Annotated in this window: 56 protein-coding genes (1 of these 56 cut by a window edge); 21 read left to right on the top strand and 35 right to left on the bottom strand. The window is 71.8% G+C overall.

Annotation, left to right across the window (positions count from 1 at the left end; genetic code table 11):
- Positions 1–490, bottom strand: the 5' portion of a protein-coding gene (locus tag ACTWJ8_RS40660; RefSeq protein ID WP_443265487.1) for a hypothetical protein. 287 nt of this gene lie to the left of the window's left edge; 490 of the gene's 777 nt are visible here — the first part of the coding sequence; it begins with the start codon at positions 488–490; its stop codon lies off the left edge, out of view.
- 143 nt (positions 491–633) lie between these two features.
- Here ACTWJ8_RS40660 and ACTWJ8_RS40655 point away from each other — a divergent pair, with 143 nt between their 5' ends.
- Positions 634–894 carry a hypothetical protein gene (locus ACTWJ8_RS40655; protein ID WP_443265485.1) on the top strand — a complete coding sequence of 87 codons (261 nt, stop codon included), beginning with the start codon at positions 634–636 and terminating at the stop codon, positions 892–894.
- A 164-nt stretch (positions 895–1,058) separates the two neighbouring features.
- Here the strand turns inward: ACTWJ8_RS40655 and ACTWJ8_RS40650 are convergent, their stop codons facing one another.
- Positions 1,059–1,202 (bottom strand): hypothetical protein, encoded by a 144-nt coding sequence (locus ACTWJ8_RS40650; RefSeq protein WP_443265483.1) that lies wholly within the window; start codon positions 1,200–1,202, stop codon positions 1,059–1,061.
- Positions 1,203–1,640: 438 nt separating this feature from the next.
- On the opposite strand from ACTWJ8_RS40650, the gene ACTWJ8_RS40645 reads away from it, so the two are divergent.
- Entirely contained in the window at positions 1,641–1,925 is a 285-nt protein-coding gene (locus tag ACTWJ8_RS40645) for a hypothetical protein (protein ID WP_443265481.1), read from the top strand.
- 306 nt (positions 1,926–2,231) lie between these two features.
- A complete protein-coding gene (locus tag ACTWJ8_RS40640) occupies positions 2,232–4,127 on the top strand; it encodes a hypothetical protein (RefSeq protein WP_443265480.1) in 1,896 nt (631 codons plus the stop codon).
- A gap of 138 nt (positions 4,128–4,265) precedes the next feature.
- Here ACTWJ8_RS40640 and ACTWJ8_RS40635 read toward each other — a convergent pair whose 3' ends face one another.
- A complete protein-coding gene (locus ACTWJ8_RS40635; protein WP_443265478.1) occupies positions 4,266–4,571 on the bottom strand; it encodes a hypothetical protein in 306 nt (101 codons plus the stop codon).
- A gap of 142 nt (positions 4,572–4,713) precedes the next feature.
- Positions 4,714–5,277, bottom strand: a complete 564-nt coding sequence (locus ACTWJ8_RS40630; protein ID WP_443265476.1) for a Uma2 family endonuclease — start codon at positions 5,275–5,277, stop codon at positions 4,714–4,716.
- Between the two features lie 393 nt (positions 5,278–5,670).
- On the opposite strand from ACTWJ8_RS40630, the gene ACTWJ8_RS40625 reads away from it, so the two are divergent.
- Positions 5,671–6,474 carry a hypothetical protein gene (locus tag ACTWJ8_RS40625; protein WP_443265474.1) on the top strand — a complete coding sequence of 268 codons (804 nt, stop codon included), beginning with the start codon at positions 5,671–5,673 and terminating at the stop codon, positions 6,472–6,474.
- Positions 6,475–6,626: 152 nt separating this feature from the next.
- On the top strand, positions 6,627–7,274 hold the full coding sequence (locus ACTWJ8_RS40620; RefSeq protein WP_443265473.1) for a histidine phosphatase family protein: 648 nt from the start codon (positions 6,627–6,629) through the stop codon (positions 7,272–7,274).
- Between the two features lie 110 nt (positions 7,275–7,384).
- On the opposite strand, the gene ACTWJ8_RS40615 is transcribed toward ACTWJ8_RS40620, so the two are convergent.
- Genes ACTWJ8_RS40615 through ACTWJ8_RS40605 form a run of 3 tightly spaced genes read right to left on the bottom strand, consistent with a single transcriptional unit; the run spans position 7,385 to position 9,777 of the window.
- Positions 7,385–7,960 (bottom strand): transcriptional regulator, encoded by a 576-nt coding sequence (locus ACTWJ8_RS40615; RefSeq protein WP_443265471.1) that lies wholly within the window; start codon positions 7,958–7,960, stop codon positions 7,385–7,387.
- Positions 7,961–9,520 (bottom strand): helix-turn-helix domain-containing protein, encoded by a 1,560-nt coding sequence (locus ACTWJ8_RS40610; protein WP_443265470.1) that lies wholly within the window; start codon positions 9,518–9,520, stop codon positions 7,961–7,963.
- Positions 9,517–9,777: a hypothetical protein gene (locus tag ACTWJ8_RS40605; protein WP_443265468.1), complete on the bottom strand. Its 261-nt coding sequence runs from the start codon at positions 9,775–9,777 to the stop codon at positions 9,517–9,519. Before ACTWJ8_RS40605 ends, ACTWJ8_RS40610 begins: the two co-directional genes overlap by 4 nt.
- 160 nt (positions 9,778–9,937) lie before the next feature.
- Between ACTWJ8_RS40605 and ACTWJ8_RS40600 the strand changes: the two genes are divergently transcribed.
- A complete protein-coding gene (locus ACTWJ8_RS40600) occupies positions 9,938–10,228 on the top strand; it encodes a hypothetical protein (protein ID WP_443265467.1) in 291 nt (96 codons plus the stop codon).
- A 45-nt stretch (positions 10,229–10,273) separates the two neighbouring features.
- On the opposite strand, the gene ACTWJ8_RS40595 is transcribed toward ACTWJ8_RS40600, so the two are convergent.
- The 4 genes from ACTWJ8_RS40595 to ACTWJ8_RS40580 are packed head-to-tail and all read right to left on the bottom strand — an operon-like array spanning position 10,274 to position 13,315.
- The gene (locus tag ACTWJ8_RS40595; RefSeq protein ID WP_443265466.1) at positions 10,274–11,092 is read right to left on the bottom strand and encodes a hypothetical protein; all 819 of its coding nucleotides are present in this window, start codon (positions 11,090–11,092) and stop codon (positions 10,274–10,276) included.
- Complete coding sequence (locus ACTWJ8_RS40590; protein WP_443265465.1) at positions 11,070–11,969, bottom strand: aldo/keto reductase; 900 nt, start codon at positions 11,967–11,969, stop codon at positions 11,070–11,072. The genes ACTWJ8_RS40595 and ACTWJ8_RS40590 overlap by 23 nt, the downstream gene beginning before the upstream one ends.
- The gene (locus tag ACTWJ8_RS40585) at positions 11,966–13,168 is read right to left on the bottom strand and encodes a cupin domain-containing protein (protein ID WP_443265463.1); all 1,203 of its coding nucleotides are present in this window, start codon (positions 13,166–13,168) and stop codon (positions 11,966–11,968) included. The genes ACTWJ8_RS40590 and ACTWJ8_RS40585 overlap by 4 nt, the downstream gene beginning before the upstream one ends.
- 21 nt (positions 13,169–13,189) lie before the next feature.
- Positions 13,190–13,315 carry a hypothetical protein gene (locus ACTWJ8_RS40580; RefSeq protein ID WP_443265462.1) on the bottom strand — a complete coding sequence of 42 codons (126 nt, stop codon included), beginning with the start codon at positions 13,313–13,315 and terminating at the stop codon, positions 13,190–13,192.
- Positions 13,316–13,515: 200 nt separating this feature from the next.
- Between ACTWJ8_RS40580 and ACTWJ8_RS40575 the strand changes: the two genes are divergently transcribed.
- Both ACTWJ8_RS40575 and ACTWJ8_RS40570 read left to right on the top strand, forming a co-directional pair.
- Complete coding sequence (locus ACTWJ8_RS40575) at positions 13,516–14,931, top strand: Twin-arginine translocation pathway signal (protein WP_443265460.1); 1,416 nt, start codon at positions 13,516–13,518, stop codon at positions 14,929–14,931.
- A gap of 264 nt (positions 14,932–15,195) precedes the next feature.
- Positions 15,196–16,488, top strand: coding sequence for an exonuclease domain-containing protein (locus ACTWJ8_RS40570; RefSeq protein ID WP_443265459.1), 1,293 nt, complete (start codon positions 15,196–15,198; stop codon positions 16,486–16,488).
- A 183-nt stretch (positions 16,489–16,671) separates the two neighbouring features.
- On the opposite strand, the gene ACTWJ8_RS40565 is transcribed toward ACTWJ8_RS40570, so the two are convergent.
- The 3 genes from ACTWJ8_RS40565 to ACTWJ8_RS40555 form a co-directional block, all read right to left on the bottom strand.
- Entirely contained in the window at positions 16,672–17,727 is a 1,056-nt protein-coding gene (locus ACTWJ8_RS40565) for a hypothetical protein (RefSeq protein WP_443265457.1), read from the bottom strand.
- 433 nt (positions 17,728–18,160) lie between these two features.
- Positions 18,161–18,865, bottom strand: a complete 705-nt coding sequence (gene lexA / locus ACTWJ8_RS40560) for a transcriptional repressor LexA (protein WP_443265455.1) — start codon at positions 18,863–18,865, stop codon at positions 18,161–18,163.
- A 559-nt stretch (positions 18,866–19,424) separates the two neighbouring features.
- The gene (locus ACTWJ8_RS40555) at positions 19,425–19,793 is read right to left on the bottom strand and encodes a hypothetical protein (protein ID WP_443265454.1); all 369 of its coding nucleotides are present in this window, start codon (positions 19,791–19,793) and stop codon (positions 19,425–19,427) included.
- A gap of 382 nt (positions 19,794–20,175) precedes the next feature.
- Here ACTWJ8_RS40555 and ACTWJ8_RS40550 point away from each other — a divergent pair, with 382 nt between their 5' ends.
- The 3 genes from ACTWJ8_RS40550 to ACTWJ8_RS40540 are packed head-to-tail and all read left to right on the top strand — an operon-like array spanning position 20,176 to position 24,955.
- Positions 20,176–23,670, top strand: coding sequence for a DNA polymerase III subunit alpha (locus ACTWJ8_RS40550; protein WP_443265452.1), 3,495 nt, complete (start codon positions 20,176–20,178; stop codon positions 23,668–23,670).
- Positions 23,667–24,716, top strand: a complete 1,050-nt coding sequence (locus tag ACTWJ8_RS40545) for a DNA polymerase Y family protein (RefSeq protein ID WP_443265451.1) — start codon at positions 23,667–23,669, stop codon at positions 24,714–24,716. Before ACTWJ8_RS40550 ends, ACTWJ8_RS40545 begins: the two co-directional genes overlap by 4 nt.
- On the top strand, positions 24,713–24,955 hold the full coding sequence (locus ACTWJ8_RS40540; protein WP_443265449.1) for a hypothetical protein: 243 nt from the start codon (positions 24,713–24,715) through the stop codon (positions 24,953–24,955). Before ACTWJ8_RS40545 ends, ACTWJ8_RS40540 begins: the two co-directional genes overlap by 4 nt.
- A gap of 9 nt (positions 24,956–24,964) precedes the next feature.
- On the opposite strand, the gene ACTWJ8_RS40535 is transcribed toward ACTWJ8_RS40540, so the two are convergent.
- Complete coding sequence (locus tag ACTWJ8_RS40535; protein ID WP_443265447.1) at positions 24,965–25,366, bottom strand: hypothetical protein; 402 nt, start codon at positions 25,364–25,366, stop codon at positions 24,965–24,967.
- A 110-nt stretch (positions 25,367–25,476) separates the two neighbouring features.
- Here ACTWJ8_RS40535 and ACTWJ8_RS40530 point away from each other — a divergent pair, with 110 nt between their 5' ends.
- Positions 25,477–26,337: an ATP-dependent DNA ligase gene (locus tag ACTWJ8_RS40530; RefSeq protein WP_443265446.1), complete on the top strand. Its 861-nt coding sequence runs from the start codon at positions 25,477–25,479 to the stop codon at positions 26,335–26,337.
- Positions 26,338–26,357: 20 nt separating this feature from the next.
- Here the strand turns inward: ACTWJ8_RS40530 and ku are convergent, their stop codons facing one another.
- The 6 genes from ku to ACTWJ8_RS40500 all read right to left on the bottom strand — a co-directional run bounded on the left by ku (position 26,358) and on the right by ACTWJ8_RS40500 (position 30,720).
- Positions 26,358–27,290, bottom strand: a complete 933-nt coding sequence (gene ku, locus ACTWJ8_RS40525) for a non-homologous end joining protein Ku (protein WP_443265444.1) — start codon at positions 27,288–27,290, stop codon at positions 26,358–26,360.
- 138 nt (positions 27,291–27,428) lie between these two features.
- Positions 27,429–27,797 carry a DUF732 domain-containing protein gene (locus ACTWJ8_RS40520; RefSeq protein ID WP_443265442.1) on the bottom strand — a complete coding sequence of 123 codons (369 nt, stop codon included), beginning with the start codon at positions 27,795–27,797 and terminating at the stop codon, positions 27,429–27,431.
- 109 nt (positions 27,798–27,906) lie between these two features.
- The gene (locus ACTWJ8_RS40515; protein ID WP_443265440.1) at positions 27,907–28,851 is read right to left on the bottom strand and encodes a hypothetical protein; all 945 of its coding nucleotides are present in this window, start codon (positions 28,849–28,851) and stop codon (positions 27,907–27,909) included.
- Complete coding sequence (locus ACTWJ8_RS40510) at positions 28,848–29,393, bottom strand: hypothetical protein (protein ID WP_443265439.1); 546 nt, start codon at positions 29,391–29,393, stop codon at positions 28,848–28,850. Before ACTWJ8_RS40510 ends, ACTWJ8_RS40515 begins: the two co-directional genes overlap by 4 nt.
- Positions 29,394–29,665: 272 nt before the next feature.
- Positions 29,666–30,283: a helix-hairpin-helix domain-containing protein gene (locus ACTWJ8_RS40505; RefSeq protein WP_443265437.1), complete on the bottom strand. Its 618-nt coding sequence runs from the start codon at positions 30,281–30,283 to the stop codon at positions 29,666–29,668.
- A gap of 8 nt (positions 30,284–30,291) precedes the next feature.
- Positions 30,292–30,720, bottom strand: a complete 429-nt coding sequence (locus ACTWJ8_RS40500; protein WP_443265436.1) for a hypothetical protein — start codon at positions 30,718–30,720, stop codon at positions 30,292–30,294.
- A gap of 173 nt (positions 30,721–30,893) precedes the next feature.
- Between ACTWJ8_RS40500 and ACTWJ8_RS40495 the strand changes: the two genes are divergently transcribed.
- Positions 30,894–31,316: a hypothetical protein gene (locus ACTWJ8_RS40495; protein WP_443265434.1), complete on the top strand. Its 423-nt coding sequence runs from the start codon at positions 30,894–30,896 to the stop codon at positions 31,314–31,316.
- 28 nt (positions 31,317–31,344) lie between these two features.
- On the opposite strand, the gene ACTWJ8_RS40490 is transcribed toward ACTWJ8_RS40495, so the two are convergent.
- Positions 31,345–32,568: a class I SAM-dependent methyltransferase gene (locus tag ACTWJ8_RS40490; RefSeq protein ID WP_443265432.1), complete on the bottom strand. Its 1,224-nt coding sequence runs from the start codon at positions 32,566–32,568 to the stop codon at positions 31,345–31,347.
- A gap of 369 nt (positions 32,569–32,937) precedes the next feature.
- Between ACTWJ8_RS40490 and ACTWJ8_RS40485 the strand changes: the two genes are divergently transcribed.
- Positions 32,938–33,867 (top strand): hypothetical protein, encoded by a 930-nt coding sequence (locus ACTWJ8_RS40485; RefSeq protein ID WP_443265431.1) that lies wholly within the window; start codon positions 32,938–32,940, stop codon positions 33,865–33,867.
- 91 nt (positions 33,868–33,958) lie between these two features.
- Here the strand turns inward: ACTWJ8_RS40485 and trpA are convergent, their stop codons facing one another.
- The 13 genes from trpA to ACTWJ8_RS40420 all read right to left on the bottom strand — a co-directional run bounded on the left by trpA (position 33,959) and on the right by ACTWJ8_RS40420 (position 45,694).
- Positions 33,959–34,804 carry a tryptophan synthase subunit alpha gene (gene trpA / locus ACTWJ8_RS40480; RefSeq protein ID WP_443265429.1) on the bottom strand — a complete coding sequence of 282 codons (846 nt, stop codon included), beginning with the start codon at positions 34,802–34,804 and terminating at the stop codon, positions 33,959–33,961.
- A complete protein-coding gene (locus ACTWJ8_RS40475) occupies positions 34,804–35,160 on the bottom strand; it encodes a hypothetical protein (RefSeq protein WP_443265428.1) in 357 nt (118 codons plus the stop codon). The genes trpA and ACTWJ8_RS40475 overlap by 1 nt, the downstream gene beginning before the upstream one ends.
- Before the next feature lie 120 nt (positions 35,161–35,280).
- Positions 35,281–36,117, bottom strand: coding sequence for a GDSL-type esterase/lipase family protein (locus ACTWJ8_RS40470; protein WP_443265427.1), 837 nt, complete (start codon positions 36,115–36,117; stop codon positions 35,281–35,283).
- Positions 36,118–36,430: 313 nt separating this feature from the next.
- A complete protein-coding gene (locus tag ACTWJ8_RS40465; RefSeq protein ID WP_443265425.1) occupies positions 36,431–36,799 on the bottom strand; it encodes a hypothetical protein in 369 nt (122 codons plus the stop codon).
- Between the two features lie 104 nt (positions 36,800–36,903).
- A complete protein-coding gene (locus ACTWJ8_RS40460) occupies positions 36,904–38,115 on the bottom strand; it encodes a beta-ketoacyl-[acyl-carrier-protein] synthase family protein (protein ID WP_443265423.1) in 1,212 nt (403 codons plus the stop codon).
- Complete coding sequence (locus ACTWJ8_RS40455) at positions 38,112–38,288, bottom strand: hypothetical protein (RefSeq protein WP_443265422.1); 177 nt, start codon at positions 38,286–38,288, stop codon at positions 38,112–38,114. Before ACTWJ8_RS40455 ends, ACTWJ8_RS40460 begins: the two co-directional genes overlap by 4 nt.
- A complete protein-coding gene (locus tag ACTWJ8_RS40450) occupies positions 38,272–39,000 on the bottom strand; it encodes a GNAT family N-acetyltransferase (RefSeq protein ID WP_443265420.1) in 729 nt (242 codons plus the stop codon). The genes ACTWJ8_RS40455 and ACTWJ8_RS40450 overlap by 17 nt, the downstream gene beginning before the upstream one ends.
- The gene (locus ACTWJ8_RS40445; protein WP_443265419.1) at positions 38,997–40,241 is read right to left on the bottom strand and encodes an MFS transporter; all 1,245 of its coding nucleotides are present in this window, start codon (positions 40,239–40,241) and stop codon (positions 38,997–38,999) included. The genes ACTWJ8_RS40450 and ACTWJ8_RS40445 overlap by 4 nt, the downstream gene beginning before the upstream one ends.
- Positions 40,238–41,563, bottom strand: a complete 1,326-nt coding sequence (locus ACTWJ8_RS40440) for a glutathione synthetase (protein WP_443265417.1) — start codon at positions 41,561–41,563, stop codon at positions 40,238–40,240. Before ACTWJ8_RS40440 ends, ACTWJ8_RS40445 begins: the two co-directional genes overlap by 4 nt.
- 533 nt (positions 41,564–42,096) lie before the next feature.
- Positions 42,097–42,489: a hypothetical protein gene (locus ACTWJ8_RS40435; RefSeq protein WP_443265416.1), complete on the bottom strand. Its 393-nt coding sequence runs from the start codon at positions 42,487–42,489 to the stop codon at positions 42,097–42,099.
- Positions 42,490–42,893: 404 nt separating this feature from the next.
- Positions 42,894–43,088, bottom strand: coding sequence for a hypothetical protein (locus ACTWJ8_RS40430; RefSeq protein WP_443265414.1), 195 nt, complete (start codon positions 43,086–43,088; stop codon positions 42,894–42,896).
- An 863-nt stretch (positions 43,089–43,951) separates the two neighbouring features.
- The gene (locus ACTWJ8_RS40425) at positions 43,952–44,860 is read right to left on the bottom strand and encodes an MmyB family transcriptional regulator (protein ID WP_443265413.1); all 909 of its coding nucleotides are present in this window, start codon (positions 44,858–44,860) and stop codon (positions 43,952–43,954) included.
- Between the two features lie 156 nt (positions 44,861–45,016).
- A complete protein-coding gene (locus tag ACTWJ8_RS40420; RefSeq protein ID WP_443265411.1) occupies positions 45,017–45,694 on the bottom strand; it encodes a TetR family transcriptional regulator in 678 nt (225 codons plus the stop codon).
- An 829-nt stretch (positions 45,695–46,523) separates the two neighbouring features.
- Here ACTWJ8_RS40420 and ACTWJ8_RS40415 point away from each other — a divergent pair.
- The 7 genes from ACTWJ8_RS40415 to ACTWJ8_RS40385 all read left to right on the top strand — a co-directional run bounded on the left by ACTWJ8_RS40415 (position 46,524) and on the right by ACTWJ8_RS40385 (position 54,140).
- The gene (locus ACTWJ8_RS40415; RefSeq protein ID WP_443265409.1) at positions 46,524–47,798 is read left to right on the top strand and encodes an ATP-binding protein; all 1,275 of its coding nucleotides are present in this window, start codon (positions 46,524–46,526) and stop codon (positions 47,796–47,798) included.
- A 9-nt stretch (positions 47,799–47,807) separates the two neighbouring features.
- Positions 47,808–48,239, top strand: coding sequence for a roadblock/LC7 domain-containing protein (locus ACTWJ8_RS40410; protein WP_443265407.1), 432 nt, complete (start codon positions 47,808–47,810; stop codon positions 48,237–48,239).
- Positions 48,236–48,595 (top strand): DUF742 domain-containing protein, encoded by a 360-nt coding sequence (locus ACTWJ8_RS40405; protein WP_443265406.1) that lies wholly within the window; start codon positions 48,236–48,238, stop codon positions 48,593–48,595. The genes ACTWJ8_RS40410 and ACTWJ8_RS40405 overlap by 4 nt, the downstream gene beginning before the upstream one ends.
- Complete coding sequence (locus ACTWJ8_RS40400; RefSeq protein ID WP_443265404.1) at positions 48,570–49,169, top strand: GTP-binding protein; 600 nt, start codon at positions 48,570–48,572, stop codon at positions 49,167–49,169. Before ACTWJ8_RS40405 ends, ACTWJ8_RS40400 begins: the two co-directional genes overlap by 26 nt.
- Positions 49,166–50,377 (top strand): cytochrome P450, encoded by a 1,212-nt coding sequence (locus ACTWJ8_RS40395; protein ID WP_443265402.1) that lies wholly within the window; start codon positions 49,166–49,168, stop codon positions 50,375–50,377. The genes ACTWJ8_RS40400 and ACTWJ8_RS40395 overlap by 4 nt, the downstream gene beginning before the upstream one ends.
- Positions 50,378–50,388: 11 nt before the next feature.
- The gene (locus ACTWJ8_RS40390; protein ID WP_443265400.1) at positions 50,389–51,630 is read left to right on the top strand and encodes a cytochrome P450 family protein; all 1,242 of its coding nucleotides are present in this window, start codon (positions 50,389–50,391) and stop codon (positions 51,628–51,630) included.
- A 203-nt stretch (positions 51,631–51,833) separates the two neighbouring features.
- Positions 51,834–54,140, top strand: coding sequence for a hypothetical protein (locus ACTWJ8_RS40385; RefSeq protein ID WP_443265398.1), 2,307 nt, complete (start codon positions 51,834–51,836; stop codon positions 54,138–54,140).
- Positions 54,141–54,669: the final 529 nt, after the last annotated feature.

The following is a 54,669-nucleotide window of genomic DNA, read 5'->3' as shown; positions in this document are numbered from 1 at the left end:
AGTAGGAGGCGAACACCTTCGTGAGCGAGGCGGTCGGCGTGCCGTGCATCCACTGGTCGGCCTGGATGGTGCCGGCGCCGTTCTTCTTGGCCCAGGCCGAGAACGTCGCGTCGACCTTGCCCCACACATCGTTGCCCTTGCGGATGACCTCGAAGGAGCCCATGTCCTTTAGGTCGACGGTGCCGACGCACTCGTCGGCGGACAGCCGCAGGTCGGACTTGGCGTCCGAGCGCGACATGACCTCGCGGACCGACCCAGCGGCGGCCTTCGTCTCCATGCCCTTGGTGCGTATCGCGACGGGGTCGAGCTTGTCGACGCCGTTCGGCTTGGCGTCGGCCCCGGCCGGCTTTCCTGCAGCGGTCTTCGAGGGCTTGCTGTCGGCGCCCTTGGCGTCGTCCCCGTTGTTGCAGGCCGCCAGCGTCAACGCGGCCGTGGCACACAGGAGCGCGGCGGCGGTACGGCGGACGGTCTGGACGTGCTTGTAGTTCATGAACTTCCCCGTTGTTCCCCGTTGGTATGGCAGTGCCATCTGCTTGGCATGAGCATTGAATCAGGCGGTGGGTGACACCTAGTGGGCGGGGTGTGACGGCCCGTAGGTTTGATCAGGCCCTGGGGTGCTGACGCCGGGGAGCCGTGCGCAACGAGGGGGAGCCGATGAACGTGTCAGGGGATGCAGCGCAGCGGGCTGCCATGTACGAGCGCGAGGCCGTCGTCTGGATACGGAAGGCACAGGCGGGAGAGGCGGGCGCGGTAGAGATGGCGCAAGCTTGCGCCTCGCTGGCGGCCGCCGCGCGCCTCGAGCACGCGCAACGGAGGATGCGTGTGCTCGGCGACCAGATGGCGGACCTGGAAAAGGCGTTGGGCCAGCTCCGCCGCAAGCTGCCCGACCGGTGAGGCCCCGCCTGCAGCCGGACTTCCTGGAGCGTGGCGCGCCGCAGATTTCGACGGGCGCCTGCGGGCCGGGCACGCGGTCCCTTCGGCATCCGAAGGAGCGGCAGACGGCGCGGCCTTCCGAGTCCGCGACGGCTTGCGACTGGCTGGCGCCCGTCGAACGTCTGCTACCCGCTGTACTGGCGGCGTCCGCTCCGACGCCGCTGCGGCACGGGCGCCGGCTCGTGCCACTCCGTCGGCAGGTCCTCGACGGCTTGGTCGTAGACCGGGGGCACGAACAGGTTCCGCCACTGCGGCCGCGGGGCCGGCATCCGTCGCCGTGTGGGATCAGCGGGTCGATGCAGTCGCGACTCGGACATCCAGCTTCCAACTCCTCGAGGGCTCATCACTACGGCAGGGCTCTCTCTGCCCCGCTATGGATATCCGGCGGGGCAGGCCGCCGAACCTGCCGTTGGGTGGAGAGCTACGCTGATCCCTGCGGTGCGGGCGGCGAGACGCAACTCATGCCCGCACCGCACCACCTGCGACCGGCAGGCCGGTGCAGCACGGCGAACGCCAGCGCGATCGGCGCGACCGCGCTCCGGGTCCACGAGCACATGAGGGCCGCGCAGTGCCCCCCCCCGCAGGGCCGCAGAGCCAGCGGCCTACAGATCACCTTCAGCCGGACCGAGGGCGATGTCTCATCTCACCGCAGTGCGACAGGATTGTGGCGCCGTACGAGGAGCCCCCACCAGCGAAGGAGACATGCTGTGACTGCTCAGCCTGGGCGCACGGCGCCCCGCCGCACCGCTGCCATCCCACGCACCATCACCGCGATCGGCGACGCGCTGCGCGGCGAGGACCGCTCACGCTTCTACGAGCAGGCCCTGAACACCGAACAGGACGACGTTCCGGCCGTCATGGGCAGATGGTGGAAGCAGGCGATGCTCGACCGCGCACCCGGTGCCGAAGTGAGCCGCGCCAACGTGGCCGCCGGGCGCCGCCTGACGCGTCTCGAAGACATCGCCAGGCAGGTGGAGCGCAACGAGAGGTAGTGCCGACAACGGGGCAGCGACCACGTGTGATGCACCTCGGCAGGGTGCCGATCCGCAGACCCGGAGCGCTTCTCCGTTCACTCGCCACGGTGAGCCGTCCGGGCCGGACGTGCCGGGGGCGCACCCCGTGGGGTAACGTGCTTGGCGCCTGGCCTCGTGCGCGGCCAGTTCTGGATGCCTCTACCCGACCGCGGGCATCGACAGAGAACCTACGTGCTCAGTGAATCCGTGATCGTCGTTCGCCTGTTGGGGTCTATCTCACGCGCACGCGCTCTCATCGCCCAGGTCGGGGGGCAGGAGAACGCCGTGTTCAACCGTGACCAGATTGCCGACGCCCGCGCCCAGATCACCGGGGAATCCCTCCTCGGGGTGCGCCAGCGCCTCGCCGAACGTGACCGCTTCGCCGAACTGCTCCCGGAGGCCTCCCGCGAGCAGGCGGAGCTCGAGGCCGTCCTGCTGGACGCGTTGGGGCAACTCCCTGATGCGTCACGTCCTCTGGGGATCCGCGAAGCCATCCCCGGCGCGGACAGCTTGGAACTGCGCCTGGAGTCGATGGACGCCGTGCGGGCCCTGCTGCGGCTCCTGCCCTGGCGCAACGGAAAGCAGCCCTGGCAGGGGGTGAGGCAGCTGACCGGCGTCCCGGACGGGCGCTCCCTGCGCTTCCAGCTGCGCACCCGCCGCGAGCGGCGGTACCCCAATGAGCAGCCAGGGGACCCCCACGTGCGGGTCTGGGGGCCGCACGGGGCCGACATTGCGGCGCTGCTGGCCGCGCACGCCGAGCACGTCACCGCGGAGGGGGGAACCCCGTTCTGGGATCCGGAGGTCTCCGAGCCCGCCCTGACGCGGCGCGAGCCCCTCGACCGCGATGTGCTGCGCCAGCTCGCCCCCGGCACCGGCTTGGCCAGCCTCCTGTTGCGCCGGCCCCGGCTGTGGGACAGCCTGCTCGGCTACACCGGCGTGCAGGTGAAACGCGAACAGACCGACTACGGGCTCGACTGGACCGTGGAGCGCCCCGTCACCACGGACCCGCACGACCAACGGCTCCTGGCCGCCTGGAGCGACGAGGTCGCCGGCGCAGGAGTGGGGCTCCTCGACCACTTCTGCGATCAGGACCACTGCCGCATCCAGATGTCCAATCCCCGCCAGTCCGGGCAGCCCGGAGCAACCCTCACCATCCACAGCCGCCGCCTGCAGGCCCCGGCCGGACACACGCCGCACGCCGCACGTCCGCTGGGCATGCTCGGCGAGGACTTCGGGCACAGCCGACCGGCACGCACGTCGCACACGCGAGCGCAGGCGGGCCGGGACGGAATGGTGATCGCCCTCGTCCCACCCTCCGACCGCTCCTCCTTCACCGACGATCTGTCCTGGACGGCCGAGCAGATCGGCGCCGTGTGGGCGGCGCAGGGACTGAAGGTTGCCCTCGTCGTCATCAGCCGCGACCACGGGGTGGACGTGGACTTCGCGCTCATGCGACGGCGCCGCCAGGGCGAGTGGCCCACAGAGACCGTCCCGCGGTCGCCGGCGCGCTGGACCCGACGCCGGCTGGCTCCCGCCCCCGGCGGCCTGTGGCATCTGCACGTCGACTCCGACGCCGCGCTCGAGGACGTGCTCGCCGCGGCGCGCCGGGACTTCGACCGGGTTCTGATCACCGAGCGCGCTGACTGGATGCTGCGGCTCAGCCAGATCAGCCACCACATCGACCGGCAGGTCGTCGCGCTGGCTGCCGGGGAGTTCGTCCGCAGTATTCCTCTCCCCGCCGCCGCGCACGATCCCGAGCACCCGCTGACCATGCCCCTCACCCCGAGGGAATCCGCGTTGCAGTGGCGCCAGGAGCACCTGGGCGCCTGGGATGCAGGCCGCGCCCTGGCGGGGCTGCTGCTGCTCCACTCCCCCCGGCAGTCGTGTGCGGAGCGGGTCGTCGACGACTTCACCGAGGCCGTCGAGGAACATCTCGCGCTCATGGGGACGCCGGTCCTCGCGCACTTCACCACGTGCAGTCAGTACACCCTCGGCCCCCGGCACTGGGCCTTTCCGCCGACCGTCCTGGACCCCGATCGCGCCGACGCGGAGGCGGGCGTGCCCAGGCATGCCGACATGGAGAAGGGCGCCACGGACTTCGCCAAGGCCCTGAAGGGCATGCCTTCCGGCGGGGTTGCTCGCTCGCCCCATGTGCAGCGGACGGCCGCTTCGGGGGCGTAATGCCCTGAAGCGATCACGCTCTCTGGCGCCCGTCCGGCTGCGGACACAGATGGGCGGGCGCCAGGTCCTGCCCGCACGCGCGACAGACGCACCGTCGCGGACCGCACTGCGGACCGGTCACAGCGATGGACGTGCTTGTCAGGGATTGCGCTTTTCCACCATGACGTTGGTGGCGTGATCGTCGGCGTAACAGTTGGCCACGCTGACATCCAGCCCCGGTGCGGCCCAACGGCCGTAGACCGCGTAGGTGTTCCCCCAGGACGGCTTGCATGTCACCTTCACGCGGAAGGCGCCGGTTCCGGTCGTGCAGTACGCCTGGCCGCCATACAGATAGATCTGGGTCGAGCAGCCCTGCGGATATGCCTGGGCGCCCCCGGCGCCCGCCAGAAGAAGCGCGCCCGTCGCCGTGGCCGATACCGCGACGCAGGCCAGCAACCTACGCATCGTCATCCCCTCCCTTGGAGACGGTGCCCCGCCGTACCTCCGGTCCCGGCGAGTCCACCGCTCAACCACCCTTCCGTAAGGGTGGCGAGAGCTGACGCCCGAAACCGGACAGACTCGGCTGGCAGAGGATGGCGGTGGGGTTTCAGGGGGAGGCCGGCCTGACGATGCCGGCAGGGTCGAGGTGTAGCTGGAACGGGGCCTCGACGCGGCCGGTGCGTCCGGCCGGGAGGTCGGCGGTCGTGGCGTAGGCCCCGTCTTGCAGGGTGCCAGTCCACAGGTGGGGTGCGGGGGCGATGTTGAGGCGCCAGTGGTGGGGGATGCCTGCAGTGGCGTAGAGCGCGGGGCGGGTGATCCGGTCGGTCACTTCGGTGTCTGCGGTCGTGACCTCGACGGCCAGGACGACGTCGGCGGCGTCGAGGAAGGCGTTGTCCCCGTGGGCGGCCTCCACGTGCACGACGGTGATGTCGGGGGTCACCAGGGCGCGTCCGGCGAGGTTGATGTTCACGGAGGTGAGTACCTCAACGTCGTCCTCGGCCGCGGCATCAAGGAGGCTGGCCAGGCGCCTGACGGCGCGTTGGTGCGGCACGCCGGGACGAGGGGTGAGCAGGAGGGCGCCGCCGATCATCTCGACGCGGTGCGAGGTGTCCTCGCCGAGGGCCAGGACCTCCTCGAGCGTCCACGGTCCGGCCCGGTCGGGGAGGTGCATGGGCGCTCCTGCACGTTGCGCGGAGGTCCAGCCTCCGCCTGGTCGGTCACTACATGCCGGACCGTAGCGCGCGGGCGGGAGGTCGAGCGGGAGCTGTCCGCGGATGGGCCGTGTGGCGGGTGCGGCGTGTCGCCGCACTTCACGGTTCGGTGTGGCGTAGCGTCTGCGGTGTACGGGCTGGGACAGTCCGCAGGCTGGCGAGCCGCCCGGGCGGCATTGCAGGTAAGTCTCTGAGGGTGTGATGCCCGTGTCCCGCGCGTTTTGTGCTGCGCATTCTCGTCCACGCCCCTGTGTCCAGCGGCCGTGCGAGTCCCGGGCAATCGGCCGTGGAAACGGGACTTTGTGTCACCGCACACTCAAGATCGCGCCCGGCGCACCGCCCTTCTGAGGCAGATGAACGCCGAGTTCCGCTCCGTCCTGCGGGACAGCTGCGGGCGGATCTCGATCGACAACGCCGCCAGCAGCGGCCAGCACGCCTTCCAGGCGGTGCTCGCCACGTTCCTGCTGAGCACGGATCAGCACCCCCACCCGCTGCAGGCCCCGATCGGGGCGTCGATGTCGAGCACCAGCGCCTACGTCAACACGGTGCATTCCCGCCCGGACCGGCTCGATGTCCACACCAACACGGCCTGCCGTGTGGCGTCGCGGTTTCTGCCCCTGCTCACCGACACGCACGGCCCGCACGGCATCCCGGGCCTGCGGCTGGACGGGATCGGCAGACGGCGTCTGCGGTTCGTGCACCTGCCCACCGGCGGGCGCCTCGACCTCATCGACTCGTGCCACTCCCCCACGGACCGGCGTCGCGACTTCGCGGAACGATTCCGGCTCACCACGCAGTGGCAGCAGGAGCGCGGCTTCACCCGCCTGTGGGGGCTTGCCGAACTGCACCCCAGCGAGACCCTGTTGGAACGGCACTGGCAGCCCAAGCCGTGCATGCTCCTGCGCAGTGCCCTGATGACCAGGGCCGCGCTGCTGTGGAACGAGCTGGACATCCGTCCGTCCTGGACCGAGGAGGCCCTGCGCCACCTGCCCGAGCTGGCCTGGGACAGTTCGCGTGACAGGCCCGGTGCTCACGAGGTCGGGACCGCCCTGACCGAGACTCCCGCCCGGATCCCTGGCGCCCGCTACGAGCCGGTCAGCGACCGCTCCGGTCTGCTGTCCCTCTCGGGTGCAGCCATCTGGCTGCACGCCCGATAGCCCCTCCCGGAGTTCAGGGAGCTGCTAGCGAGGCGCCCAGACCAACGATCAGACAGACCAAGGCCCTGCACGCGCATGACGGTTCGGGCCCCTGGCCCGCAGGCCAGGAAGGCCCTCTGCCCGAATCCGTGAGCAGGGCCGAGCATGTCCCCATGCGTCTGATCCTGATACGGCACGCCCAGACCACCGCCAACGTCGCCTACACCATGAACACCGTGATCCCCGGCCCCGAGCTGACCGCGCTCGGACAGCGCCAGGCCGAAGCCCTTCCCGCTGCCCTCGCCGACGAGAAGCTCGACGCGATCTATGCCTCGACCCACCGGCGCACCGAGCTCACCGCGGCCCCGCTGGCCGCCGAGCGCGGCCTGGCCGTGAACGTCCGCGGCGGGATCCGGGAAGTCTCGGCCGGGCATTGGGAGGGTGCCAGCGACCGCGCTTCCCACACGGCCTTCCTGAACCTGGTCTTCGGCTGGCCCTCCGACCCGACCACCCGCGTGCCCGGTGGCGAGAGCGGCCAGGAGGTGCTCCAGCGTTTCGACGACGTCGTCGACGAGGCGGTACGCAGCGGAGCGGACACGGTCGCCATGGTCAGCCACGGCATCTCGATCCGTATCTGGCTGGCCTGCCGCGCCGCCAACCTCACTGCGCGGGACATGGCGGAGCGCGAACTCGACAACACCGGCATGGCCATCGCCGAACTCGACGACGGCCCGTGGCGGGTCATCTCGTGGGCCGGGCTGCCCATCGGCCCGGCCGGCGACGAGCCCCACGACAGCGGGCCCGCGGGGCGGCCGCTGTAGCGCCAACGCTCCGATACGGGAAGAGCTCCGCCGCGACGGGGGATGCACGGCGGAGCTCTTTGCCTATTCTGACACGTACTTACCCGCTGGTAAGGCGAGGTGTGGCGGTCCTACGCCGCGAAGCCGATGTTCATGACGTACTCGTAGGCGCCGTACTCGGAGCCGAGGTCGGCCGTGATGGTCTCGAACCACTCCGCGTCCATGGCCTCGTCGTCCCCGGCGGCCCAGGCGTCGACCATGCGGTCCCAGTTGCGCACGTTCAGCGTCCGGAAGCCGACGTCGCGGTGGCGGGGCCGCTCGACCTGGGACTGGTTGAGGGGATGGAACTCCACGCGGGTGCCGCGGCCCTGCTTGTTGAGGCGCTGCAACAGGTGGCGGGCGACGTTGTTGCGGCGCACCTGCCGGTAGGCGGCGTCGAGCTGGGCGAGGCTCTTCTTCGAGGGGGTGGCCTTGCCGTCGGCCCAGCGCTTGAGGGTGCGGTCGGAGACGGTGAGGCCCGCCTGGCGGGCGGCGGCCTTCGCGTGCTCGGTGCGGGTCAGGTAGTTGAGGCGGGCCATCATGCCGCGGCGCTGGGTGACCGGGGTGGCGATGAAGCCGGCGAGCTGGTCGAGCTGGCGGGCGGCAGCCTCGTAGCCCTTGAGGCCCTGGGCGCCGAACACGCCGAACTGCAGATTCCTTCCGGGCACTTACTCCTCCTCCCCCGCCTGCGCGGTGCCTGCCGTGTAGATGTCCTTCGTCTTGACCTCGGTCACGCCGCGTCCCTCGGGGAAGACGCTGCGCCAGTCGCCGATGACGTGGAGCTCGTCGGTGCCCATGGCGCGGACCACGGTGAGGCCTTCCTCGTGGGCCTTGAGGGCCTTCATCCAGAGGTTGGCGAAGGCCTGCGAGCGGATGAGGTGCATCCAGTCCGGACGGTACAGCTCGCGGTTGTAGTTGGACTCGCCCATCGTCGAGACGAACTTGGAGTACATGGCCTTCACGTACTCCAGGGTCACCTCGTCGTCCTCGGCGAGCGCGGTCTCCCGGGCGTCCTTGAGGGCGGTGCGGAACTTCTCGAGGAGGTTCTCCGTGGCGCCGGAGGTGTACGACTCGTGGATCTCGGGCGGCTCGCACAGCGCGTACTTGGGTCCGGACAGGCGCTGCAGGAGCCGCAGGGTGGGTTCGGTGACCCACAGCGGGCCCGGCTCGTCGCGCTGGCCGATCGGGTTCGGCAGGACATCGCCGTGGTCCCAGTGCGGCGGGGTGATCAGGTGGACCCCGGCGCGGCGCCGGTCGTGGTCGAAGCCGGTGGAGTGCTCCAGCTGTCCGATCGGCAGGTGGGTCTTGAGCGCGGACAGGTAGGCCGCGTTCATGTCGAGGGCGGTCACCTCGTGTACGCCGGGCGGCAGTTCGGCCCGGGTCCACTTGGGGCGGGCCTCCCAGATCTGGTCGGCGCCCTGCTTGGACGACTTCTTGAGGATGTCGGGCAGCCACGGGTGCGCGATCACGTCGTAGCGGCCGCCCTTGCGGGTCTCGTCCAGCAGCGCCATCGCGTCCGGGATCGCCTTCTTCACCAGCGCGGCCGTCGCCGCCTCCACGTCGCCGGCGTGCGCGGCGAGCGCGGCTTCCACGGAGCGGGCGATGAAGTCGACGGGCTCGGACTTCGGCTGGAAGGCGCGCCCCCGCGGCGGCTTCCCCGTCTTCTGCGCGCGGGCTGCGCCGCGCGGAGCGGGCGCCGACGTGCGGGAGTTCGCGTCGGGCTTGGGCGCCTGCTGCTCGGGCTGCGGCTCGGCGGGGTCGGTCGGTGCGGCGGGGGTGGTGCGGCAGTCGGCCGGGTCGAGGTGCTGGGGGAAACCGGCGACCCGTTGCCCTGCTGGTGCTCCGCACAGCACGCACGGCTCGGGGGCGGTCAGGGTCTCGACGTCGTCGCCGTCCTCGCTCGCGGCCGCCTGTGCGCCCGCGGGCTCCGGGTCTGCTTCCGGCTCGGGGTCCGGCTCCGGCGCGGCCGGGGACTGTTCGGGGGCGAGCTTCGCGGCCAGGCCGTCGAGGAAGTACGCGTACTTGGCGCGGATCTCCCCCGCCGGGTCGCGCCCGGCTTCCCACGCGGCGAGCGTGGAGGGGTTCACGCCGAGGGCCCGTGCCACCTGGGCCTTGGAGAGGCGGGCCGACTCGCGCAGCTCGCGCCGCCGGTCGGGCTCGGGCAGGTCGGCCTCGGGGGCGACGGAGGCGAGCAGCGAGTCGATGGCGTCGAAGTCGTGGCCGCTCATGACCGGCGGCCCGCCGTCTTACCGTTGCGCTTGGCGCGGCGCCGGTCGGCGAGTTCCGGGGTGACGATCTCCTTGACGCGCTGCTCGCCCCAGCCGGTGATGTGTGCGGCGCGGCCGATGCGTCCGTAGACGGGGCGTCCGGTCACCGGGTCGCGCGCCAGGTAGGTGCGCAGGGCGTCGGCTACGCGTTCTTCCGCCGCGTGCAGTTCTGCGACTGCTGCGGCGAGTTCGCGCTCTTCGTCGTCCAGTTCGGGCATGCAAGCATTATCTCACATTGAGCGACCGTCTCTAATTGTTCGAACGTCGTCACTTGTTGACCGGAGTCGCCAGTACGGGTGAGTCGCCTGCCCTAGGGTCGGCAGCGGGCTCGGTGCGGGGCGTCCGGCCGAGCGGTCGCGGTCACGTGGGGAGCGAACGATGTCCGGCAGGCAGACGGTTCTGCGCGACGTGCGCGAGGTGCTGGAGCGCGCGGGGCTGCGCCAGGTCTGGGATGTGGAGACGTGGCTGTGCGGCGATGAAGTCGTACTCAAGGTTGCCGTGGCGCCGGAGGAGCGCCCTGGAGCCGCTGCCATCCCGGGCCGGGTGCTGCGGGCGCTTCGCACCGGCGGGATGTCCCTCGCGGCTGCCAGCGCAGAGGTCAGTGCGGCCCCTGAGGGGATGCCTGCCACGGAGGCGCTCGGGCAGGGGCAGGCTGTGCGCGTCTGCTGAGCGCCTGCGCCATCAGGGCCGCCCCCGCGGCCGGGCAGCGGAGTGCTACGTCAACTCGTCGACCAGGGCCCGCAGGTGGGGCTCCAGGTCGAGGAGGTCGCCGCGCGAGACCATCTGCAGCAGCTGCGCGCAGACCACCAGCAGCGCCGCCCGGCCGCTCTCGCCCTGAAGGTGGCTGGCCAGCTCGCGGCGGATCCGCTGGGCCGTGTCGGGGACGAGGAGCGCCATTACGTACAGGTTGGCGGCGTCGAAGCCGCGCGGCGCCATTCCCCAGCCCTCCCAGTCGAGGATGAGGCCGCTCGCGGTGAGGTTGGCCGCGTGGAAGTCGCCGTGCGCGCAGGCCCATTCGATGCGGGGCGCGGGCAGTCCGGTGAACTGGGGCACGGCCCGGTCGATCCACTGCTGGCGGACCGCGACGCGGTCGGTCTCGGTGCCCGCGATCGTGTCGAGCGCCGTGCGCATGCCGGAGTACCAGGCGTCGGTGACGTCGAGGTCCTGGTGCAGGACCGGGTCCGGGGCGAGGACCGGTTCGCTGACGTACTCGGACAGTTCGCAGCGGTAGGCGAAGTCGTCCTTGACGATGTCGTGGACGGCGTGCAGGGCCGGTTTGGGCACGGTGGGGAACGCGTGCGCGGCCTGCTCGGGGCCCTCCCACAGCTTGCCGCCCGCCTTGTCCTCGGGGACGGACAGCATGCGCAGCCAGCAGGCTCCGTGGTCGGGGTGCTGCGCGGCCCTCGACAGGGTGCGGCCGTGCCAGCCCCACACCAGCGGCCCGGAGGTGGTGACGCCGAGCGCGGCGGCCGCGCTGTCGTGCGTGGCCGTCATCCGCCGGGTGTCGGCGTCAGAGGGGGGAGGCGAGTACATCGAGGACCTCCTGCAGTACGGGGGCGGGGACCGGCTCGCTCACGGCGGCGAGGGCGTCGGACCAGTGTGCCGGATTCGCCGTCGACATGAGGACGTTGTCCACTCCCGGGCACGAAGCGGCCGCGGCCAGGCAGGCGGAGGCGATGGTGGCTCCGGGCCTGAGACGTGCGGCGATGTCCTCGAGGGGCATCGTGGTCAGTTCGCCGCCGTGCAGCGGGGCGGAGGCCTGCACCCGCCACCCCCGCGCGGCGGCTTCGGGGATCGGGCCGCGGCCGCGCAGGGCCTGGCCGAGGTAGTGGTCCATGACCAGGCTGACCGGCAGCTGCACCGCACGCAGATGGTGCTCGCGGGTGCCGGCGGCCTCGGCGGCGAGGTGGTCCAGGCGCTCGATGCTGAACGCGCCGTCGGCGAAGCCGTCCCAGGCGGCCACCCCGTAGCAGGCCAGATGCCCGGCGTGGACGGCCTCCTCCAGTACGGCGAACGACTCGCGCAGCACAGCGTGCAGCTCGGCCAGCCCCTGGTGCTGCTCGGGATTGTGCAGGAACAGGGCGTCCAGCCGCTCGCGCCCGAGCTCGGCCCGGTTGCGCTCGAGCTGCCAGGCGACGTACGGGGCGGCGATGCAGTGCCGCACGTGCGGGGAGGGGACGACACCGGCCGCGTGGGCGGCGCGCGCGGTCGCGGTGGTCAGGAACCCCGCCTTCGTGCCGACCCGCAGGCGCGGTAGGTCGGCGAGCAGCGGCGCCAACGTCCGCTGGCCGCAGCGGTAGTTGGGGGCCGTGTCCACCCACGCGGCCGGCGAGGCCGCGGCCCGCCGCGCCGCGTGGGGCAGCGCGGCGGGCGGCAGCCGGTAGCAGCCGAGCGCGAGCGTGGCGGTCACCGCGGCGTCCCGTCGACGGCGGCGAGTTGCGCCGTGACGAGCTCGGTGACGAGCGCGGCCGCGTCCGGGACGCTCACCCCGCAGGTGGCGGCGAGGTCCCCGAGGCGGTGCCATCCCGGCTCCAGCAGGGCTTCGAGGAGCGGGCGGGCGGCGGGCGCGGCGTCGACTTCCTGCCCGGCGCCGCGCAGCCGCACCAGCGCCTCGCCGTCTACGGTCACGGCCGTCAGGCGGCCGCGGCCGGTGGTCAGCCGTACCCGCAGGGCCGGGTCGGCGGGCACCTCGCGCAGGTGCGGCAGGGAGGGGCGCATGCGGCCGAGGTCGGCGGCGTCCTGGGCGGCCGCGTACCGGTCGATCAGCGACGGGTCGGCCATCGCGGCCGCCACTTCCTTGGCGAGCACGGCCAGGGCCTGCGCCTGGGTGTCGGGATCGGCGTGCACCGGCAGGTCGAGGCGGAACGCGTCGGTGGCCAGGAGCTGTTCGGCGAGCCACGTCAGCAGCCGGGCCCCGGTGTGCGGCGGGGTGATGCCGCACGTCAGGTGCAGGGAGTGGGTGCCCTGGTCGGCGGTGACGGCGTGCCACCAGCCGCGCGGCAGGTACAGGAGGTCGCCGGGCTGCATCACGAGCTCGGCGAGCGGTTCGGTGGGCGGGGGCTCCGGCTCGGCGACGTCGCGGTGCAGCGGCACCCGCCGGGTCGGTCCGAAGATCCGCCACCGTTTCGCGCCTTCCACCTGTACGACCATCACGTCGTGGTCGTCCCAGTGGGTGCCGAACCCTTCGGTGGCCGTCCAGGCGGCGTAGGCGTTGACCTGCACCGAGTTGCGCAGCCAGCCCTCCAGTTCGGCGGCGAGGTCGCCGACCGGTGCGTGGAGGTGGTCGATCTGGTCCAGGACCAGGGAGGCGCCGTCTGCGAGGTGCTCGTGCAGGTCGGCGGGGTGAACGCGGTGCCACACCGTTGCCCGCCGGGTCGTCACCGGTTCCGCGTAGCGGCCCAGCGGCAGCGTCTCGCCGTCCTTGGCGAGCCGCAGACGCGGCGGCTGCAGGCGGTGGCGGGCCAGGATCTCGTTCAGGTCGTCGAAGGTGATCAGGGCGCGCAGCTCACGCGGGGAGAAGGCGCCGGGGACGTGTCGGAAGTCGCGGTGCAGCGTGTGGGCCAGGAACTGGTCCTGGCCCACACGCTCCGCGATACGCGTGCGCGTCATCGCTGTTCGCTCTCCGCCCGGTCAGTCGTTGCCGTCGCTCCGGCCGGTGCCGCCGCCGTCCGAGGGGGTGGCGCCGCGGGAGCGGGCCGCCTGGATCGCGCGGCGGCCGCGCACCAGGCCGGGCGTCTGGGCTGTCTGGTTCGGCATGAGTGCCTCCTTGCTGGACGATGCGACCGGGGAGCTGGCCGCACCACCCACCCTCGCGCTCGGATGACGGCGCGTCATTGCCCGTCGGGCACGGGGGCATTGCGGGTTGCCCGCAATACCGGCGGCCCTCACAGGCGGGTGCAAGCCACTACCGTGGGAGGCCATCCCGAAGGCCTGCACCGTCCCAGTTCGGGGGGATCATGACCGCGACCGTCACCCGCTCCCGCCGTGCCGAGATCAGCCGGATCGCCCGCGACATCCGGATGCGCTGCCAGCGCGAGCAGCGCACCACCGAGCGGACCGTCACCGAGCTGCGCACCGCGCTGCCCGAACTGACCGCCCTGGAAGCCTGGCGGCTGGCCCTGGGCTGGTCGCGCGCCGAGGCGATCAGCCAGGTGGCCATCCACTACCGGGCGGCCGGCCTGCGCCCCCGCGGGCTGTCGGCGTCGATGCTGTGCCGGTGGGAGCACCACCCTGCCCAGTGGCCGGACGCCGAGTACACCGTGATGCTGTCGCGCGCCTACGGCGCCCGCCCGATCCAACTCGGGCTGCAGAGGGATCCCTACGCGGGCGCCTCTCTCCGGTACGGTCAGGACCACACCGCCGCCGATGACGGGCACGGCCCGCACGAATTGGAGCCGATGCGGATGACGACGGACGCGGGCCTTCCAGCGGTGCGCGAGAGCCTCCAGCTGGCTCTCCTCGCCAGCCCCGAGGCCTCTCCCCTGGTCGTGGACCTCGCCGAGGCCGCCGTGGAGCACTACGCCCTCAACTACAGCAAACACCCGCCCCACCTGCTGTTCGAACAGGTCCGCGACGTGCGCAGGCTGCTCACCCCCGCCCTCGACGCGGGAGACGAAACCGACGGGGTGCGCCGCCAGGTCGGCTGGCTGAGCGCCCTGCTCGGCAACCTCGCCCACCACCTCGACGACCCCACCGGCGCCCGGGTGCACCTCGCCACCGCCGCCGCGTACGGGGCCCGCACCGGAGACCGGCGCCTCGAGGCGTGGGCGTGCGGCGCGCAGAGCATGGTCGCCCGTTCCATCGGGCAGCTCTCGGCCGCGCTCGCGCACGCCGAGCACGGTCTCGCCATCGCGCCCGAGGGCCGCGTCCACGCCCAACTCGCCGCGTGGGCCCTGGTGCCCGCCCTGGCCGCCGCCGACCGCGGCGCCGACGCCGACCACGCCCTGAACGCGGCCCGCGACGAGCTCGACCAGGCCGCCCACCCCGAGGCACCGGGCCGGTTCGGCTTCGACGCGGCCGAACTCGCCCTGCACCAGGCCGACGCCTACCTCACGCTCGGCCGCACCGAGCACGCCCGCACCTGCGCCGAGACCTCGCTGACGACCACCACCGACGGCACCCCCGCATGGGCGGCCGCCTCCCTCGTCCTCGCCCAGGCCGAAGCATCGGCCGCGCCGCAGGACGCCGCCCAGCGCGCCCACCACGTCCTCGACACCGTGCCCGCCGCCCGGCTGCGCGCGACCGCCCGCTCCCGGCTGGCCGTCCTCAACGACCGCCTCACCGGCCAGCAGCACGCCAGCGCCGGCGACCTCACCGAGCGACTGCGGGCCCTGCCCCCGCCCATCGACGCCCACGGCCAGGCAACCGCCTAAAAAGCTCAGTGCCCGGCAAAAGCTCAGTGCCCGGCGGAGCTCGTCACGGGCTCACAACCCCCTCCCCGCCGGGCACACCTCCAGTGTCGTCCAGCCCGCTGTGTCTTGTAGTGGCATCGGCATGAGTTCGGGGGCGCTCGCCACCTCGCCGAGGGCGCGTCAGCCGGTGCACTCCCCTTGCTCTCGGAGCACCACGCCCGCGGGATTGTCAGTGGCGTGCGCTGCACTGGTTCGTGGACGCATTCGCACCGCCAGGAGGTCCCCGTGCCCACGACCGCAGCCGTCGCAGCCGACGTCAGCGATCTGCCCGTGTACGACCGCGATCAGGTCCCCGAGGGACTGCGTACGAAGACCCAGTTGCGGGCGGACCGGCTCAAGCCCGCCACGGGGCAGCGGCCACTCGGCTTCCTGCGCGCGTACCGGCGCGGCCACGGCTGGGGCAAGTTCCCGCTCTACGACCCGGCACAGGCCGCGAAGATGCGGCCCTTGTCGGGGCAGCAGCGGCGGGCCATGCAGGCCCGGCGGACCTGCCCCGAGTGCGAAGAGGTGCGCGGCTATGTGATCGCCGGGGCGTCCTGTCAGGAGTGCCGTGACAGGGCCTACCAGGAGCGCGTGGACCTTCAGCGGCGCACCTGCCGCGCGTGCCGCCGCATCTCCCTGCAGCCTCTCCCCCACTCGTCGCTGCCCGGCGGCCGCAGGTCCGACTGCATTCCGTGCTGGCTCGCGCGGATGCTGCGCCGCCAGGTCACGCTGGAGCGGCAGGCCGCGGAGCTGCGTACGTGCCCGGGACCAGGCTGCACCGAGCAGACGGCCACCGAGGAGGAGATCACTGCGGCACAGGCCGCTGGCCGCTGGTTCTCGCCCCGCTGGTGCCCGCCGTGTGCCGAGCGCGACGAGCAGCAGCGCGCCGAGCGGCTCGCGGCTGCCCGCGAGGAGCACGAGAGGGCGCAGCGGGCGCGTGAGCGCAGGATCGCTGCGCTCACCGACTGGGCGCGCACTGTGCTGGCCGACCAGGACGCGGTCATCCTCGACACGGAGACCACCGGGCTGCACGCCGAGGCCCGGATCGTGGACATAGCCGTCCTCGCCGTCAGCGGCGACGTTGTGGTGGATGCTCTGGTGAACCCGGGCGAGCCGATCCCCGACGAAGCAACTGCCATCCACGGGCTCGGCGACCGCGACGTCGCCGCCGCGGCATCGTTCCCCCGCCTCCTGGAGCAGCTCTCCACGGCGCTCGTAGGGAGGCGTTGCCTTATCTACAACAAGTCCTACGACGTGGCCCGGCTGCGCCACGAACTCGTCCTCCACTACCGCCAGGCCGAGCACCCAGACCCGCAGGCCGCTGCCCAGGAGTGGCTCGACCAGGTGCGGTTCGAGGACGTGATGCTCCCCTACTCGGAGTGGGCGGGCGAATGGAGCGACTACTGGGGCGGTTACGCCTGGCAGCGGCTCTACGGCGGCAACCACCGTGCGCTTGGCGACTGCCGAGCGGTCGTGGACCGACTGCAGGACATGGCGCGAGACCGTGGGGGCGAACTTCCCGAAGGACGGGCGTAGTCGAACCCGAGGCCGCTGCACGGCTGCGCGCAACCGCCTGCGCCCGGCTCGACGAGCCGGGCGCAGGCGATGAGCGGCCACTCGTAGAGATCGGGCCCATTGGAGTGTTGGCTCCATTGGGGCGCGATCGGGCCGGGTGCCGCCCTTAAACGGCGGTGATCTTGAACTCGTGCCCACTGACCATCACGAACGTGTGGCGGAAGGTCCGTCAGGAACGAGCGATCCATTGCGTTCGAGCCATGGATCGACCCAGGCGGGCACCGTGAGCGTGAGCTTGTGCTGAGCTTCGTAGCGCTCCGGCCGGTGCCGCTGAATCCAGTTCAGACGGTCACCACGACGATGAATCGCGCGCACCTCCAGCACTCCGGGGCGATCGGCCCGGCCGGCAGAAGTCGTCGTGCACTGATCACTGACTCCCGGAGGCAGGTGGCACAGGCAGTGCTCGTCGACCGGGTCAAGGGGCAGACCCCAGCCGGGCGCTGACAGCAGGGCCATCAACCTGCGATGGCCGGCGGCGCCGTGCCCCTCCGCGAACTCGGGGTCGATGACCCAGTGCTCACCGCCGCTCCGTTTGTGGCCTGCGAGCCAGCCGGTCACGCCCAGCGGTACTCCCAGAGTGCGGATCAGGCCGACGCGGCGCAGCAGCCCGCTGGTCAGCCAGGCCGACGCGGCCGGGCCTCGGCGGTAGGGGCGCTCGAGGGGATGCCATCGCGTCGACGAGTGCCGGTGACACGCCGTCATGCCGTCGGCGGCCCACTCCTGGTCCTGGACGTCCACTGCGTGCAGCCACTCTGCAGGTTCGACGCCGAGCAGCGTGATTGATGCGGATGTGCCAGCCACATGGAGGACCACCTGCTCGTCCTCGATGCGCGTACGGACTCCGGGCACCCCCAGGAGTTCGCCGTGCTCGTCGGCGCGCGGCAGCAGCGCTTCCGCCAGGTCCAGTGCCGGCGGCCAGTCCGAAGCGCGCTGCGCGATGGCCGCAGGCTCGATGCGGATCAGGAGACGGTCCGGGTAGGGGTCGACGTACTTGATGCCCCACGGGTGCACGGTGCCAATCTGCCGCCAGGCCAGGGCCGCCATCACTCGTGCCTCAAGCAGAAGTTGGTCGACGTCGGGTTGCGCAATCAGCAGGGAGCCAGGGCTCGCGGCCTCGACCCTGAGCCGGGCGGATTGCCAGGGCATTCCGGTGTACAGGCGCAGAAGCTGGGCGCGGCGTTCGATGGCGTGTGACTTCATGTCTCGGAGCCCCTCAGCCGCGGAGCTGTCCCGACACAGCGTGCGCGGCTCGAGCCGTCGAAACACGCGGACCATGCAGCGGTGCCAGCCGAGTTGGCTTCTCCACGACGTACTCGATGTCGGGTCGAGCACAGGGCAGGGCCCCCACCGGGCCACGACCTCGGATTCAACCACACGGCCCGCGACAGAAGTGGTCGACGTGGCCGGGGACGACGCGCTTGCCGGTGGCTGGCTGCCGCGCCCCCACTTCCCATCCCCGTCTTCCCCGGGCCACCGCCGCGCAGCCCTGCCGAGGGTCTGGCCACGGCCCGGCGCGAGTACAGCCGCTGAGCATGGCCTGCCGGTGTGCCGTCGAGGAACCAGGAGGCCGAGCGAGCCGGAGTAGTGACCGTGCCTAGAGTCCGGTGAGCGGGAGGGCCCAGACTGACGGCCGTCAGAGGCTGCGCAGGACCGTTACGACCTTCCCCAGGATCGTCGCGTTCGAGGCGTCGATCGGTGCGTAGGCAGGGTTCTCGGGTAGAAGCCAGACCTCGCCGCCGCCCTGGCCGTCGCGCTTGAACCGCTTGATCGTGGCCTCGCCGTCGATCATCGCTGCGACTACCTCCCCGGACTGCGCGTCGGGCTGGGACCTCACGATCACCGTGTCGCCCTCGACGATGTGGGCCCCGATCATCGAGTCGCCCTGAACGGTGAGTGCGAAGACGCTACCGCCGCCGGTCATCTGCCTCGGCACCATGACGCTGCCGTCGACGTGCTGCTCCGCCGTGATGGGGACGCCCGCCGCGATCCGGCCCACGAGCGGCGCGCGCACCGCGTCTGCTTCATCGTCCTGATCGGGGAAGGCCCAGTCTGTGGACTCCAGGGCCGCTGCCGCGCTCGGAGTCAGGGAGTAGGCGCGGGGGGTGTGCGGGTCTTTGCGCAAAACACTCTTCTTGACCAGCGATCTGATCTGGTGCGAGACCGAGGAGGTGCTGGACAGCCCCGTCGCCGCGCCGATCTCCCGCATGGAGGGCGGATAGCCTCGCTCGCGGATGCTGGCCTGGACCGCGCGCACGATGGCCTCCTGGCGTTCGGTCAGCCCGTTCGGCTGGGTCAGGGTGCCGGCCGGACGCCCCGCGCTCCGCTTCGTAGCCCCCATGGCGGCCCTCCTTGCTTTCCGGAAGCACACCGTATCCCGGCTCACTGACGGCCCTACAGGTGTCCCTTTTGGCTGCGCCAGTGGTGCCGAGTACAGCGCCTTCCTGCTGCATGCGGGGCAGGCCAGAGCGGTGGTCGGAGCCCGACATCGCGGAGGGGCGGGCCCATCGCCCAACCCCGCCCCTCCGCGATCGCACCGCAGGAACGGCACTGTGCACTGCTTGGTCTCCCGAGGATCCGGCGTGAGCGTCACATCCCACCTCACCCGAGCCCGGACACACGGGCGGGGCACCTCCTGCGGGGAGCACACACTGCCGCCCCGCGCTGCTGCTCGGCGGCGAGCTTCTCCGTCGCTCCCGGCGGCCGTGGCGGCTGCCCGCACGTTCTACTTGGGGGCAGCGGCCAGGGCACCGTCGACAGCCGCGTCCGGGGCGTGCGCCAGAGCCCGGATCTGAGACAGCAGCAGCGGGATCACGGCGGGCACCTGCGGTTCGCAGGTGCCGTGCGGCACCGGCCGGGAGCGTTCCTGGGCTCGCTCACGGCCGACGGCTCGGGTGGTCTCACGTGGCCCTGTAGGCGGCCTCGGCGAGAGTGAGCGCGTCCTCGAGGCTCGTCTCGTCGGTGAGATCGACGCTGACGCGGTACTTCGGGTGCCCCGTGGACAGGACGCGGGCGGAGGTTACTCCGAGCTCGCGTAGCTCGGCCATGGAGTGATGGAGCCGGAGGTTGATGCTGCTGCGCTCGGCGTAGACGTAGGCGAATCCGCCCAGGCGGCTGCCTTCCTTGCGAAGCCGCAGGTAGCGGCTGTAGTCGAGCGGGGCCCCTTCCGGCGCGTGCTTGCGGCTGATGCCGCGGGCCGAGACGCCCTCCCATGCCGTCGTGCGGGCGAGGAAGCGGGTGAACAGCTCCGGTGCCGGACTCCGCCTCACCAGGGCCTGGACCGTTTCCTGTCCCTCGTCCGGGACTCCGGGGATCCGTTCGTCCGTCGCCGGAGGCGACGTGTGTACGACACGAGCTGCGCCGCTTTGCGCTACGAGCCCGCGCAGAGTGTCGGACTCGTCCAACTCCGAGGGTGTTCCCTCGAACTGAAACACAGTGATCTTCATGTGATCCCCCACATAGAAGCAGTTCCTTCTGCTGCACCAGAACTATAGCGACTTTGGGAACTATGTATAGACCTCAAAGTAAGTTGCTTCTGCGGCGACACGAGAGGCTGAAGCGTCGTCGTGTTCGAATTCTGTTCGAGTACATTGGTGGCAGATCAAGTCACATGGCTTGTTCGTTCGGAGCGCGAGTGATCGGAGGTGGAACGTGGCAGCCTCCGGGATCCCCCACCTGCACGTGGCCTCGGGGTACTCGGCGCGCTATGGCGCCTCGCTCCCCCACGACCTCGTGCGGCGGGCCGCCGAGCGCGGCATCGGTACGCTCGCGCTGACCGACCGGGACACCGTTGCCGGCACCGTGCGCTTCGCCAAGGCCGCGCTCGCGGCCGGGGTGCGGCCCGTGTTCGGTGTCGACCTCGCGGTCGCCCCCGCCGTCGCGCCCGAGCGGGCCGAGCGGCCTCGCACCCCGGCCCGCGGCGGCGCGCACGTGACCGAGGCGCGCTGGCGGATCACGCTCCTGGCGCAGGATGCGCGGGGGTGGGCGAGGCTGTGCCGGATCGTGTCGGCCGCGCACGCCCATCCGGTCGACGGAGTACCGGTGGCGGCGTGGCCCGTGCTCGAGGAACACCTCGGTGACGGCCTGGTGGTCCTGCTCGGGCCGTCCTCCGAGCCAGCGGCCGCCCTCATGCGGGGGCGCCCGGATCTCGCCGAGCAGCTGCTGGGCCCGTGGCAGGCCGTCGCCGGGCCGGGACTGCGCCTGGAGAGCGTCTACTCGGGCCTGTCCGGTACCGGGGCAGGATCGCTGCGGCTGGCCGCGCGCACGGTGCAGCTCGGGGACCAGCTCGGCGTTCCGGTCGTGCTGTCCGGCGCGGTGCGCTACGCCGACCCTGCCCAGCACCGGCTCGCTGACGTGCTGGATGCGGCCCGGTTGCTGCGCCCGATCGACCGTCGCTCGCTGGATCGCGGCGAGCGTTGGTTGAAGGGCCCGGAGCAGATGGCTGCGATCGCCGCCAAGATCGCGGAGGCGGCGGGGCACGGCTCCGAGCGGGCGGCTGCGCTGCTGGCCGAGACCGAGGGCACGGCCGCGTCCTGCACGCTCACCCCGGCCGATCTGGGGATGGGGAGGGCGCACTTCCCCGAGCCGCACGTGGTCGGGGCCGACCCGCAGCGTGGCGGCGCGATGCGGCTGCTGCGTCAGCGGTGTGCGGACGGCATGCACGCCCGCGGCCTCGATCGGGATCCCGACGCGGTGCGCCAGCTGGACTACGAGCTCGACGTGATCGGAAGGCTCGGATACGAGGGGTACTTCCTTGCGGTGGCGCAGGTCGTCGCCGACACCCGCGCGATGGGCATCCGGGTTGCCGCCCGCGGCTCCGGCGCCGGCTCGATGGTCAATTTCGCCCTCTTTGTCGCTACTGCGAATCCCCTGTCCCACAGGTTGCTTTTTGAGAGGTTTTTGTCGGAACGGCGTACGTCGCTGCCGGACATCGACCTCGACGTGGAGTCCGCGCGACGCCTGGAAGTCTACGACCGGATTTTCGAGAGGTTCGGCAACGAGCGGGTCGCGGTCACCGGCATGCCCGAGACGTACCGCGCCCGGCACGCTCTGCGCGACACCGGCCTGGCTCTCGGGATCGAGCCGGCCGAGGTGGACCGGATCGCCAAATCCTTTCCGCACATCCGCGCCTGCGACATCCGATCCGCGCTTGCCGAGCTGCCCGAACTGCGGCAACTCTCCGAACGCTCAGAGGAGTTCGGGACGCTGTTCGAGCTCGCCGAGGGCCTGGACGCGCTCGTACGGGGGTACGCCATGCACCCCTGTGGCGTCATCCTCTCCAACGCCAGCCTCCTTGATCGTGTACCGGTACAACCGACACCGGGCGGCGACTTCCCGATGTTGCAGGCCGCAAAGGAGGAGGTGGAGGATCTTGGCCTCCTGAAGCTTGATGTGCTCGGCGTGCGGATGCAGTCCGCGATGGCCCACGCGGTGAAGGAAGTGCACCGCACGACCGGCCGGCTGCTCGACCTCGACAACCCCGACCACGTCGATCTCGGCGACGAGCGGACCTTCCAGATGATCAGGAAGAGCGACACGATCGGCTGCTTCCAGATCGAGTCGCCGGGCCAGATGGACCTGGTGGGCCGCCTGCAGCCGCGCCACATGCAGGACGTCATCGCCGACATCTCGCTCTTCCGGCCCGGCCCGGTGAAGGGCGGCATGCCCGCCCGCTTCATTGCGGCACGGCACGGCGCCGCCCCGCACTACCCGCACCCCGACCTCGTGCCCGTCCTGGACGACACCAACGGCGTGGTGATCTGGCACGAGCAGATCATCGCGATCCTGGCGACCATGACCGGCTGCGACCGTGCCGCGGGCGACGTCGCCCGCCGCGCCCTCGCCGATCCTGAGCGGTTGCCCGGCGTCGGCGACTGGTTCAGGAACGCAGCCGCCACACGCGGCTACACACGCGAGGTCATCGACGAAGTCTGGGACGTGATCAAGGAGTTCGGTGCGTACGGGTTCTGCCGTGCGCACGCGGTCGCGTTCGCCGTGCCCGCTGTGCAGTCAGCCTGGCTCAAAGCGCACCATCCGGCCGCCCTGTACGCCGGGCTCCTGGAGCATGACCCCGGGATGTGGCCGCAGCGCGTGATCGTCGCCGACGCCCGCCGCCACGGCGTTCCCGTCCTGCCCGTCGATGTCTCCCGCTCGCACACCGAGCACCGCGTCGAATCCACTCCCGACGGGCCGGGGGTGCGGCTGTCCCTGTCGACGGTCAAGGGCATGAGCGCCGAGGAAGCGGCACGGATCGCCGCGCACCAGCCCTACACCTCTCTGCAGGACCTGTGGCAGCGCGCCAGACCCTCGCTGCCGATCGCCGAGCGGCTGATCCAGATCGGCGCGCTCGACGCGATCAAGGGCGCGCTGACGCGGCGGGATCTGCTGTTGCAGGCGACCGAGCTGCACCGGCACGGCCGCAATCGGCAGACCACCGACGGGCAGCTCGCGCTCGACGGCGACCTGGTGACCGCCGAGCCGTCCGGCCTCAGGGAGATGACGGGGCGCGAGCGCATGAGCGCCGAGCTGGACGTGCTGTCGATCGACGTGTCCGCACATCTGATGGAGCACCATCACCGACTGCTGCGCGAGCTCGGCGCGACGGACGCCGCCCACCTGGCCAACCTTCATCCCGGGCAGAAGGTTTTGGTGGCAGGCGTGCGCGCATCCACCCAGACGCCGCCCATCCCGTCCGGGAAGCGGGTGATCTTCGTGACGCTGGAAGATGGATCTGGGCTCGTGGATTTGGCGTTCTTTGAGGACAGTCACGACCAGGTCGCGCACACGATCTTCCACTCGGGCCTCCTCCTCGTACGCGGCGTCGTCGAGCGCCGCGGCGTGGACCGGCCCAGCGAGGGACATCGCGCGCGGAGAACGGTGGTCGGCGAGTGCGTTTGGGACCTGGAGGAGGTCGCGGCCGCGCGTCGCGACCACGGCCCGCAAGCCGCGCTCGAACTCCTGGGGCGTACGGCACCGGCCGCCACGCCCGCGCAGCCAGACACCGTCCGCACGCCGGCCGGGCAGCGCACGCTCGCCGACGGGACCGCGGGCGCCGAGCTGCACGCCTGGGCCGACCTTCAGCCCGCCGGCAGCCGCTCCGCCGACCTGCGCCGCCTGGGCCACCGCTCCCCCGGGAGCGCCGGATGACCGCCCCGACACCTCCGGCCGCGGGCGGGGCACGGCCTGATCGCAGTGTGCTGCGGATCCGATTCGACCTCACCGGCCACCAGGAGCCGGACAAGGCGTTCGAGCTGCTGCTCGGCCTCGTGGAGGACATCACCCCGATCCACCAGCCGCTCCCCACTGACCACAGCGTCGACCTGGACATCAGCGGCGCGCTGCGGCATTTCGACCGCACCCCGTACGAGCTCGCCTCGATCCTGCAGCTGCGGGCCATAGCGCTCTACGGCGCCCCCTGCGCGGTGGGCGGCGGCCGCTCCCCCATGATCGCGGCGATGGCGGCGGCCCTCACGCCGCACGGACGCATCACGGTCGTGGCACCCGACGATGCGGCGGTGGAGCGGTTCCTGCGCCCTCAGCCACTCACCGCCCTGCCCGGCATCGGGTCGCGCACCGCGCAGGTCCTCAACCGCTACGGCGTCACGAACATCGGACAGCTCGCCGACGCACCCTCCAGCGCCCTGAGCCGGATCCTCGGCGCGCACGCCGCTCGTGAACTGTCGGCCCGTGCGGCCGGCCACGATCCGCGCCCCGTGCAGCGCACCGCGCTGGTCCGCTCCACCAGCGCCCAGGCATTCTTCCCGCGCGACGAACTGGATCCCCAGGCCCACCGCGCCGCGCTGCTGGGCCTGGCCGACGAACTCGGCTCCCGGCTGCGCGCGAACGGTGAGGTCTGCAGAGGCGTGACACTGGCCATCCGCTACGCCGACCGCAGCGAATCCACCCGCAGCCGGCAACTGCCCGAGCCGAGCCAGCACACCCCGGCCGTGAACGCCCTCGCGACAGCCCTGTACGAGACGCTCGGGTTGCAGCGGGCCCGCGTGCGGGCCATCGTGCTGCGCGCCGACGCGCTCGCGCCCGACACCCAGACACACCACCAGATGCTCTTCGACAATGGCACCGACGAACGAGCCCGGCGGCTCGAAGCGGTGACGGACCTCGCACGGGCGCGCTTCGGGGCCCACGTCGTGCGCCCTGCCTCCACTGCCCCGCGCCCCAAGGAGCCGAGATGAGTGGCGCGCCACCGCCTGGGCGCTTCCGCGTGACCCTCGCCGTGAACAGCAAGGTCGTCCTGCACGGCTGGTGGGACGACCCCGACGTGGCGGCCGGAAAATTCGCTGGATACGTGCGGGCCCACCAGCTGGCGGAGACCCCGAATGCCTCGGTCGAGCTGGCGGCCTACGACGATCAGAACGAGGCCTGGCCCATCGACCAGTGGCCGCCTCCAGCCGAGAGCCAGGACAGCGAGTAGTCGCTCGCGCTACGCCGCCTGCGCGGCGTCCTGCTCCTGCTCGCTGGCCAGCTCGTGCTCCTGCCCGCTTCGACTCGGCTGGGCGTCCGGGTGGTGCTTGAGCCGGGAGCGCGCCCGCACGGCGTCCGAGCCATCGAGCTCCGCCCAGTACCGATGACAGATGATGAACTCACTGAGCTCCACGACACGGGCGCGGAGCGCGGCGTACCGGGCGAGGGTCTCCTCGTCGGTGTCCTCCGGTACCTCGGGACGCTCGAAATTCGTGTACCCGGACCTCGGGATCGCTTCGGCCTTGGTGAGCGACCAGGGGAGCGTCTGGGCGAAGGCGTCACGCTCGGCCACCGCTTCGGTGAGCTCGCGCTGGGCGGTCAGCAGGTCCTGCGGAAACTCGTAGTCGGAATCGTCTGCCATGTCAGGAAGATTAATCCGATCGGTGAGTGATCCCGGTCTGGCGGGCCCGCACCGTGCGCGGTGGAGTAGCCCACCGGGCGCGGGGGCGTGTTTGGTCGCAGGGTGGCGCCGTGGACTATCCCGTCGCTGTCGCGCTCGCCGAGTCCGTCGCCGTCCTGCCGGAGGGCGACGGCTGGTGGTACGAGCCCAAGTTCGACGGCGACAGGGGCGTTGTGTGGCGGCGGGACGCCGTCCGCATCCAGACCCGGGCGGGCCGGGATGCCACCGAGCAGTGGCTCGACATCGCCGCGCCCGCCATGGCACTCCCCCGCGACACCGTCCTCGACGGCGAGCTGGTGATCTGGCGGGCCGGCCGTGTCGACTTCGGGGCGGTGCGTTCGCGGAGCTCGGCGCGCGGGCGGCGCCTGGCCGGTCTCATGCAGCAGTGGCCCGCCAGTTTCGCGGCATTCGACTGCCTGATGCTCGGTGGTCAGGATCTGCGTGGCCGCCCGTACACGGAGCGCCGGGCGGCGCTTCTCGACGTGCTGGAGCCGCTCGGTCCGCCGCTGCAGCCGGTGCCCGCCACGGACGACGTGAACGTGGCCCGCGTCTGGTACGAGACGCTGACCGCCCAGGGCATCGAGGGGATCGTCGCCAAGCGGGCCGACAGCCCCTATCGGGCCAACCGCTCGTGGAAGAAGATCCGCCACAGCGAGAGCGTGGACGTCGCCGTCGTCGGCTACGTCGGTCCGCCGGGGCGGCCGCGCCGGCTGGCGCTGCGGCTGCCGGACGGGCGGTGCGTCTTGTCCCGGCCTGTCTCGGCGGGCGTCTCGGCCGAAGCCGCCGAGCACATCGCAGGATCGGGCCCGGGAGCAGCGTCGGCTCGGACCGACGACGGGGAGCCGTACGCGGCGATCGGGCCGGGTTTGGTCGCCGAGGTCGAGAGTGGCACCACACGGCACTCCACGGTGACGGTGATGCGCCTGAGGTGACCCGCCGGGCAGCTGCGCGGTCAGGCGGACCGGGACTTCTTCGAGGCCGTCTTCATGCTGGCGGTCTTCTTGGTGCTCGAGGTGGTGGCCTTCTTCGCCGGGGCCTTCTTGGCGGCCTTCTTCTTCGGCTTCAGCTCGTGCACGTCCGCGTCAGCGCCGTCCGTGCGGGACTGCTTGGCGCGCTGCACGGACTGTTCCAGCGCGGACATGAGGTCGACGACCTGCCCGGTCGGCTCCTCTCCCGTCTGGGGCTGTGGGGGCTTCTTCCCGTCGACCTTGGCGTGGATGACGTCCTCGAGGGCGGCCGTGTAGCGGTCGGTGGCCCACTCGGCTTCGCGGATCGGCCCGTCGTAGGTCATGGAGTCGATGAGCACGAGCGCCTCGTCGATCTCCTTGTTCGTGACGTCGACCTCCCGCGGGGCAAGGGAGTGCGGGGAGCGGACCTCGTCGGGCCATTTCATGGCATGCAGCGCGATGGCCCCGTCGACCACGCGCAGCAGTCCGAGACGCTCCCGGCCGTGCCACGCGAACTTGGCGATGGCTGCCCTGGAGTTCCGGGCCAGGGCCTGGCGGAGGAGTGCGTACGGCTTGGCCGCGACCTGGCCGTCTGCTTCCAGGTAATAGCCGTCGGCAATTCTGATCACGTCGACGGACTCGTACGGAACGAAGGCCACGATCTCGATCGCTTTGGCCGTCGGGAGCGGGATCTCCCGCAGTTCCTCGTCGGAGACGGCCACGATCGTGTCTCTGCTGACCTCGTAGCCCTTGCCGATTTCATCGCCCGACACCTCGCGGCCCTCGGTCTCGCAGATCTTGCGGGTGCGGACCCGGCCCATGTCTTCCAGGTGGTACTGGTGGAAGCGGATGCTGTGGTCCTCGGTCGCGGTGGCTACCTTGATCGGGATCGTGACCAGGCCAAACGAGATCGCGCCGGACCAGACGGGGCGGGGCATACGACACCTCCGAGACTGCCCCGAGACCTTCAGCCTAGGACCGGCTGAGGGCGCTCGCCTCTCGATCGCCCCGGCGCGGCGCTGAGCAAGGCCGTACGACCACGGCCGTGCTCGTGGCGGTGGGCGCGCGGGCGGCAGTCACGAGTCGGGGGCCTGGTCGGGGCAGTACACCTTGACCGCGGCTTCGAGGACGACGCCGGCTTCGCGGTCGTCCAGCGAGCTGTCGCTGTTCTGGACCGAGGCCGTCGCGAGTTCTGGTGTGGTGGTCAGGAAGCCGGCCGCGTTGGTGCAGACCTCGTCGCGGGCCAGCCGCGCGAGTTCTTTGTCCGACTTCACGGACAGGACATGGTTCTCGTGCACGATCGAGAGGAACTTCTCGTCCTGCTTCTCCTTCGTGCTCTGCTCGGACTGTGCGGCGCTGTCACCGTCGTCGCTGCAGGAGACTGCGGCGCCGCCCAGCACAAGCATGAGGACGGCAGCGCTGCCACCAAGGAGGCACCTGGACATCGGGATCTTCTTCCACGAGCACAGAACCCGTGCCTCCATTGTCCGCCGATCAGGCCCGCCCAGCACCTCGGTCCCGTGCTCCCCCGAGGACGCTGGGCGGTGCGTCTCCTCAGAAGCGTCGCAGTGCGTTGGTGATGGCGGTGTGCCACCTGGCGCGTCCGGGTGCGTGGTCCTCGGGCTCGGCTCCGAGCGCCAGGACCTGGTCGGTGACCTTGTAGGTGGTGCGGTAGGCCAGGACGTCGGTCGCGGTCTCCAGCCAGTCCTCGGTTTTTGAGGTGGGGGCGGTCGGGCCGAGGGCGGTCGTGAACCACACCGGCAGCAGGGCGCGGGCGCTGACTGCTTCCGAGATGCGGGTGCGCAGGTGCAGGTTCAGTTTCTCTTGGGCTCGTGCGCCTTCGGCGAGCAGCTTGGCGTCCCGGTGGCGGGTTTCGCGGTCCTCGTCGAGTGCGGCTTGTGCCTCGCGGGCGTCGGCGGCGTAGGCGTTGGCCTGCTTGGCGCACTGTTCGGCCTGATGCCGGGCTGAGTTGAAGGTCTGGGCGGCCTCGGTGTGCTTGGCGTCCCCGAAGGGGGTGGTGGCCAGGGTGTGGGCGGCGGCGATGACGTTGCCGTACATCGCGTCGCGCCGTGCTACGGCCTTGCGGTATGAGTTGATGTGGGAGTGGCGCAGGCCTCGGGCGCCCTCGGACAGCAGCACGGCGCGGGCCTCGCGGGCGCGGCCGGCGAGTTCACCGAGCTTGGTCCAGGAAGCGGGGAAGGTGTCGAAGTCGGCCCGCGGGATCGCGTCGTCGGCGGCGGCCAGTTGTGCCTCGAGGTGTTGGACGCGGAGTACGAGCTTGTCCACGGCGCGCTCGCTGTCCCGTTCCAGGTCGGTGAGGCTGTCGCGGAGTTCGTCGACCCGGTCGTCGACGTCGGAGATGTCGCTGCGGACGCGCCGCAGGTCGCCCTCCACGTCATCGACGTATCCGAGTTTCCGCTGGACCTCCTTCAGGTCGCTGTCCAGGGCGTCGGTACGGCTGTCCAGGTCCCGGATCCTGTAGTCGTGGTCGTCGATCACAGGGTGCGTCCCTTCTGCGCCGGCTCACTCGGGCCCTCGCTCGCCGAGACTCCGAGGACGAGCCATCCGAAGATTGCCAGGACCAGGAACCAGGCAGAGATCACGCTGAGCACGATGAGCGCGACCAGGACGCATTCCATGTGCAGGCCGATGGTCAGGTGCCGGTAGAAGCGGTGGTTCTTCTCGGTCACCTTCTGGAAGGAGAAGGCGAGCAGGGCGATGGTGTGGGGCACCAGGACCACGAGCCACCACGCCGAGCGGTCCAGGGCGAACACCAGCACGGCGAGCACGATGGCGACGGCGACCTGCCCGAGCCACGAGCAGCGCACGATGCGCTCACTCAACTGACGGTCCGGCTCGGCGAGCCGCGACGGCAGCGTCCGCTCGGACTCCAAGAGCGCGTCCGTCGCCTCCAGGAGGGCCCCATAGCGGCTGGCGAACTCCTCGTCGCCCACCGTGTGCCCGGCGAGGTCGGCATGACGGTCCTTCACGGTGCGCTGCAGCTGCACGTACTCCGCTGCTATCTCGGCCCGTGTGCTCAACTCCAACCCCCTGCCCCTGTGGTGGCACCGGTCGCGTAACGGTCTGGTCCTGTCACATGTCCGTTGTGGGTAAGCCCAGTTGGGCCTTTCTGCGGCATCCGTTCATCGTCGCAGGCGGCACTGACATCCGGGTGGCGGGCGAGGTACCCGTGGGGCGGGCTGAGCTGGTGGCGGCGCTCTCGAGCAGCTGGTGTTCGGGAGGAGGCTTGCGCAGGGCGACGGCCGTCCTTGCGGGCGGGGCCTCGCAAGGGCGGCCGTCTCGGCGCCTCGCTCTAGGCGTCGTCGGCCGCGTGCAGTGCCGCCGGTTGTCCGGCTTCCTTGTCCCAGTACACGACGTGGTCCAGGGTGCCACTGGCGAGTTCCTCGCAGGCCTTGCGCCATTGGCCGGCGCCGGGGGCTCCGCTGTTGACGGACATGGCGACGACGTCCCAGTCCTGATCGCGTGCGAAGTCGATGAGCGCGGTCAGGCGCTGGGCCTCGCCGAGGTCGAGCCGCGCCTTCTGGTGCCCGAAGTGGATGAGGGTGCGGCGGCCGGGCCGCGTTTGGAACTGCTCGCCGAGGAGCCCTTGCTGGGTGATGCGCTTGAGTGCACTGTTTCCGAGGCCGCGCACGTCGAGGATGTCGGCCGGGGAGAGCGTGCGCAGCTGGGCAGGTGTGGTGACGCCGCTCGCGATGAGGCGGCGGGCGATGCGGTGGCCCTCGTCGTCGTGCCCGAGGCCGTCCTTGAGTGCGGTGTCGTGCTCGGCGCACGCGTTGTCCTTGGCGAGACATGCCCAGTTGCGCTCGAGGCTGGTTCGCCGCGGGTTCGGGGGCCGCTTCTTACGGGGCGGGGGCTCGGACGACCCCCACATGTCGGCGTACGGCTCGGTCATCGCCTGCTCTGCGTTCACCTGGATCCTCAACCGTTCGTGCCGATGGGCTGGTTGGAGTTGGTGAACGGGATTTCGGCCCCTCGACGGGCGTTCAGCGACAGCGACGTGATGTTCTTGAGGAGTGAGTCCAGTTGGTTGACGCTCGCGTTGTGCTCGTCGGCGGGGTCCTGGACGGCGAGCTCGTGAACCAGGCTCAGTACGTAGCCAACCCCGACGTTCTCCTTGCTGTAGAGGAGGACTCGGCGCGTGCTGTCGGTGGGGAGCCGGGTGGGCAGGTGGCCGATGTTGTGCTCGGCCAGCTTCTGCTCGATGCGCTCGATGACGCGGGCGCCCGCCTTCTGTGACCCGATGAGGCGTACCAGGTCCTCGACGTCGCGTGCTTCGTGCCCGGCCCACCGCAAGGTGTGTGCCAGGCGCTCCCATTCGTCGAGTTCGCCCCATGACTTGTCGGTCATTGATCTTTCCCCCCAGCTCGAAACTGTCAGGAAGAAGATTAGCGGCAACAATTGACCCACCCAGGGACAGATTGCGTGACCGGGGTGAGGTGACTGCACAGGCCCCCGAGTGCCACGGCCCGGACTTCGCGGCCGGTCACAGCCGCGGCTGTGCAGCGTGCCAGAGTCGGAACGTGATTGACATTGACGCCTTCTTGAGCGGCTGTCTGCCCGCTGTCCGGTCCTGGGTGGAACAGCTCGGCGGGGACCGGGCCGCGCTCGCCTTCGACGCGGACCCGCTGACCGCGGTCGACCTCCTGGACCGGGACGTTCAGCGGATGCCCTTCAATGAATTCGAGACCGACGACTGGATCGCCCTGCACACCGACCTGACGGCGCTCGTTCTGGTGGTGCTGATGCAGACGTACGGAGGCAGATGCCGGGCGCGCATGGACGAGTCGCTCCCCACCGGCTGGGAGCCGGTGGTCGACGTCGTCGGCCCGGACGTGGAGCCCCGTGTGATCGCCCCCATGACGCTGGTACACGAGCACCTGGTGCCGGTGCCCCAACGGCTCCCCCGGCTCATGGAGGCCGTAGCCCGACAGGCCACCGGCTGAATGAAGCACCTCCCGGCAGGGTCGGCCGTCAGCTCGGCGGATCGGAGTCGCGTACGTGCGGCAAGCGGCGTGCGCGAATGACCTGGTGGACGACGGGACTGGCCGCATCCGGGGAGCGAAGCACGTCGACGGCTTCGACCTGAAAGTGGTGCTCGGCAAGCAGGGTGCGCCACAGCCGCGGCGCGAGGACCCACATGTCTACGGTGAGCGGCGGGTCGTTACGCAGACGTACTTCCTGTTCGCGCGGGGCGACGCGGGTGTCGGGGCCGTGGCCGTGCAGGTCGGTGTGGAGGACGGAGAAGACCAGGGGTGCGTGCGGGTTCAGGCCGTCGCGCAGGGCGGGGAGGAGTTCGTGGGGGTTGATGTAGGCGAGGCTTCCGATCGCGTACGCGGCGTCGTACGGCATGGCGGTGCACAGGTGCTCGAGGATGTCGCCGTGGAGCCAGCGGATGCCTGGCTCGTTGCCGAAGTGGGCCGTGGCGCGGGCGTGCTGGGTGGCGGCCTGTTCGATCGCGGTGACGTGGGCGCCGTGGTCGCGGGCGAGGTGGACGGCGTGGTGGCCGGGGCCGGAGCCGATGTCCAGGACGCGTTTCGCAGTGAGGTCGCCGAGGATCTCGCTGCCCGGGCCGACGCCTGACCAAGGCCCCCACGAGATCGTGTCCGGGACGGGCGGCATGTAGCCGTGCTCCATCTGGCGCTTCCCGTACAGCGTCCACGCCCGCTCGTTGCGGGTGCCGGCGCTGGCTGACGATGGGTGGCCGCCGCCGCGCGGACGCGCGCGGGCGACCGCGTCGCCTGAGTGCGCAGGAGTGTCGGCCGTGGTGGCGTGGCCCTCTTTCAGCACGACGAAGGTCAGGCGGGCGGCGTCGTGGCGCTGCACACTGGCCCATCCGTCCTGCAGTTGCGCGAGTTCCTCCTCGTCGAGTGCGATTTCACGGCGCTCGGCCGGCGTGTGCTCGGCCAGCGGCGCGATGACCACGAGCGCGCCGCCGGGGCGCAGAAGCGCGGCGAGGGTGCGGAGGGTCCCTGCACGGTCGTGGAGGAAGGGGTACACGAGGCGGAGGGTGATCAGGTCGTAGCCGTCGCGGAGTTCGGCCAGGTCGTCGTGCTCGATGTCCAGGGCCAGCCATCGGGCGCTCGCGCCGTGCTGGGCCTCGGCGCGGGCGAGGGCGGCGGGGGCCCAGTCGACGGCGTCGACCTGGTAGCCCATGCCGTGGAGGTGGGTGGCGAGCTCGCCTGTGCCGCAGCCCACGTCCAGGGCGCGGCCCCCGCTTGGGACGGGGACGTGTGTAGCGAGCAGCGCGCGTTCTGCGTGGGTGAGTTGTCGGTACCGACGGCCGTTGGCGTAGCCATCGTCCCACTGGCCCTGCGTGCTGAACAAGGGGATCTGCCCTTCTGGCGGGTTGGGGGAGCGACCGAAAGGTCCAGTCACTCTGTCGTACGCCACTGACAGTTGGGACTGGGCGGCCGCGCGTGATGGACGGATCCCGGCGGGTCGTCGCCTCAGCTGGCGGATGGATGTGGTGCCGCGGGCATCCGAGGCGTGAGAACGACTCCTGGTCTCCTATCGTCACAGACCGATCCGCTCTCGAATACCTGCCGGGCCCGCCATCATCGGAGGATGACCGATGACCTCTCCGCGGTGCCTGTGTCTGGGCCGCACCCCGGCAGCGACGAGCTTGGCGAGTTGGCGTCCTCGCGCCAGCGCACCGTGGACGACCACATGTTCACCGTTCCTGGCCTGCCGGGCACGTGCCGTCTTCAGCTGTTCACCGCCGACGGCTGTCGCCCGGTCGCGGTGGCGACACAGATCGCCGGCGACGAGGGGTTGGGGCTGACGAATGGAGTGGAGCAGTTCGCGGGCGCGGTGTGGGAACGGCATTGCCCGGACCAGAAGGTGCCGCCTGTATGGGTGCAGCGGCAGTTGGCTCCGGAAGGCTCACCGAGGGAGGCGCGTTTTCAACGGGTGGCGTTCGCTGGCGCCGACGGCTACCGGCCCACCGGGCCTCGGTGGAGGGGGATCACGGACGAGCAGCTCAGGGTCTTGGTGGGCGGCGAGGTCGATCCCGGTCGCGGCGTCGGGTACGTGCCGCGACCTGCGGTGCCGGAGCCACGCCTAGTCTTCCGGGAGTTCGCGGTGGTTCGCCTCGGTCGGCCCCACCCCTTCCGGGAGCGCGGCTGTATGCCGAAGGGGGTGCCTTGGTGGCGGCGTTGGCTGCGTCAGGCTCTGCCGCGGCGCGACGTGCGGTCGTGTTGCTGGTATCACGGCGGTGACTGGCACGCCGTCAACGCGTTGGCCCTTGAGGTCCTGCGGCGGGCTCGTGCGCAGGGCGTCGTTGCCGACGACATGGAGGACTTCGCCGCGGCGCAGGCGGCCGAGGCCGGGGCCAGCATGTGGCAGACGGAGGCGTTGTCAACGCTGTTCGACCCCACCGTCGCGATTCAGCCCGACAGCGAGGGCGGCTACATCAACGGTCAGCACCGAGCCCAGGCGATGCTGGAGGCTGGCGTGCGCCGCACCGTCGTCCTCGAGCACGTCTACGACGCGTAGGCGCCCGCCGCCTGGGAGCAGAGCGATCGCGGCCCCGGAGTTCTCGCGTGCCGTCTTCGCGTTGGACGGTGGGGCAATCCGGTTGGGTGTTCTATGCGGCGGTGTGCAACGGTCGGCGCAGGCCTTCGGCGAGGCGGTGCGCGAGCGAGGCGGCGGTGCAGACACCCGCGGGGCCGGGCCGCGAGCCCAGGGCGCGTACGAAGGCTGAGCCGACGATGCAGGTGTCGGCGATCTTCCCGACTGCGGCGGCTTGCTCGGGAGTGGAGACGCCGATGCCGACGCCGACGGGTAGGTCCGTGACGTGGCGCAGGCGGGTGACGAAGCCTTCGAGGCCGGGGTGCAGCGGCCCCTGTCCTCCGGTGACGCCCATGGTGGCGGGTGCGTAGATCATGCCGCTGCCCTGCGCGCAGATCGCGGCCAGACGCGCGTTGGACGCGGTGGGTGCCACGACGAACACCGTGTCGAGACCGTGGTCGCGGGCCGCGTGCAGCCACTGGGCGGCCTCATCGACGGGCAGGTCCGGGATGATGACGCCCGAGCCGCCGGCCTGGGCGAGCCGCCGGGCGAAGCGCTCTGGCCCGTAGCGGTGCACCGGCTGGAAGTACGTCATCACCAGCGCAGTGGTGGAGCGGGCGGCCAGCTCCCGCACGGCGGTGAAGGCGTCCTCGATGCGGAAGCCTGCACGCAGGGCCTGGGCGGCCGCCGTGCGAATGGTGTCTCCGTCCATGACGGGGTCGGAGTAGGGCACGCCCACCTCGAGCACGTCGGCGGCCTCGGCGACCTGGTGCATGGCCTCCAGGCTGGTAGCGAAGTCCGGGAAGCCGACCGGCAGATAGGCGGCGAGCGCCGCCCGCCCCTGGGAGCGAGTGGCGGCCAGGGTGCGGGCCAGCGGCGTCGGGAAGGGTCGCGGTGTGACCGCGAGGTCGTGTCCGTGCATCAGGCGGCCCAGGGCCGCTTGAACCAGGCGCCGGCCGACTTCTGGCTGAGCGTCACGATGAGGGCGAGCGCCCCGATCAGGGCGAAGATGCCGCCCGGGGCGGTGCCGGTGGCGGCGCCCCGCAGCGCCATCAGGATCTGGATGCAGGCCAGCACGATCGAGGTGATGCGCGACCAGTTCCCGGCCGAGTGGTAGCAGAAGGCCATGATGAACAGCACGCAGCCCATCAGGTGGGTGCCGAAGACGGCGCCTGCGGCCTCGGCGCCGCTGACGTAGCCGACCGCGATCGTCATGACGACGGCGAGGCCCATCGTGGCGAAGTTGATGATGCGGGCCGCGCGTACGGAGGTGGGCATGAGCATCACCGGCGGCTCTGCCTGTGGCTGCGGCGCGTTCGGGTGGGCAGCGTGCTGCGGGTGATGGGGCATGAAGACCTCTTCAGTGGGGGGGGGGTACGACGCGGGCGGTGGCCGGGGTCAGGCCGACTGCCTGGTGGTGGCGGGGGTGCGCTGGCGTGGGATGAGGGTCGGCCTGCGCGTGAGGCGGGTGATCACCTCGGTGGCGGCCAGGAGGTAGCCGGCGTCGCTGGGGTGGAAGCCGTCGGCGGACAGCAACGTTTCGGGGTCGGCGGCTATGGCCGGGCTGATCTCGCGGTGCAGGGCAACCACGTCACCTCCGGCGCGCAGCACTTCGTGCTCCTGGAGGTGCGCGAGGCGCAGGCTCGCGGCGTTGAGGAATGTGCGGGCGGGGCGCGGCAGCGCGGTGACGGCGCCGAGCGCGGGGCAGGTCGCGGCGACCACGCGGGCGCCCTCGTCGGTGAGTTCCTTGACCCGGTTCCCCAGGGCGCGGGCCGCGGCGCGGGTGCGGAACGGGACGGGGATGAGGTCGTTGGCGCCGGTGACGATGACGACGAAGTCCGGCCGGTCGTTGTCGACGCTGCGCAGGAGGCGTTCGTGTTGGCCGGGCAGATCGCGGGCGCGGGAGCCGACGCGGGCGACGTTGACGACGCGGACGGTGCGGCCGAATCGATCGGCAAGGCTTTGGCCCAGCACGTCGGTTGGGGCGGCGGCCCGGCAGCTGGCACCGAGCCCGGCCGCGAGGGAGTCGCCGAGCACGCCCAGCACCAGCGGCGGCCGCCGGTCCTGGACGGGCTCGGTGGGATGGAAGAGGCCGCTGCGGGCGAGGATGCCGCGTCCCTTTCCGCGGTTGGCACGGACGATGCGCAGTCCGGCGAGCCAGGTCTGGCTCAGGGCGAGTACGGCGGCGAGGGCGGCGGCCGCGAGGAGGGCGGCGGCGGGCAGCAGCGGGTTCATCGCGGGTTCCCCGCCTTCGTACGAAAGGCGTTGGCGACGGCGAGGGGGCTGCGGTGACGGGTTCGTTCTCGGCTGGCGGTGGGCGGCGTCAGCTCGCGGGTGATGCCGAGTAGCACGGGGCGCTCCCTGAAGGTGTGGGGAAGGAGGGCGGTGCGGGGCGGGGTCCTCGGCGCGATGCCGGGACCCCGCCCAGGGGGTGCTCAGGAGGGTCGGCGCGCCGCATCAGCGGTGCGTGGAGCCTGCGAGAACCCGTGGTTCGGCGAGGAGCGGGTCAACTCCCGCTCGGGTCATGCCGGGTGAGCGGGAGGGCGGATCAGGCGGCCCGCATGTTGGCGCCGTAGATCCAGCCCTTCTTCCCGGCGTTCGCGCCGGTGAGGACCTTGCCGTAGTGCCAGCCGTACTGGCCGGGCGTCTTGTACAGGCTGCAGTAGCGGCGGAACTTCTTGCCCTTGCCGACGCCGGCGCGGCTGTCGTACTGGGTGCCGGGGCCCCACAGGAGCTGCACGTCGCTGTACTTCATCTTGTAGGTCTTGTTGACCGTGTTCTTGTTGCACGCCGACGCGCCGTAGTGGCCGGGCGCGGCGGAGGCCGGGCCCGCGGTGGTCAGCTCGGTGGCGACGCCGGTGGCGACGAGTCCGGCCATGGCCAGACCGATGACGCCGCGCTTGATGGACGTTCTCATGGGTGGTGCCTTTCCGTAGTGGTGGACAGGTGTGGGGTGGCAGGTGCGGGGTGCCGCTTCGCGCAGCGATCTGGCGAAGGCAGGCGCCCGGGGTGCACGTGCCGTCAGCGGCGGAGGAAGACCGTCAGGGCGTTGTGTCCGCCGAAGCCGAAGCTGCTGCTCAGCGCCGTTGTCGGGCGCTGGGAGCGGGGTTTGTGGGCGACGAGGTCGAGGTCGATGCCGTCGCCGGGCCGGGTGAGGTTGCGGATCGGCGGGACGGTGCCGGTGGCGAGGGTCTTCACGGCGAGGGCCGCCTCGAGGGCGCCGGCCGCGCCGAGGAGGTGGCCCGTGGACGCCTTCGTCGCGGTCACGCTGGGGCCGTGCGGGAGGGCCTCGGCGAGCACGCCGGCTTCGGTGAGGTCGCCGGCCTCGGTGCCGGTGGCGTGCGCGTTGACGTGGTCGATGTCGCCGGCGGCGAGGTCCGCGTCGGCGAGCGCCTGGTGCACGGCGCGGAGTTGGCCCTCGCGGGAGGGGGCGGTGATGTGCGCGGCGTCGGAGGTGACGGCGGTCCCGGCGAGGATGGCGTGGACGGGTGCGCGGCGGGCGGCGGCGTCCTCTTCACGTTCCAGCACCAGCACGGCGGCGCCTTCGCTCATCACGAAGCCGTCCCGGCCTGCGTCGAAGGGGCGGGAGGCGTCCTCGGGGACGGGGTGCTGGGACAGGGCGCGGATGCGGGCGAACCCGGCCAGGGAGACGGGCGCGATGCAGGCGTCCGCGCCGCCCGCGATCACGACGTCGGCTCGTCGGCTGTGCAGGAGCATGGCGGCGAGCCAGAGGGCTTCGGCGCCGGATGCGCACGCGCTCGTGGGCGCGTGGGCTCCGGCGCGGGCGCCGCGGTCGAGGGAGACGGCGGCGGCCGCCCCGTTCGGCATCAGCCGCGGCACCGTGTACGGGGAGACGCGGTCGTTGCCGCGTGCGGCACGCAGGTCGTGCTGGTCCAGGAGGCTTTGAGCGCCGCCGACGCCGGAGCCGACGGCGACCGCGATGCGTTCGGGCGCCACGTTCGCGGTGTCGAGCTGGGCGTCGGTCCAGGCCTCGCGGGCAGCGAGCACGGCGAGTTGCTGCGAGCGGTCCAGGCGGCGGGCGGCGACGCGGCCGATCGTGTTCTCGACGTCGCTTTGGACGACGCCGGCGATCTGGACGGCGGCCTCGGGCGCCCATTCGGTCTGCAGTTTGGTGATGCCGGAGTCCCCGTTGAGCAGGGCCGTCCAGGTGGCGGGCAGGGTGTCGCCGAGCGGGGTGATGGCGCCCATGCCGGTCACGGCGATGCGGGTCATGGCCGGTGCCCCCGTCCGGTGGTCGGCGTGCGGGTGCCGCGGATGCGGGAGGTGGCGGGCGGCGCGATGGTCTGCAGGGCGCGGCCGAGCTGGTTGAGCGGGTGGTCGAGGGCGGCCGCGGTCAGGTCGGTGCGGGCGGCGTGCGGCTGGTGGCGGTCAGCAGGCGATGGCATGGCGCGCTCCTCGGGTGCGGCGGTCGTGGAGGCTGATGCGGAGGTCGAGGTAGTCGCCGCCCGTGTCGGCGCCCGGCACGCCGAGCTGCTCGTGGACGCACTCCTCGTCGGTGCGGGCGGTGGGGCCGAGGCGCTCGAAGATCGCGTGGGCCGGGGTGTTGGAGCGGTTGATGTGGGCGTAGGCGGTGGCGTATCCGGCCGCTCGGGCCCATGCGGCGCGCAGTTCGGCGAGGGCGGTGCCCAGGCCGCGGTTCTGCCAGGCGTCGGCGATGAGGACGGCGAATTCGCAGACGGTGGGCTCGGCGGGCAGGTGCAGGACGTGGCTGACGGCGATCGCCGCGTCGGGCCTGCCGAGTTCGGTGGTGATCAGCGTGATGCTGTGCGGCCGGTTGACCAGGGCGGTCCACTGGGCGGCGCTGAGCGTGGTGCGGTCGACGTGGTAGCGGCGCCTGCGGCTGTGGGCGCTGCAGTGGGTGTGCAGGGCCTGGACGCGGTCGAGGTCGCCGAGGTGGGCGCGCCGGGTCACGGTGACGGCGCCGTCGCGCAGGTCGATGCGGTGGATGCTTCTGCCGAGCGGCGGGGTGGGGGGCGTGGCGCGCGGTCGGGATGCGGTGCGGGACCGAAGACGCGGCGGGACGAGCGGAACAGCCATGGAAACCCCCGTGTGGTGGGCGACGGACTGGTGCGCGGGCGGGGTGCGGAGCGTCGTCATGCGGCCGCCTCCAGTCCCGGTACGGGCGGGGCTGGTTGGGGGCGGGTGAGGTGACGGCGGGTGACGGTGAGGAGTAGGAAGGCGACGGCGGCCGCGGCGGCGGGCAGCGCCAGCGGCGCGTCGAGGGGTCCGGCCAGGGCGGTGCCTGCGGCGATGCCGACGCCGACGGCGGACACCAGCCAGCTGTAGGACTCGGTGACGGTGCCGGGCGCGGCCATGCGGTCGATCGCCTGGTAGCAGCACGTCAGCAGCGGTCCGAAGACCAGGCCGGGCAGCAGCGTGAACGCCAGGGCCAGGTGCGGGCCGCGGGCGAGCGCGAGCGGGCACCAGGCCAGCGCGAACACGCCTGCGGTGGTCAGTAGTTGAGTGGGCAAGGGGGCGGTGGGGGTGCGGGCCGCGGCGAGGGCGCTGCCGATCAGGGCGCCGATCGACAGGGCCGCGGGCATCGCACCGGACAGCCAGCCGGCCGCGTACCGCTCCCCCGCGCTGATGGCGGCCACGTTCACCGCGCCCAGGACGGCGACGAGCGCGAGCAGCAGCGTGCGCATCCCGGCCGGGGCCAGCGCTCCCAGCAGCGAGCGCCGCACCGCGGGCTCGGGCCGCCAGGTCCTCGACGGCGCCGACGTGATCACCAGGGCGGTGCCGGCGGCGGTGAGGGCGCCGGTCGCGGCGAGCGCGAGCGCAGGCCCGCCGAGTCCGGCAAGGGTGGCGGCGAGCAGAGGGCCTGCGACGTAGACGAGTTCCTGGGAGCCGCTGTCGAGCGTGTAGGCGGCCCGCAGATGCTGCTGGTCGGGGGTGAGGCGCGGCCACAGGGCCCGCAGGTTCGCCTCCGCGCTCGGCGCGGTGGCCCCGGCGACGAGCGCGCCGGCCATCGCGAGGGCCGGGTCGCGGGTGCCGGTGAGCGCGAGGGCGGTGAAGGCGGCTGCGTGCGCGGCGGCGCAGGCCAGGGTGGGGGCGGTCTGCCCGAGGTGGTCGACCAGGCGGCCGGTGAGCGGCTGCCCGGCGGCGACGGCGAGGGCGAACACGGCGGCCAGCGCGGCGCCGTGGGCGGTGCTGTGGCCGTCGGCGCGGGCGGCCGTCAGGAAGACGACGGGGCCCATGCCGAGGGGCAGACGGCTGATCAGGGTGCCGGTCAGCAGGCGGACGGTGTACGGCAGGCGCAGCACGGCGCTCCAGCCCACCGGCCGGTGCGCGTGACGGGCCCGCCGGGCGGGCGGGGCGATCGGGTCGGCGGTCGTCACGAGGCGTCTCCCCCGTACAGGCCGAGGCGCTCGTGGGCGCGGATGGAGCGGTAGTCGGCTTCGACGGCGCGCGGATCGCCGGAGCGCAGGACGAGCTCGCCGGGCGGGACGTGGGCGCGGACCGGGGCGTCGGGCAGGAGCGTGCTGTCGGCGTGCAGCACCGTGGGCAGCTGCCGGATCGTGCGCAGCATCCACCGGTCGAGGCGGCCGTCGCGGTCCGGGTGCAGGGGCACGCGCAGCAGGTGGAGTGCGCCGTGCGCGCGCACGCTGGTGCGGGACTGGTCGTGGATGGCGCAGTGCGCGGCGTCCCGGTGGGTGTCGCGGCCGAGCGCGAGGCGGGCGGCGAGCGCGGCTTCGGCCTGGTCGGCGAAGGCCCGCGCGGACAGCAGCAGGGGGCCGCGGCCGGGCAGGTAGGCGAGTTCGCAGGCCGTCGCTCCGGTCGACACCTGCAGCGCCTCGAGGACCCGGCGGATGTAGAGGGCGAGCAGGCGGCCCATCCGGCCGTGCTGCGGCACCAGGTCGAGGCGTTCCACGGCGTGGGCGGGACTGTGGTGGCAGGACCAGGTGTCGGTGACCGTGTGGGTGACGTGTCCGTCCGCGTCGCGGCCGCTGAGGGTGTTCACCAGGTAGCGGTGGCCCTCGACGTGCTCGCGGATCACCATCGGCACGGGCGGGCCCGGCTGTTGGGCCTGCAGGGTGTGCCAGGCCTCGGCGATCTCCTTCGGGCTGCGGCAGACGAGTTCGGGGGCGTTGTCGGTCGTGGCGGCGGTGGTGACGACGTAGGCGGGAAGCGCCGTGAAGGCGGCCCACTGCGTGGCGCGGGTCCGGCTCGTGGTGCGCAGCAGGCGCAGGGCGGTGAGACCGTGCGCGGTCAGGGCCTGGTTCTGGGCGCCGAGGTCGCCGCGGGCGGCCGTACTGGCCGGGTCGTTGCCGGGCAGGTCCAGGGCGTCGGCGAGCCGGTCGGCGAGCGCGAGCCCGGCGGGGCTGCCCGCGACGACCGCTCGTACGCCCAGCTCGCCGAGTTCGCGGGCGGTGCGGCGCAGGGATCCGCGGTAAGGCACGGTGCGGGTGAAGTCGCCGCCTGCCGGCGTCATCGGCCCTCGTGCGGTGGCCGGTTGGGCGTCGAGGGTGACGGCGATGCGGCTCCAGCCGAGCCGGGCGAACTCGGACGGCAGGCCGCCGTCGGGGCCGGGCGCCACGATCGCGGCCGCGCGCGGCGTCCGGGACGCCGCCGCCCGGTGGGCCGGTTCGGCCACCTCCTTCTGCCGGGGCACGGAGGGCCAGATGAAGGCCGGGTAGCGGGCCTTGAATTCGGCATTCATCGCAGGCCCCGCTCCCGTGCACGGCCCCGTGCGGCAGCCGGCCTACGGACGGGACGCGCGCTCAGGGCGGCGCGGACCGGTACGGCTGCAGACACGGGAACTCCCGGAAAAGGGCGGGGCGAACGGATGGGAACCTCGGCCCGCCTGGCGGCGCGCACGGGCGCGCAGCGCCGGGCGCGGGGCGGGGGGCGAGGACGAGAGAGGGAGGGCGGGACGCCGTCAGGGGGATGGCGGCGTCCCGCCGCGGGCCGGACACCACCCGGCTGCACCGCGCACAAAAATGCAGGCAGAGACGCCCGAAGGGGGCCACGGGCGCCGGTGTCCGGCGGGATTAGGGGGTACGAGGGGCGCCGCTTCCCTGCGCCCGCGCCCTGGTTCAGCGCGCGCGGTTCGCCACCAGGACCTGGTGCGTGGTGCGCGGCAACAAGAGCAGTCGGGTGCCGGGACGTGCGGCCGGACCCGCTTCCGGGACATGAGGAAGCGGTCCGGTCCGGCCTGCCGCGGCGGCCTCGCCCCGTGGTGGGGCCAGCTGCTTACGCGTGGGTGCGCAGGGCCTTGTACCAGAAGTGGTGCTTGCCGCTGTCGGTGCCGCGCATGGAGACGTGCAGCTGAACGCGGTGCCCCTCAGGGATCTTGCTGTAGCTGCGGGTGGCGCCCTTGTGGTGGCGGGTGCCGAGCCAGCCCCAGGACTTCTTCGCCGTCAGGTCCTTGACGAAGACCAGCGGGTACAGGCCGTCGCGCTTGGTGTCCTTCACGACCAGCTTGTCGCCGTGCTCGTACCAGGACACGGAGGCCCGCGGGTAGCTGCGGTGGGCCGTGGCGTCGGCCGCGGAGGCGGTGGAGGCGCTGACCGCGACGCCGAGCAGGGACGAGGCCGCGACGGCCGTGGCGACGGCAGTAGTGCGCAGGCGGCGGGACGTGAGCATGTGGGTTCCCCTTGCGGGTCAGGCGAGGGTGCTCCGCGCGTCAAAGTGGACGTCCGGCGGGGCCGGTTGGGCACTCGGGCCCTGGTGGGCCGGGGTGTCGTCTACTCTGATCGCGGTCAGGGGGCCTGTTCTCCCCCTGCCGGAGCACCCCAGCGATGGGTTAGGTCCATGGCTGGTGGTGCGATGACTCGGCAGAGTCCGTGGGTGGCCGTCCTTGCCAGAGGGCGGCCACCCACGTTTGTGCAGGTGGTGCGGCCCGCGCGGCGGGCCCTTGGGGCGGGAGCGCCCGTCCCGTGCAAAGGGGGGCCTGCTCCGCGCGCGGAGGAAGGCCGGCCTCTCACCGCTGATGCACGGTGATGGCGTGCTGGCGCGTCAGGCGCCGGGCGGTGAGCGGGACTTGGGAGCTATGCAGCCGGCGGGAGCGGGCTGACGTACGGCCCGGGCGGGGCGAGCTGCGGGCGCGCGGCCGCGGAGCGCAGCCGGACCGCGGGCCGGAGTGCCGGACCGGAGGCGTTGGCGGCCGGGATGCCGGAGGCCGGCGGTGCGGCCGGAGCCGTCGTGCGTGCGGCGGTGCGGATGCGGTGCGCGCGGTCGCGCATGTCAGGCGCCCCTTTGAGGTCGGGCCGGGGCGCTGCGGACGTCAAGGCGCGCGCTGTCGGTGCCGGTTGGTCGTGTTCCGGTACCGGACGAGCGCAGACGCGTGGTCTGCCCTGATCGTGTCAGGGGGCCTGTTCTCCCCCTGCCGGCGCCCCTCAGCGATGGGTTAGGTCCAGTGCTGATGGTGCGGTGACGTGGTGGCCGCTCCTGCCAGGGGGCGGTCATCCGTCGTGGTGCGGGTGGGCTCGAGGAGCCCGGTCGGCCTGTCCCGTGCTGCCAGGCACGGGATGGACCGCAGTGACGCGCGGCGTCACCTCGGTGGACTGGTCAGGGTCCGGGGTTTCGCCGCCGGTGATGTCGCGCCCTGTCCTCTATGGCGTTCCTGGATCCGATGTACTCGGGCCAGTTGGCCGCATGAGTAGTGCGGGTCATCGACTCTCCCCCGTATGCCCCCGCGGTTCCCCCGTGGAGGGCACGAACATCACCAGCGTCGTTCAGTGCGAGTCCGGAAGGTCGTCCGGTTCGCGCTGACAGAGATAATCCTTACCGACGGAAACGGCGAGGACAATGGGGAGCTAATTGTCGTACCGAATTCAGTAAGTTAAAGCTTGAACAAGCTGGCGGTGAGGGTGCACGGGGAGGCGCCTAAACGACCGCTTCGCGCTCTCCGGAAGGCCTCCAGCCTCGAAAAGTCGACACGGCGACCTATCACCCCACAAGCCCCCGGAGGCTTTCCATCTGCGGATCCGGTATTGCACCCATGCTTAACTGACCGCATAGTAACTTCTCGGCGCCGTGAGGCACTGCGTGCAGACATAAAAGAACTCCCCCGGAAATACCGGGGGAGAACGGACAGGGAGGGCGTCTACGCGGAGAGCGCGGGGATCATGGGCGTCGTCCAGTAGTCCGGACAGAGGCGGATCTGTCCGGGGTTGCGCCGCCGGGCAGCGGGGTCGCCCGAGGGAGGCGCACTGGGCTCGAAATCCAGGAGAACGAGGCGGGCGCCTTGCGAGTCGGAGGGCTGCGCCGACACGACGGTCAGGGCACCCCGGCCGTGGGCGGGGTGCCGTATCTGGCGGGCTACGCCGTCCAGGGTGAGACGCTCAACCGTCGTCCTGTCGTGGATCCTGCGCAACAGCGGGTCGTCGAGCACGTCCTGGTAGAGCTCTTGGAGTGCCACGTTCTCGGGGTATGCGGCAGCGGCGACGCGCACCTGTGCGACGCACTCCGGCGCCCAGACGGAACCCCAGTCGACCAGCACTCCCCCGCGGGCCTCGCGCGCGAAGAGTAGCCACCGCATCAAGTTGTCCGGCGGGGCGCCCTGCAGGAAGTCGCGGAAGGTCTGGTTCGTGGCGACGAGTTCCCACTCGGCGGTCACTACATAGGCGGGCCCGCGAAAGGAGTCGACCATGCGTCGCCATGCCTCCAGGTGCGGCAGCGTCGCATGGCTCTCCGGGTACAGAGGCCCTCGGGGGCCTTCTGGGTAACCGGCGTAGTGGTAGAGCCAGATGTATTCGAGCTCGCTGAGCTGGAATAGTTTGGCGAGGTCGTCCAGCTGTGCTTCGTGGGGCTTCTTCTGGCGCCCGCCTTCGAGCCGGTGATAGGAGCCGCGGGCCCAGCCGAGTATGGCTTCTACTTCGCTCTGGGTGAGTCCTTCGGCCTTTGTCCCCGGGCGCGGACGCTGCAACTGCGGAAGCCCGACCTGTTCTCGGCTCATCCGGCCCCGAAACCTGGTGAGCAGCGCCTGGAACTTGGCCAAGTCCGCGTCCCGCATTGCCCTTCTCCTCTCTCCCCGTGTGTTTTCCCTGGATGGGATGGCTGGCTCGGCCGCGGGCGGCGCCCTGGGACGAATGTCTGGGGCGCCGGGTCTTTCCTGCGGCACGAGCCCGATTTGCGTGCGCCGCCCGGCCCGGGCGGCGCGCTCCGGCGGTTAGTCGCCGGGGATGCCTGCGCCGACCAGCTCGAACAGGTGGCGTCCCCGGTCCGGTGAGAAGTCCAGCTCGGGTAGACACCGCGGGTGCGCGGTGGCGGTCAGCAGGTTGCGGTACATCACGCTGATCCGCTCCTCCACGTGCTCGAGGTGCTGGTCGACCGCGTGGGCGGTGAGCACCAGCCCGGACCATGCACCGGCGATCTGGAAGGCGGTGGCGCCGGTGTCCACGCCGGGCAGCAGCTCGCCCCTCTCCTGCGCGTCGTCGAGCTGTGCCTTGTCGATCGCCACCCAGGCCGGCCACGGCGTGCCGTAGGTGGAGGGCGCCTGGTAGGTGACGGACAGACGCAGAGCGGCGCGGATGGCCGCCTCGCGGGCGACGCGGTAGGCCAGGATCATGCCGGTGTCGATGACCTCCTGGAGTTTGAGGTCCTGCGTCGGCAGGACCTGCAGGTCCATGAAGGTGTCGTCGAGCAGGGCCTCGGCGAGGTCGGCCTTGGTCTTGAAGTGGTGGTAGAAGGCGCCCTTGGTCAGACCTGCCGCCTTGAGGATCCTGTCGACCGAGGCGCCTCCGAACTCGTGCTCCTCGAACTCCAGGCCTGCGGCGGTGAGCAGTTTGCGCCGGGTGGCCTTGGCGCGTTCCTGCATCGCGCGCTTCTTGTGTTCCGGATCGGTCATATCCACTTCGCTTCTGGTGCTCATGCCGCTCACAGGCCGACCGTGCGGTCGTGGACCCACTCAAGGGATCCTCCGCACCGGTTCGGGCACTGTCGTGCGGCAAGCTCGTCGGGGGTGAGCCAGTCCCCGGGGAAGTCCAGGTCTCCGCATCCCGAGCACGTCCCGTACGCGCGGGCAAGGACGTCTTTGCCCGCGTGGTGGTCGGCACCATGCATGCAGCGCTCCTCCCAAGTCCGGTACGACGCAGGCCTGGACGGGCCGAGATGATCTTCCCGCACCGCTTTGGCGCTGCGCCCGACGGGTCCTCCGCCGGCTCCCGTACCGTGCCCGGCTCGCGCCGCCATGCGCTCACTCCCCTGTGCGTCGTGGTTCTCCGGCCGCCGTGGCCTTCGTGGCGGCCAGAGGCTTGACCTCTGGCCAGAAAGAATCACACACTAGGCGCCACAAGACCAGACCGAATGGTTTCTTGTAGCTGCAAGCGGCAAGTTACGTTCGGTAGGCGTGACGCTCAAGTGGCCTCACGTTCGCGCACTTTGAGGGGATGTGGCCGCCTTCGGCGGGCCGACCACCACTCCTATACGAGACCGGTTGGTACCGTGTAGGCGTGCTGGCGGCGCATCGGCTCGGCGTACGTGACCGGATGCCGCCGGAGCAACGGGAGAGCACAGTTCGGCATGAGGGGGATCAGGGCCGCCCAACAGGCGTGCCCGCATCGCCCGGGACAGCGGCCGGTGCCATGACCTGCACCGCCACTGCCCGGGCGTCTTCGTCACTGACTTGTCCTGCGCATTCCTGCCGCGTCTCGATATTCCGCCCCCGTGAGGATGAGATGAGCAGTTTCATGGACGTCGGCGTCACGGCCGTGCCGTGCGCGCTGGCCCTGGCCGGCTTCACCACCGCCTGGCGATCCCGCCGCAGCGCGGAGAGGGACCAGCGCACTCTTGCGGCGGAACGCGCCGACCACGCACGGCAGTTGGCGGAGATCGAGGCCAGCCTGCGCGGCTTCGCCCGGGACGGGGTGCCGATGCTGCGGCCCGGCCAGGAGCCGGCCCTGCCGGTGCCGCACACGCTGGCGGACACCGGCGTCGCCAGGGAGTTCACGGCCCTCGCCGAGGCCCTCGCCGAAGCGATCCACCGCGAGTGGGAGGCCGGCCAGCAGAACACCGAGGCGGCCGTCGCCGAGGTGCGGCAGGTGGCCGACACGACGGCCGAGACAGCCACCCGCACCGCCGTGCACCACCTCAGCCAGTTGCTGCTCGCGACCCTGTCACGGCTGAACAAGGAGGTCAGCGCCTCCTTCAGGCTCCCAGTCGACGACGAGACACACGCGGCTCTGCTCAACATCGACCGCCGTGTCCAGCAGCTCCTGCTCCAGGTGCAGAACTACAAGATCCTCAGCGGGGGAAAGCTGACCCGGCGGTGGCCGGAGACCAACCTCGGCGAAGTGATCCGAGCCTCCTTGGGGCCCCTGGACCAGTTCACGCGAGTCCAGCAGGCAGGCACCGCGGACGTTGCCGTGGCCGCCACCGCCGTCGGGCCGGTGATGCAGGCACTGTCCCTTCTCATCGACAACGCCCTGCGCTGGTCGGAGCCGACCGCCCGTGTCGAAGTCGGCCTCGTCAAGGGCTCCCACGGCGTCACCGTGGTCATCGACGACACGGGACTGCAGATGGACGCCGACCAACTGGCTGCCGCCCGACGGATCCTGAACGGGGAGCAGCCCACCCGTCTGACGGACCTCCAGCCGCACGCCAAGCTCGGCTTTCCGGTCGTGGCCGCGTTGTGCAGCGGCTACGGATTCACGGCCGACGTGACGTCACCGAGTCCACGCGGTGAGGGGACCCGGGCGACGCTCTTCATCCCCCGCAAGTACGTGACCGACGTGGCCCCGACCCCCGAGCCGGTCCCGGCCCCGGTCGCTGCTCCTAAGCGTGCGACGACCGCCAACGGGCTCGCCATCCGCACGCCCCGCTCCCGCCCGGCGGCCCCGGCACCCGCCGAGGCCGCTGCCGTCACCGGGGCCAAGGCGGGCAGGCCCAGCGTGGCCGCCGCGTGGGCCGCGGGAATCCGGCAGGCCCCCGACACCGACCCCGTCATCGAGTAGGAGCCCCCCATGCAGATTCAGACGTCGACCGCGCCGCACGCGAACAGCCGGGGCGAGGACCTCGAACGCTTCATCGGCAGCCTGGACGGCGTGCGCTGCGCCGTCCTGCTCTCCGGCGACGGCCTCCTGCACTCGCGCACACATGGCCTGACGCAGGACGAAGGTGAGCGCCTGGCCGCGATGGCCAGCGGGATCTGGGCCATCACGGGCCAGTACGACCAGGGCTCCCGAGGCGGCGGCGTGCGCCAGGTCCTCCTCGAACTGGACCGGCATCTGTGCCTGATCTCGCAGGTCGGAGAGAACATGCGGCTGATGGTGGAGACCACGTCCCCGCATGTCGATGTCGCCACCATCGCCGGGCAGATGGCCCTGATGGCCCACAGCGGCGACCCGCGCCTGGCCGTGGCGGAGCGCACCCCCACCGACGAGCCGGGCACATGAGTGGCCCACGGCACGACCCGGACTTTGTCCGGCCCTATGTGCGCACCGACGGCGCTCTGCGCCCCGCCCGCGCCGACGTGCGCGTGGAGACGCTCGTCAAAGAAGGCGGCGGGCCGCGTGGCCCGCTGGGCGTGGACCACCACCGGGTGCTGAGCCTGGTCGCACAGGCCAGCGGTGCACTGGCGGTCGCCGACCTCGCCGCCGCCCTGGACCTGCCGCCCAACACCGCCCGCATCCTCGCGTCCGAACTGCTCGACAGCGGCCACCTGGCCACCCCGCTCGACGCCCGCACCGACCAACCCGACATCAGCGTGCTGCAGGAGGTACTGGATGGGCTCCGCGCCAAGGTCTTCTGACCCCGTACCCACCACCGCGGTGCGCTCGGCGAAAGTCGTCGTCGCGGGCGCCTTCGGCGTCGGCAAGACGACCTTCGTCGGCAGCGTCTCCGAGGTCGAGCCGCTGCGCATGGAGGAGCCGGTCACCGCCGTGTCCGTCGGCGTCGACGACCTGCGCTCCACCCCCGGCAAGACGACGACCACGGTCGGCATGGACTTCGGCCGCGTCCACATCAACGACGACCTGGTCCTGTACCTGTTCGGGACGCCGGGCCAGACCCGGTTTCACTACCTGTGGTCGGACCTGATCGACGGTGCGCTGTGTGTGCTGGTGCTGGTCGACACCCGCCGTCTGACGGACGCCCACCCGGTCCTCGACTTGGTCGACGCGCTCGGCGTGCCCTACGCCGTCGCCGTCAACGTCTTCGACGACGCCCAGCGCTACCCGCTCGCCGAAGTCCGCCAGGCCCTCGCCCTGGGCGACCACGTCCTGCTGACCGAGTGCGACGCCCGCGACCGGGACTCCTGCCTGCTCACCCTGATCGACCAGCTCACGCACATGACCACCCGCCGCCCATTGGAGCCTCAGCTGTGACCTCCTGCCCCCACCAGAGGCCGCGCCCGCAGCCGTACCCGCTGTACGCGCCGCAGTTCGCAGCCGACCCGCACCGTGCCTACGCCGAACTGCGCGCCGAGCACGGCCCGCTGGCCCCCGTCGAGCTGGCGCCCGGCGTGCCCGCGACGCTCGTGCTCGGCTACTACGAGGCGCGAGAGATCCTGCGCGACGAGGAGCGCTTCCCCGCTGACCCGCGCGGCTGGCAGGAGCACGTCCCCGACAGCTGCCCCGTCAAGCCGATGCTCCAGTGGCGGCCCAACGCGATCCGTACGTCGGGCGCCGAGCACCGCCGCTACCGGCAGGCCACCGTGGATGCCCTCAAGCCCGTCGACCAGCACCAGCTGCGCGAGCTCACCGAGAAGACTGCCGCAGGCGCGATCGCCGACTTCGCGTCTGCCGGGCAGGCCGACCTGCTCAGCCAGTTCGCCTGGCCCGTCGTCTTTAAGGCGCTCAGCAGCATGCTGGGCTGCCCCGACCATCTCGGGCAGCGCATCGCCGACGGCATGATGGCCCTCTTCGACGGCGACGACGCCACCGACGGCAACGCGCGCCTGGAACAGGCCGTCGCCGACCTCGTCCGCCTTAAGCGGGTCCTGCCCGGGGACGACGTCACCACCCGGCTGCTTGCACACAAGCCCGAACTCAGCCAGCAGGAGATGACCCATCAGGTCGTCACCCTGTACGGGGCGGGCATCGAGCCCGTCGTCAACTTGATAACCAACGCGCTGGTGATCCTGCTCGCGGACGACGACCTCGCCGGCGACGTCCACGCCGGCACCGGCACCGTCCACGAGGTCCTCGACCACGTGCTGTACAAGGACCCGCCGCTGGCCAACTACTGCATGAGCTACCCGCCGCACCCCGTGCAGATCGACGGGTATCTGCTGCCCGCCCATCAGCCGGTCGTCATCTCCATGGCGGCCGCCAACAACGACCCCGCGCTCGGAAACGAGCCCGCGGCCGCCGGGAACCGGGCACACCTGGCGTGGAGCGCCGGCCCGCACGCCTGCCCGGACCCGGCCCGCGCCCAGGCCTACCTCATCGCCGAGACCGCGCTCACCTGCCTCCTCGACGCCCTGCCGGAGGCTGAACTGGCCTGCCCGCCCGCCGAACTGACGTGGCGTCCCGGGCAGTTCCACCGCGCGCTCACCCACCTGCCCGTGCGCTTCCGTACGGCACTGAACTGAGGAGAACCTCGATGACCGATGTCCACCCGGCCCCCGTGGAGCTCGACCGGACCGGCGCCACCCGCCACGCTGAGCACACCCGTCTGCACTCTTACGGCACCGCCGCCCCCGTCGACATTCTCGGGGTGGCCGCACACGCCGTCACCGACCCCGACGAGCTCAAGCGGCTGCTGTCGGGGCATCAGGTGACCAAGGACGGCCGCAACCACTGGCCCGACTTCGCGCAGGTCGCCCAGACATGGCCGCTGTCGTTGTGGATCGCCGTGGAGAACATGTTCACGGCCGGAGGCTCACGCCACCGCCGACTGCGCCGCATGATCGCGCCAGGGTTCACCGTCCACCGCATCAACCGGCTCGCCGGCGTCGTCGACAGCCTCGTGTCCGGTCTCATCGAGGACCTCGCCGCCGACCCCAGCGACACCGTCGACCTGCGCGCCCGGCTCGCCGAGCCGCTGCCCATCGCCGTCATCGGCCACCTGATGGGCCTGACCCCCGACCAGATCACCGGCTTCAAGCACATCGTCGACGGCGTCTTCGACACCACGCTCAAGTCCGACGAGGCCAGGGCCAACAACCAGGCCCTCGAAGACGTCCTGTCCGACCTCATCGCCGCCAAGCGTGCCCAGGAGGAACCGGGCGACGACCTGACCAGTCACCTCGTGCGCGTCCGCGACAACGACAGCGACGGCGACGGGACCGGTCTCACCGACGAGGAACTGCTCGGCACGCTCGTACTGATGATCAGCGCCGGGTACGAGACCACCGTCAACGTGATCGACCAGGCCATCACGCTGCTGCTCAGCCACCCCGAGCAGCTCGACCTGATCCGCGCCGGTGGCCCGGGCCCCACCTGGGCCGACGTCGCGGAGGAGACCCTGCGTCTCGAGCCGGCCGTCACCCACGTGCCACTCCGATTCGCCGTCGCCGACATCGAGCTGTCCGACGGGCACCGCATCGCCAAGGGCGACGCGGTCCTCGCCTCGATCGGCGCCGCCAACGTGCACCCCAGTTGGCACGGCGACACTGCACGACGCTTCGACGTCGCCCGGGCCAACAAGGACCACCTCGCCTTCGGGCACGGCATTCACCGCTGCCTCGGCGCTCCACTGGCCCGCATGGAGATCACGTCCGTGCTCTCCGCGCTGTTCGAGCGGTTCCCCGAGATCCGCCTCGCCGTCCCGGCCCAGGAACTGACGCCCCTGCCCTCCCTGATCAGCAACGGCCACACCACTCTGCCCGTCCACTTGCGCTGACGTTCCCGCCCGCTGGCCCGGCACCGGGCCAGCGCGGAACCGACCTCCCGTCTTCTCACCGCCGCCGCAGGCGAGCCCTTCTCTCCCCCACACGTGTCATCCGAGGACGCCCCATGCCCGACGCGCCTGCCCGGCCTCACGGCCAGCCGGGTCCTGCGCATGTCGCGCGCGCGAGCTCCGCCCCTGCGGCACCTGCGGCACCCGTGCCGGTCTCTGCCTTCCTCCTGACCAAGACCATGCGCCGCCGCCTGCGGGCCGCCGTCCACGCCCTGGTCGACTCCCCCGCCCTGCACGGCGCCTCCGACGCTGCCCGGCTCGCCGCCATCGTCCTCACCGCGAAGGCGAACGTGCGCCGCGAGCACCACACCACGATCCGCGCGGCCGAACTCGGCCGCTGGCTGGGCATCTCCCAGTCCTCCGTCGCACACACCGTGCTGCCCGAGCTCCGCGACGCCGGCATCCTCGAAACGACCGCGACCGTCGACAACTGCAAGCAGACCACCGGCCTCGACTGCCTGATCCGCCCCCTGCACCAGGCACAGCAGCCCGGCCACCGCCGCGATCCCCTGGCACTGACCTGCCCCGAACTCGCCGTCCTGCTCCGGCTGCTGGAACGCCTCTTCGGCCCCGGCTGGGAACCCAAGGGCAAAGCACCCGTTCCCGCCGGACTGCTCGCCGCGCGCCGCGGCCGCGGCGCGGCCACCGACCGGCTCGCCGCCCTGCTGATGATCCTGTCGACCGGCACCGGCGGCCGCCTCCAGCTGTGCCCCGGCATCGTCGACACCGAGCGGGGCCGGCCCGCCGCCACCGTCGCCCGCCTGCTCGGCTGCACGGCCGCAGCCGGAGCGAACGTCCTCAAGCGGCTGGCGGAGTACGGGATCGTGCACGTCGAACGCCGTCCCACCGCCTCCGGCCTGAACGCCAAGTCCCGCGTGCTCCTGGTCCCCGTCGCCGAGGCGTGCCAGCGCACCCGGGCGGCCGCGGCCGCCGCCCGCTCGGCCGGCCCCTCAACCGCAGACCTCGCCGCTACTGCACCCGGGGATCTCCGCACACCCAGGGCCTCCACTCCCCCGCCGCGGCACGTGCTGCATGCCTCCCGGCACACCTCTGCCCCCTCAACTGCAGACCTCGCTGCTACTGCACACCTCCACACGCTCCACGCTCCTGGGGTTCCTGCCGGCGGATCGCTCTCGTTCTCGGGTGGCTTTTCCGGCGCAGCCGGGAGCGGGTCCGGTGATCTGCCGGGTCGCGGGCACGGGCGCGAGGACGGCCCGCTGCGCGGGGAACACCCGCAGCAGACCCCGGCGTCGACACCTGGGACGTCCGGCCGAGGCCCGGCCGTGCCCGGTACCGGCAGCCCGGCCGGGCACGGCGGCGGCCGGGTCCCGCTGCCGTCGCTGGATCTGCGGCGCGCCCTAGCCCCGGTCGACCTCGTGTGGTCCCGCCTCGAGCGGCCCGCCGCGCGCCGCCTGGTCGAGGCCGCCGCCCGCCGCGAACTCGACCGGCTCGCCGGGCTGTCCGGCACCGAGCGGGCACCGCAGCTCCTCGCAGACCGGCTCGCCCGGCGCCTCAACGAGCAACTGCGGCTGGCCGCCCCGATCCACGACCCGGTCGGCTGGCTGCTGAGCCGGGGCCTGCCGCAGCGTCAGCCGTGCGGCGACGTCCGCTGCGACGAAGGAACCCTCCTCGACACGGGCGAGCACTGCCCCCGCTGCCAGGACCGCCAGGACGATTACGCCGCCCAGCGCGCCGCCGTCGCGGCCGCCGTCGCCGCCCGGATGCCCACGGCAGATCAGGACACCCTCCGCCGGGCCGTCGACGGGCAGCTCCGCGCCACCGTGACGGTGCACCACGCGCGAGCAGCTCGGCGCCGAGAACAGGCCGCGCTCGACCGAACCGAGCGCGCGAAGGCCCGCGAGGCCACCCGCGAGCAGGCCCTGCGCGATGAGGCAGCAGCCCAGGCTCGCGCGGCAGCACACCAGGCACAACCGTGCCGCAGCTGCGGGCTGAAGAACTCGGCCGGCCACTGCGAACGCTGCGCCGACCAGGAGAGCGTGCACCGCCTGCTGGACGACGCCGTCGACCTCGCGGTCGCCGTACGCGCCGACCTCACCGACGCGGCCTCCACCCGGACACTGATCGAGCAGTGCGAAGCCGACACCCGCCGCCTCCTGGAGCAGGCAGCGGACCGGGCCGCCGGTCCGGCCGCGCTGGCGGGCGATCGGCTGCGCGCCCAGGTGAAGGTGGCGCGCCGGATCCGGCTCGAGCGGCGCCAGAGCGCGCTGCGGCACCTGGCGGGCTCGAACGCCGTGGTTGAAGCCGGGATGGCGGCCCACGCCGCCCATCGCGCACGCCTCCCGCACGCCCCGAGGGACGACGCGCAACGGGCCGCCCGCACCGCAGCCGAGCACAAGGCCGAACAGGTACTCAGCCAGCGCCTGGACCACCTCGCCGCCGTACGACGGGATCTGAGACCGGGCACGGGCCACGTCCTGGCCGCCGCCCCCTGACCGACTCGCGGCCCGCGGCCGCGGGCACACCACTTCGCCCCGGAGGAACCGACGTTGAAGCACTGGCTGCTGTGCGGCTATGAACCGCGTGCTGTATGGGCTGACCTCATCCGCTGGCTGCGGCGACGCACGCGGCCATAACCCCAGGGCAGCTCACGGGCACCGGACCTGGTCCCTGTGGTTGCGGGCCTGAAGAGCCTCGGCACCGTGATCGGTGGCCGCAAGGCCGCGTTGCTGCCACCCATTTTTCGAGCACGTACAGGACCTGGCCGGCTACCGACACCCACTGGCTTCTGGCCAGATGCGAGCAGGCCGACGACGTTGCCGCAGCGGTCACGAGGTTGCGGCCCCACGTGTTGCTCGCCCCGCCGGTCCGGAAATCCGCAGGTAGATCGCGCGGCACCCCATCCTTAGCGCACGTCGATCCTGGGCGCCCCTCCCCGGTCCTCTGGGTCCGCGGCTACGCCGAGTGGAAGGACAAAATCGCCACTCCGGCCTTCCAGGAGTACTACAACGGCGCGTTCGGCGT

It is taken from the genome of Streptomyces sp. SDT5-1 (assembly GCF_052245995.1).
Lineage (GTDB): Bacteria > Actinomycetota > Actinomycetes > Streptomycetales > Streptomycetaceae > Streptomyces.
Note: the sequence above shows the minus strand (reverse complement) of the source record. Positions and strands in the feature narration are given on the sequence as shown.

Coding starts and splice junctions, on each gene's coding strand:
- ACTWJ8_RS40650 (WP_443265483.1), bottom strand. CDS start 1,202: ATGCCGGCCCCGCGGCCGCAGTGGCGGAACCTGTTCGTGCCCCCGGTC.
- ACTWJ8_RS40635 (WP_443265478.1), bottom strand. CDS start 4,571: ATGCGTAGGTTGCTGGCCTGCGTCGCGGTATCGGCCACGGCGACGGGC.
- ACTWJ8_RS40630 (WP_443265476.1), bottom strand. CDS start 5,277: ATGCACCTCCCCGACCGGGCCGGACCGTGGACGCTCGAGGAGGTCCTG.
- ACTWJ8_RS40625 (WP_443265474.1), top strand. CDS start 5,671: ATGAACGCCGAGTTCCGCTCCGTCCTGCGGGACAGCTGCGGGCGGATC.
- ACTWJ8_RS40620 (WP_443265473.1), top strand. CDS start 6,627: ATGCGTCTGATCCTGATACGGCACGCCCAGACCACCGCCAACGTCGCC.
- ACTWJ8_RS40610 (WP_443265470.1), bottom strand. CDS start 9,520: ATGAGCGGCCACGACTTCGACGCCATCGACTCGCTGCTCGCCTCCGTC.
- ACTWJ8_RS40605 (WP_443265468.1), bottom strand. CDS start 9,777: ATGCCCGAACTGGACGACGAAGAGCGCGAACTCGCCGCAGCAGTCGCA.
- ACTWJ8_RS40600 (WP_443265467.1), top strand. CDS start 9,938: ATGTCCGGCAGGCAGACGGTTCTGCGCGACGTGCGCGAGGTGCTGGAG.
- ACTWJ8_RS40595 (WP_443265466.1), bottom strand. CDS start 11,092: ATGTACTCGCCTCCCCCCTCTGACGCCGACACCCGGCGGATGACGGCC.
- ACTWJ8_RS40585 (WP_443265463.1), bottom strand. CDS start 13,168: ATGACGCGCACGCGTATCGCGGAGCGTGTGGGCCAGGACCAGTTCCTG.
- ACTWJ8_RS40580 (WP_443265462.1), bottom strand. CDS start 13,315: ATGCCGAACCAGACAGCCCAGACGCCCGGCCTGGTGCGCGGCCGCCGC.
- ACTWJ8_RS40575 (WP_443265460.1), top strand. CDS start 13,516: ATGACCGCGACCGTCACCCGCTCCCGCCGTGCCGAGATCAGCCGGATC.
- ACTWJ8_RS40565 (WP_443265457.1), bottom strand. CDS start 17,727: ATGAAGTCACACGCCATCGAACGCCGCGCCCAGCTTCTGCGCCTGTAC.
- lexA (WP_443265455.1), bottom strand. CDS start 18,865: ATGGGGGCTACGAAGCGGAGCGCGGGGCGTCCGGCCGGCACCCTGACC.
- ACTWJ8_RS40545 (WP_443265451.1), top strand. CDS start 23,667: ATGACCGCCCCGACACCTCCGGCCGCGGGCGGGGCACGGCCTGATCGC.
- ACTWJ8_RS40540 (WP_443265449.1), top strand. CDS start 24,713: ATGAGTGGCGCGCCACCGCCTGGGCGCTTCCGCGTGACCCTCGCCGTG.
- ACTWJ8_RS40535 (WP_443265447.1), bottom strand. CDS start 25,366: ATGGCAGACGATTCCGACTACGAGTTTCCGCAGGACCTGCTGACCGCC.
- ku (WP_443265444.1), bottom strand. CDS start 27,290: ATGCCCCGCCCCGTCTGGTCCGGCGCGATCTCGTTTGGCCTGGTCACG.
- ACTWJ8_RS40520 (WP_443265442.1), bottom strand. CDS start 27,797: ATGTCCAGGTGCCTCCTTGGTGGCAGCGCTGCCGTCCTCATGCTTGTG.
- ACTWJ8_RS40500 (WP_443265436.1), bottom strand. CDS start 30,720: ATGACCGACAAGTCATGGGGCGAACTCGACGAATGGGAGCGCCTGGCA.
- ACTWJ8_RS40485 (WP_443265431.1), top strand. CDS start 32,938: ATGACCGATGACCTCTCCGCGGTGCCTGTGTCTGGGCCGCACCCCGGC.
- trpA (WP_443265429.1), bottom strand. CDS start 34,804: ATGCACGGACACGACCTCGCGGTCACACCGCGACCCTTCCCGACGCCG.
- ACTWJ8_RS40475 (WP_443265428.1), bottom strand. CDS start 35,160: ATGCCCACCTCCGTACGCGCGGCCCGCATCATCAACTTCGCCACGATG.
- ACTWJ8_RS40470 (WP_443265427.1), bottom strand. CDS start 36,117: ATGAACCCGCTGCTGCCCGCCGCCGCCCTCCTCGCGGCCGCCGCCCTC.
- ACTWJ8_RS40465 (WP_443265425.1), bottom strand. CDS start 36,799: ATGAGAACGTCCATCAAGCGCGGCGTCATCGGTCTGGCCATGGCCGGA.
- ACTWJ8_RS40460 (WP_443265423.1), bottom strand. CDS start 38,115: ATGACCCGCATCGCCGTGACCGGCATGGGCGCCATCACCCCGCTCGGC.
- ACTWJ8_RS40455 (WP_443265422.1), bottom strand. CDS start 38,288: ATGCCATCGCCTGCTGACCGCCACCAGCCGCACGCCGCCCGCACCGAC.
- ACTWJ8_RS40450 (WP_443265420.1), bottom strand. CDS start 39,000: ATGACGACGCTCCGCACCCCGCCCGCGCACCAGTCCGTCGCCCACCAC.
- ACTWJ8_RS40440 (WP_443265417.1), bottom strand. CDS start 41,563: ATGAATGCCGAATTCAAGGCCCGCTACCCGGCCTTCATCTGGCCCTCC.
- ACTWJ8_RS40435 (WP_443265416.1), bottom strand. CDS start 42,489: ATGCTCACGTCCCGCCGCCTGCGCACTACTGCCGTCGCCACGGCCGTC.
- ACTWJ8_RS40430 (WP_443265414.1), bottom strand. CDS start 43,088: ATGCGCGACCGCGCGCACCGCATCCGCACCGCCGCACGCACGACGGCT.
- ACTWJ8_RS40425 (WP_443265413.1), bottom strand. CDS start 44,860: ATGCGGGACGCGGACTTGGCCAAGTTCCAGGCGCTGCTCACCAGGTTT.
- ACTWJ8_RS40420 (WP_443265411.1), bottom strand. CDS start 45,694: ATGACCGATCCGGAACACAAGAAGCGCGCGATGCAGGAACGCGCCAAG.
- ACTWJ8_RS40415 (WP_443265409.1), top strand. CDS start 46,524: ATGAGCAGTTTCATGGACGTCGGCGTCACGGCCGTGCCGTGCGCGCTG.
- ACTWJ8_RS40410 (WP_443265407.1), top strand. CDS start 47,808: ATGCAGATTCAGACGTCGACCGCGCCGCACGCGAACAGCCGGGGCGAG.
- ACTWJ8_RS40405 (WP_443265406.1), top strand. CDS start 48,236: ATGAGTGGCCCACGGCACGACCCGGACTTTGTCCGGCCCTATGTGCGC.
- ACTWJ8_RS40400 (WP_443265404.1), top strand. CDS start 48,570: ATGGGCTCCGCGCCAAGGTCTTCTGACCCCGTACCCACCACCGCGGTG.
- ACTWJ8_RS40390 (WP_443265400.1), top strand. CDS start 50,389: ATGACCGATGTCCACCCGGCCCCCGTGGAGCTCGACCGGACCGGCGCC.